Origin of the sequence: Streptomyces sp. NPDC014894, assembly GCF_043080985.1 — a bacterium.
Lineage (GTDB): Bacteria > Actinomycetota > Actinomycetes > Streptomycetales > Streptomycetaceae > Streptomyces.
The window spans coordinates 1-57,671 of record NZ_JBIBWD010000014.1 but is presented as its reverse complement, the minus strand read 5'-3'; the positions used below and the strand labels follow the sequence as shown (position 1 = coordinate 57,671).

Annotated in this window: 16 protein-coding genes (1 of these 16 running past the window's edge); 13 read left to right on the top strand and 3 right to left on the bottom strand. The window is 76.4% G+C overall.

The features are described from left to right. The 3 genes from ACF089_RS28585 to ACF089_RS28575 form a co-directional block, all read left to right on the top strand. Positions 1–8,991, top strand: the 3' portion of a protein-coding gene (locus tag ACF089_RS28585) for an amino acid adenylation domain-containing protein (RefSeq protein ID WP_392032498.1). The gene continues 8,847 nt to the left of window position 1, outside the view; 8,991 of the gene's 17,838 nt are visible here — the last part of the coding sequence; its start codon lies off the left edge, out of view; its stop codon occupies positions 8,989–8,991. 89 nt (positions 8,992–9,080) lie between these two features. Continuing rightward, positions 9,081–25,823, top strand: coding sequence for an amino acid adenylation domain-containing protein (locus ACF089_RS28580; RefSeq protein ID WP_392032495.1), 16,743 nt, complete (start codon positions 9,081–9,083; stop codon positions 25,821–25,823). Continuing rightward, the gene (locus ACF089_RS28575) at positions 25,808–42,934 is read left to right on the top strand and encodes an amino acid adenylation domain-containing protein (protein ID WP_392032492.1); all 17,127 of its coding nucleotides are present in this window, start codon (positions 25,808–25,810) and stop codon (positions 42,932–42,934) included. Before ACF089_RS28580 ends, ACF089_RS28575 begins: the two co-directional genes overlap by 16 nt. 520 nt (positions 42,935–43,454) lie before the next feature. Here ACF089_RS28575 and ACF089_RS28570 read toward each other — a convergent pair. Further along, positions 43,455–44,441, bottom strand: coding sequence for an ABC transporter substrate-binding protein (locus tag ACF089_RS28570; protein WP_392032489.1), 987 nt, complete (start codon positions 44,439–44,441; stop codon positions 43,455–43,457). 140 nt (positions 44,442–44,581) lie between these two features. On the opposite strand from ACF089_RS28570, the gene ACF089_RS28565 reads away from it, so the two are divergent. The 5 genes from ACF089_RS28565 to ACF089_RS28545 all read left to right on the top strand — a co-directional run bounded on the left by ACF089_RS28565 (position 44,582) and on the right by ACF089_RS28545 (position 50,027). Next, a complete protein-coding gene (locus ACF089_RS28565; protein WP_392032486.1) occupies positions 44,582–45,385 on the top strand; it encodes a siderophore-interacting protein in 804 nt (267 codons plus the stop codon). Between the two features lie 83 nt (positions 45,386–45,468). Beyond that, entirely contained in the window at positions 45,469–47,232 is a 1,764-nt protein-coding gene (locus ACF089_RS28560) for an ABC transporter ATP-binding protein (RefSeq protein WP_392032483.1), read from the top strand. After that, complete coding sequence (locus tag ACF089_RS28555; RefSeq protein ID WP_392032480.1) at positions 47,225–48,961, top strand: ABC transporter ATP-binding protein; 1,737 nt, start codon at positions 47,225–47,227, stop codon at positions 48,959–48,961. The genes ACF089_RS28560 and ACF089_RS28555 overlap by 8 nt, the downstream gene beginning before the upstream one ends. A 167-nt stretch (positions 48,962–49,128) precedes the next feature. Next, positions 49,129–49,428, top strand: a complete 300-nt coding sequence (locus tag ACF089_RS28550; RefSeq protein WP_392032477.1) for a hypothetical protein — start codon at positions 49,129–49,131, stop codon at positions 49,426–49,428. Next, entirely contained in the window at positions 49,425–50,027 is a 603-nt protein-coding gene (locus ACF089_RS28545) for a GNAT family N-acetyltransferase (protein WP_392032475.1), read from the top strand. Before ACF089_RS28550 ends, ACF089_RS28545 begins: the two co-directional genes overlap by 4 nt. Before the next feature lie 182 nt (positions 50,028–50,209). Here ACF089_RS28545 and ACF089_RS28540 read toward each other — a convergent pair whose 3' ends face one another. Continuing rightward, positions 50,210–50,848, bottom strand: coding sequence for a PH domain-containing protein (locus tag ACF089_RS28540; protein ID WP_392032472.1), 639 nt, complete (start codon positions 50,846–50,848; stop codon positions 50,210–50,212). Positions 50,849–51,259: 411 nt separating this feature from the next. On the opposite strand from ACF089_RS28540, the gene ACF089_RS28535 reads away from it, so the two are divergent. The 5 genes from ACF089_RS28535 (at position 51,260) to ACF089_RS28515 (ending at position 55,843) form a co-directional block, all read left to right on the top strand. Beyond that, positions 51,260–51,694, top strand: coding sequence for a hypothetical protein (locus ACF089_RS28535; RefSeq protein WP_392032469.1), 435 nt, complete (start codon positions 51,260–51,262; stop codon positions 51,692–51,694). A 132-nt stretch (positions 51,695–51,826) separates the two neighbouring features. Then, the gene (locus ACF089_RS28530) at positions 51,827–52,177 is read left to right on the top strand and encodes a chaplin family protein (RefSeq protein ID WP_392032467.1); all 351 of its coding nucleotides are present in this window, start codon (positions 51,827–51,829) and stop codon (positions 52,175–52,177) included. Between the two features lie 47 nt (positions 52,178–52,224). Then, a complete protein-coding gene (locus ACF089_RS28525; RefSeq protein WP_392032464.1) occupies positions 52,225–53,508 on the top strand; it encodes a hypothetical protein in 1,284 nt (427 codons plus the stop codon). Beyond that, entirely contained in the window at positions 53,505–54,452 is a 948-nt protein-coding gene (locus ACF089_RS28520) for a hypothetical protein (RefSeq protein WP_392032461.1), read from the top strand. Before ACF089_RS28525 ends, ACF089_RS28520 begins: the two co-directional genes overlap by 4 nt. A gap of 350 nt (positions 54,453–54,802) precedes the next feature. Then, the gene (locus tag ACF089_RS28515; RefSeq protein ID WP_392032458.1) at positions 54,803–55,843 is read left to right on the top strand and encodes an ABC transporter permease; all 1,041 of its coding nucleotides are present in this window, start codon (positions 54,803–54,805) and stop codon (positions 55,841–55,843) included. Between the two features lie 46 nt (positions 55,844–55,889). Here the strand turns inward: ACF089_RS28515 and ACF089_RS28510 are convergent, their stop codons facing one another. Next, positions 55,890–57,401, bottom strand: coding sequence for an LLM class flavin-dependent oxidoreductase (locus ACF089_RS28510; RefSeq protein ID WP_392032455.1), 1,512 nt, complete (start codon positions 57,399–57,401; stop codon positions 55,890–55,892). Positions 57,402–57,671: the final 270 nt, after the last annotated feature.

Here is a 57,671-nt window from a genome sequence, read left to right as displayed (position 1 = left end):
GGGCTCACCTCGGCCCGGTTCGTCGCCGATCCGTACGGTCCGCCCGGCTCGCGCATGTACCGCAGCGGGGATCTGGCGCGCTGGTCCCGGGACGGACAGCTGATCCATCTGGGCCGGGCCGACCGGCAGGTCTCGCTGCGCGGCTTCCGGGTGGAGACGGCCGAGATCGAGTCCGTGCTCCGCACCCGGGGCGGGGTCCCCTCGGCGGCCGTGGTGCTGCGCGGCGATCTGCCCACCGGGCCCGGTCTGGTGGCGTACATCACCGGCGGCGCGCCCGCCGCCGAACTCCGCGCGGTCTGCGCCGCCGCCCTGCCCGACCACATGGTGCCGTCCGCCTTCGTCTCCCTGGACCGGCTGCCGCTGACCGTGAACGGCAAGCTCGACGAGGCCGCGCTGCCGCTGCCGGAACGGGACCGGTCGGCGGGCGGGCGACCGCCCGGCACCGCGCGGGAGCGGGCCCTCGCCGGGCTGTACCGGGAGGTGCTCGGCTGCGGTCCGGTCTCCGTGGACGACGACTTCTTCGCCCTGGGCGGGCATTCGCTGCTGGTGACCCGGCTCGCGGGGCGCGTCCGCGCGGAACTCGGCCGTCCGGTGTCGGTGCGCGACCTGTTCGAGACCCGTACGGTCGCCGGTCTCGCCCGGCTCCTCGACGGCGCGGACGGCGGTTCGGGCAGCGGCGCGGACGGCGGCTCTGTCGTACCGGCGCCGCTCGCCCCGCTCCCGAGGCCGGAACGGCTCCCGCTCTCCCCGGCCCAGGCCCGGCTCTGGTTCCTGCACCGGCTCGCCGGATCGGCCACCACCTACACGGTGCCGCTGCTGCTGCGCTTCGGCGGGCCGGTGGACGCGGAGGCGCTCGGGCGGGCGCTGGCCGCGCTCGTCGAGCGGCACGAGATCCTGCGCACCGTCTATCCCGAGTCCGAGGGGCAGCCGGTCCAGCGGGTCCTGCCCGCGATCGCGCCCCGGCTGGAGCGGGTCACCGTGCCGGCGGACGAGACCGGTCCGGGGCGTGGGAGCGGGCTCGGGGACGGTACGACGTCCAACGGCCCGGGACGCGAGAGCCGGCTCGGAGACGGTACGACGTCCAACGGCCCGGGACGCGAGAGCCGGCTCGGAGACGGTACGACGTCCAACGGCCCGGGACGCGAGAGCCGGCTCGGGGACGGCGCGGGCGGTGCGGCCGGGTCCGAGGGGAGCGCCGGGCCGGATCCGTTCGCGCGGGCCGCCCGGCTCCTCGCCGACGTCGAGTTCGATCTGCGGACCGAGCCGCCGCTCCGCGCCCATCTGCTCACCGGCCCGGACGGGACCGCCGCGCTGCTGCTGGTGCTGCACCACATCGCCACCGACGAGTGGTCCACCGGGCCGCTGGTGCGCGATCTCGCCCTGCTGTACGACGCCGTGCTCCGGCGGGCCCCTCGGCCGCCCGCGCCCCGGCTCCAGTACGCCGACCACACCCTGCGGCAGGAGCGGGACCTCGCGGAGACCGCACCCGGGCTGCTCGCCCACTGGCGCGAGGCCCTCGCGGGCGCGCCCGCCGAGATCCCGCTGCCGCTGGACCGGCCCCGCCCCGAGGAGATCGACCAGCGCGGCGACTCCGTCGAGTTCGCCGTACCCGCCGGGATCCACCGGACCGCGGCGCGGCTCGCGGCCGACAGCGGGGCGACCCTCTTCATGACGTTCCAGGCGGCGCTGGCCGCGCTGCTCACCGCCCACGGCGCGGGGACCGATCTGCCGCTGGGCACCGTGGTCGACCAGCGCGGCGACGAGGCGCTCCAGGAGCTTCCCGGGCTGATCTCCAACACCGTCGTCCTGCGCACCGACACCTCGGGCGACCCCACCTTCCGCGAACTCCTGGAGCGGGTCCGCCGCACCGATCTGGACGCCTTCGAGCACGCCGCGCTCCCCTTCGAGCGGCTGGTGGACGAGATCCGCCCGGAGCGTTCGCTCTCCCGGCATCCGCTCTTCCAGGTGGCGGTGATCCACCAGAACGAGTCCGTCGCGCGGCCGGAGTTCAGGGGCGCGCCGGCCCGGGCCGAACTCGTGGAGACCCGGGGCGCGAAGTTCGATCTCACCCTCGCCGTGGTGGAGCGCGCCGGGACGGACGGGCTGCGGGCCGCCTTCAACTACCGTACGGCGCTCTTCGACCGGTCCACCGCGACCGCGCTCGGGGTCCGGCTGACCCGGCTCCTCGCATGGTTCTGCGCCCATCCCGATCTGCCGATCGGCGCGGCGCCGCTGATGGACGGGGACGAGTCGCGGCAGGCGCTCGCCCAGGCCTCGGGCCCGGTGCGCGAACTGCCCGGGACGACCCTGGTGGAGCTGGTGCGCGAGACCTGCGCCCGGACGCCCGGCGCACCGGCGCTGCGCGACGGTGAACGGGTGTGGAGCCGGGCCGAGTTCGACGCCGAGGCGGATCTCCTCGCCCGCCGGATCGCCGCCCGGATCGCCCGCGCGGGCACGGACCGGGACACGGGCCGGGACACGGACGCGGACGCGGGCACGGGCACGGACGCGGGCCGGGGGCAGGTGGTCGCCGTGTCGCTGCCGCGCTCGGCGGAGCTGGTCCTCGCCGTGCACGCCGTGCAGCGCGCCGGGGCCGCCTATCTGCCCATCGACCCCGAACTGCCCGAGGCCCGGGTCCGCGAGCTGCTCGCCGACTCCGGGGCCGTCCTCCTCGTCGGCGCGGGGGAGCGCTCCGGCGACGCGGCGGAGCGGCCGCCGTACCTCGACCTCGCCGCACCCGCCGAGGCCGCCGAGGCCGCCGAGGCCGGATCCGGCGCGCTCCGGCCGCCCTCCCCCGCCGACCCGGCCTATCTGATCTTCACCTCGGGCTCCACCGGCCGTCCCAAGGGCGTCGCCGTGCCGCACTCGGCGATCGTCAACCGGCTGCTGTGGGCGCAGGACGCCCACCGCCTCACCGCCGGGGACCGGGTGCTGCTGAAGACCCCGGCGAGCTTCGACGTATCGGTGTGGGAGCTGTTCTGGCCGTTCCTCGCCGGTGCGACCCTGGTGGTCGCCGGGCCCGACGACCACCGCGACCCGGCCCGGATCGCCGGGCTGCTGAGCGAACACTCCATCACCACCGTGCACTTCGTGCCGTCGATGCTGGCCGCCTTCACCGCCGTCGCCACCGCCGGGCAGTGCGCGAGCCTGCGCCGTGTCATCGCCAGCGGCGAGACCCTGCCCGCCGCGACCGCCGCCCGGCTGCGGAGCCTCGCGCCCCACGCCGAGCTGCACAATCTGTACGGTCCCACCGAGGCGGCGGTGGACGTCACCGCCCACCGCGTCACGGCGCGCGACGTCGACGCCGGCCGGATCCCCATCGGCCGGCCGGTCTGGAACACCACGGCGGTCGTGCTCGACGCCGCGCTCCGCCCCGCGCCCGCCGGCGTCCCCGGCGAGCTGTATCTCGCGGGCGCGCAGCTCGCCCTCGGCTATCACGGTCGGGCCGCGCTCACCGCCGAACGCTTCACCGCCGCCCCCGCCGGCCTCGGCCTGCCGCCCGGCGCCCGGCTCTACCGCACGGGCGATCTGGCCGCGCGGCGGCCGGACGGGACCCTCGACCATCTCGGGCGCGCCGACGACCAGATCAAACTGCGCGGGCGGCGGATCGAGCCCGGCGAGATCCAGGCCGTGCTGGACGCTCATCCGGGCGTCGAGCACAGTGCGGTGACCGCGCACACCGACCCGGCCACCGGCGCGGTCCACCTCATCGGCTATGTGGTGCCGGCCGGCGCGGACGGGGCGACGGGCCTCTCCACTCTGCCCGGGCATCTCGCGGAGCGGCTGCCGGCCGCCCTGGTGCCCACGGTGATCGTCCCGGTGGCCGCCCTCCCGGTGACGCGCAACGGCAAGCTGGACCGGGCCGCGCTGCCCGCGCCCGAACTCGCCTCCCAGGAGGTCTGGGCGGAGCCCGTCAGCGAGGAGGAGCGGCTGCTCGCCGGGCTCTTCGGCGAGCTGCTGAGCGTCGAACGGGTCGGTCTCGACGACAGCTTCTTCGCCCTCGGCGGCGACAGCATCCTCTCCATCCAGCTGGTCGGCGCGGCCCGCAAGGCGGAGCTGCGGTTCACCCCGCAGGACGTGTTCCGCCACCGCACCGTGCGCGGTCTGCTCTCGGCCGCCGCGCGGTCCGGGGAGCCCGCCGCCTCCGGCGCGGGTGACCCGTCGTCCCCCGTTCCGCCGGACGGCGGGCGCGGGCCGCTCACCCCGCTCCAGGAGGGGCTGCTCTTCCTCTCCCAGTACGACGCGGACACCGGGTCCGCGCCCGGGCCGGACGCGCTCGACGTCTACCACGTACAGGTCGTGCTGCGGCTGAGCGGCGCGGCGATCGACCGGGAGCGGCTGCGGACCGCGCTCACGGCCGTGCTGGACCGGCACGCCCCGCTCCGTACGGCGTTCACCGCCGAGGACGGGGTGTGGGCCCAGCGGGCCCTCGCCGGGGTGTCCGCCGAGGTCGACGAGGTGGATCTGCGCCGCCGCAGGCCCCGGGAGCGGGACCGCCGCGCGCGGCGGCGCGCCGAGGACGACCGGGTGCGCCGTTTCGACCTCGCCGAGCCGCCGCTGCTGCGCGCGACCCTCGTCCGGCTGGAGGACACCACCGCCGAGCTGATCCTCACCGGGCACCATCTCGTCCTCGACGGCTGGTCGCTCCCGCTGCTCGTCCGGGAGCTGCTGCGGCTGTACGGCGGGGCCGAACTCGCCCCCGCCCCGCACTACCCCGACTATCTGCGCTGGCTCGCCGAGCGGGACACGGAGGGCGCTCGGGAGGCCTGGCGCGCCGCGCTGGACGGGGTCGCCGAGCCGACGCTGCTGGCGCCGGACGAGCCCGGGGACGCCGAACTCCCCGAGGAGCGCACGATCACGCTCGACGCGGCGCTGACCGCGCGGCTGGGCGCGTTCGCCCGGGAGCGGGAACTCACGCTGAGCGTGCTGGTCCAGACGGTGTGGGCGCTGGTGCTCGGGGCCGCGACCGGCCGCCGGGACGTGGTCTTCGGGACCGTCGTCGCGGGCCGTCCCGGTGAGCTGCCGGAGGCGGCGGACATGATCGGGCTCTTCGTCAACACCGTGCCCGTACGCGTCGCGCTCCGCCCGGAGGAGACGCTCGGGGAGCTGCTGCGGCGGGTCCGGGACTCCTTCACCGATCTGCTGCCGCACCATCACCTCGGGCTCGCGGACATCCAGCGCGCCGCCGGGCACGGCGTTCTCTTCGACACCCTGACCGCGCTGGAGAACTATCCGGCCGACAGCCCGGATTCGCTCGGCGCGGCGGCGGGGCTCGGGATCGACGGGGTGAGCGGACGGGACGCCACCCACTATCCGCTCACCTTCGTCGCGGTCCCCGGCCCCGAGCTGACGCTGCGGCTGGCCCACCGGCCGCGGGCCGTCCCCGCCGAGCGGGTCGCCGCGCTCGCCGACCGGGCCCGGCACCTCCTCACCACGCTGGTGGACGCGCCGGACACCTCGGTCGGCGCGCTGGACGTGCTGGTGGCACGGGAGCGGGAGCTGCTCGACGCCCAGACCTCGGGCCCCGCCGCACCGCCCGCGCGGAGCTGGGCACGGCTCGTCATGGACCAGGTGGCGGCCCGTCCCGAGGCGATCGCCGTGGACGCGCCCGGAATCTCGCTGACGTACGCCCGGCTCGCCGACCGGGCCGGCCTGCTGGCCGCGCGGCTCGCCGCCGCCGGGGTCCGCCCCGGCGCGCTGGTCGCCGTCGTGCTGCCGCGCTCCGTCGACCTGGTCGTGGCCCAGCTCGCCGTACAGCTCGCGGGGGCCGCCCACTTGCCTGTCGACCCCGGCTATCCGGACGACCGCATCCACGCGATGCTCACCGACGCGTCTCCCGCGCTGGTGCTCACCGGCCGGTCCCAGGCCGAGCGCCACCCGGGGGCCCTGCTGGTGGACGCGCCGGGGGCGCCGTGGGCGTACGCCCCAGGGACTCCACGGACGGCTGACGCGCCGGCGGCGGAGACGGACGGCCCCGCGCCCGGCGGCCCGGACGACCGGGACGGGGTACGGGGCGACGGCCCCGCGCCCGACGCCTCGGGCGGCCGCCACGGGGCGGCGGGCGACAGCCGGCGGTCCGGCGGCGAGGCGGCGGGCGACAGCGCACCCGCCGACAGCACCGCCCCCGGCGGCGAGGCGGCGGAGGGCAACCGCCCCCGTGCGGAAGGCCGCGACGGCCCCGCCCCCGGCGGTGCGGAGGGTCATCGCGCGCTCACCCCCCAGCACCCCGCCTATGTCATCTACACCTCCGGCTCCACCGGCCGTCCCAAGGGTGTGGTCACCACCCACCACGGGCTGGCCGCGCTCGCCGCCGCGCAGGCGGAGCGGCTCCGTGTCGATCCCGGCAGCCGGGTGCTCCAGCTGGCCTCGCCGTCCTTCGACGCGTCCGTCATGGAGAGCCTGATGGCCCTCGCCACCGGGGCGACGCTCGTCGTTCCCGAGCCGGGGCCGCTCGCGGGCGAACTGCTCGGCGAGACCATCGCCGCCCGCCGGATCACCCATGCCCTGATCCCGCCGACCGCCCTCACCGGGCTGGAGCCGGACGGTCTGGAGACCCTGCGGACCCTGGTCGTCGGCGGTGAGGCGTGCTCCGCGCCGCTGGCGGCCCGCTGGGCCCCCGGCCGCCGCATGATCAACGCGTACGGGCCGACCGAGGCGACCGCCTGCGTGACCATGAGCGAGCCGCTCGTACCGGGCGGGACGCCGCCGATCGGCGGGCCGCTCACCGGGGTGCGCCTCCATGTCCTGGACACCATGCTGCGGCCCGCGCCCCCGGGGGCCGTGGGCGAGCTGTACGCCGCCGGGCCCGGGGTGGCCCAGGGCTATCTCGGCCGTCCCGGGCTCACCGCCGAACGCTTCACCGCCGAGCCCGGCGGGCCGCCCGGCAGCCGGATGTACCGCACCGGCGACCTGGTCTCCCGCGACGAGCGGGGCGTCCTGCGCTACCACGGGCGCGGCGACGACCAGATCAAGATCCGGGGATTCCGGGTGGAGCCGGGCGAGATCGCGGCCGCGCTCCAGTCGGATCCGGCGGTCCGCACCGCCGCGGTGACGGTCCGGCAGGACGGTGCGGGAGGGCCGCGACGGCTCGTCGGCTATCTCGTCCCCGCCGATCCGTCCGCCGCGATCGACACCGACGCGGTGCGCGCCGGGCTCGCCCGCTCGCTGCCCGACCACATGGTGCCCGGCGCGCTGGTGACCGTGGACGCCCTCCCCGTCACCCCGAACGGCAAGCTCGACACGGCGGCCCTGCCCGCACCCGACTTCTCCGCCGCCGCCGGCCGGGCGGCCTGCGGGACACCGGAGGAGGAGCGCCTCGCCGCGGTCTTCGCCGCCGTTCTGCGGCTGCCCGCCGTCGGGGCCGAGGACGACTTCTTCGCCCTCGGCGGCGACAGCATCCTCTCCATCCAGCTGGTCGCCCGCGCCCGCGCCGCCGGAGTCCGGGTGACGCCGCGGGAGATCTTCGAGCACCCGACCGTACGGCGGCTCGCGGCGCTGGTCGCCGAGCGCGACCCGGTCACGGCCGGCGCGGCGCCCGGCGACCCCGCGCCGGCGACCGGGGAGGCCCCGCTGACCCCGGTCATGCGCTGGCTGGCCGGGCGGCGCGGCCCCTTCGGCCGGTTCAGCCAGTCCATGCTGCTCACCCTGCCGCCGGGGATCGGCGACGAGGCCCTCGCCCGGGTGCTCGGCGCGGTGCTGGACCGGCACGACGCGCTGCGCGCGCGGGCGGACCTCGCGGCGGGGACGTTCTTCGTGCCCCCGGGCCCGTACGACACCGCGGATCTGCTCGAACACGGCGAGGGGGACGGCCGGTTCGACGACGCGGGGCTCGCGCGCGAGGTGGACCGGCTGGCCGCGGGGCTCGATCCGGCGGCCGGGCGGATGGTGCGCGCCCGTGTCTGGCGGCCCGGCGGACCGGGGAGCGGCCGGCTGCTGCTGGTCGTCCACCATCTGGTCGTGGACGGGGTCTCCTGGCGGATCCTGCTGGACGATCTCGCCCAGGCGTGGAGCGCGGTCGCCGAGGGCCGCGCACCCGCACTCGCCCCGGTGCCGACCTCCTTCCGGGGCTGGGCGCACGCCCTGACCGAGCGGGCCGCCGGGCGCGCCGCCGAGCTTCCGCTCTGGCGGGAGGCGCTCACGGCCCCCGGGGCGCTCCCCCGGATCGCCCCCGGCCGCACCGGCGCCGTGGGCCGGGCCCGCCACCGGATCGTGGCGCTGCCCGCCGGGACCACCCGGACGCTGCTGACGACGGCCGTCGAGCGCCACGGCGCCCGGGTCCAGGACGTCCTGCTGGCGGCCCTGGCCGGTGCGGTGCGCGACTGGAGCGGTACGGACCGGGTGAGCTTCCCGGTCCATGTGGAGGGGCACGGCCGGGAGCAGCAGATCGCCGAAGGGCTCGATCTCGCCCGTACGGTGGGCTGGTTCACCAGCGTCTACCCGGTGCGGCTGACGGCGGCGAGGAGCGACTCGTACGCCGAGATCGTCGCCCGGGTGCGCGACGATCTGGCCCGCGTTCCCGACAGCGGGATCGGCTACGGGCTGCTGCGGTATCTCCACCCGGACTCGGGCGAGGCGCTGGCCGCGCTGCCGGAGCCCGCTCTCGCCTTCAACTACCTGGGCCGTTTCACGGGCTCGGGGGGCGCGGCCGGCGAACGGCCGTGGACGGGGGCGGCGGAGGCCGGAGTCCTCGGCGGGTCCGTCGACGCGGAACTGCCCATGGCCCACGCGGTGGAACTGAACGCGGTCACCCGCGACACGGACGCGGGGCCCCGTCTGCGCACCCGGCTGACGTGGTCGCCGGAGGCGCTCGCCGACGCGGACGCCGAGGAACTGGCGGAGCGGTGGACGGCCGCCCTCACCGGTGTCGCCGAGTCGGCCGCCCTGCCCGGCGGCCGGGGACCGGCGTCCCGGGCCGCACCGAACGGCGCGGCCCTGTCGCCGCTCAGCGCCGAACAGACAGCACTGCTCGCAGCCCGATGGAGGAACCGGTGAGTGTCAGGGAGAACGCCGACCGAAGGAACGGCGGCGGGGACGGAAGCGGGAGCGGTGTCAGTGACGGCGGCGGCAGGGGCGGCGAAGCGATGAGGCAGAACGATTCCCAGGATCGTCCCGACGGGGCCGGCGCGGGGACCACGGCTCCGGGGCGGGACCGGCCCGCCGGAACGCCCGGAGCCACCGGAGCCACCGGAGCCACCGGAGCGTCGTACAACGGCTCCGGCGGCGCCGCGCACCGGAACGGCGGCCGGGAGGCCGGGGCCCCCGGCGGCCCGGGCGGCAGCGACGGCGAGGGCCGAGGCGGGGGCGGGGGCGGCAGCGACACCGCCGGGCTGGAGGACGTGCTCCCGCTCACCCCGCTCCAGGAGGGCCTCCTCTTCCACGCCGGCTTCGACGCCTCCGCGCCGGACGTCTACACCCTCCGGCTCGTGTTCGAGCTGCACGGAGAGATCGACCCGGCCGCGCTCCGCGCCGCCGCCGGCACCGTGCTCGCGCGGCACCCCAATCTGCGGGCCGCCTTCCTCCAGGACGGTCTCGAACGCGCCGTACAGGCCATTCCGCGCGGCTGGGAGACGCCCTGGCGGGAGCGGGATCTGCGGGCCCTCTCCCCGGGCGAGCGGGCCGCCGAGCGCGAACGCGTGCTGGCCGAGGAGCGCGCCCACCGCTTCGACCTGACCCGCCCGCCGCTGCTGCGGTTCACCCTGATCCGGCTCGACGACCAGTCGTGCACCTTCGTCCTGACGGCTCATCACATTCTGCTCGACGGCTGGTCGATGCCGCTGCTCGGCAAGGAGCTGTTCCGGGCGTACGCCCTGCACAGCGGCGCGGCCGCCGAACCGCTGCCCCCGGTGCGCCCGTACCGGGACTTCCTCGCCCATCTCGCCGTCCAGGACCGCGACGCGGCGGAGGCGGCCTGGCGGCGGTCGCTGGCCCGCGCCGACGAACCGACCCTGCTGGTCCCCGAGACCGCCGGAACGGCCGCCGCCGTCGCCGAGCCGCCCCGGCAGCTCGATCTGAGGATCTCCGCCGCCACCGCCAAGAGGCTGACCGCGCTCGCCGCCGAGCGCGGGCTCACCGCCGCCTCCCTCCACCAGACCGCCTGGGGAGTGGCGCTGGCCCGGATCACCGGCCGCGCCGACGTCGTCTTCGGCACCACCGTCTCCGGCCGGCCGGCCGAACTCGACGGCGCGGAGTCGATGATCGGTCTCTTCATCAACACCCTGCCCGCGGCGGTCCGCGCACCGTCCGGGCGCTCCCTGGGCGCGGTGGCCCGCGACGTCCAGCGGGACCGCGCCGAACTCCTCGGCCACCACCATCTCGGGCTCGCCCGCATCCGGGAGATCGCCGGGCCCGGGGCGCACTTCGACTCGCTGCTGGTGGTCGAGAACTTCGGGGTGGACTCCGCCGGGCTCGCCGAGGCGCAGCGGGCCGGCGGGCTGACCGTCGCCTCGGTCCGGGGCGAGGACGCCACCCACTACCCGGTCACCCTGGTGATCCACCCCGGCCCCGAGCCCCGGATCGCCCTGCGCCACCGCCCCGATCTGGTCGCCCCCGCGCGCGCGGCGGCCCTCGGCGCGGCCTTCGTCCGTGTCCTGGACGCGCTGGCGGCCGATCCGGAGCGGCCCGTGGGCTCGGTGGAGCTGCTCACCGAGCAGGACCGCAGGCGGGTCCTGGACGACGGGGCCCCGGCGGACGGGGAGAGCGCCCCGGCGGACGACACCCTGGTCGCGCGGTTCGCGGCCGCCGCGGCCCTCGATCCCGACGCCGTCGCCGTCACCGACGGCACGGCCTGCCTCAGCTACGCCGAACTGGACGCCGAGTCCAGCCGGATCGCCCGGCTCCTCGGGGAGCACGGGACCGGGCGGGGCGACCTCGTGGCCCTGGCGCTGCACCCCTCCGCGCTCCAGATCTGCGCCGTGCTCGGCGTTCTGAAGGCGGGCGCGGGGTATCTGCCGCTGCCTCCCGACGCGCCCGGCGCCCGGGTCGCCGACCAGCTGGCCGTCGCCCGGCCCGTCACCGGCCTCACCACGACGGACGTTCCCGCCGGCGAGTTCACCGGGGTCCGCTGGACCGCCCTGGACGACCCGGCCGTACGGGAGCGTCTGGGCGCGCTGCCCGGCACCGCCCCGCCCGTCGGACTCCGCCCCGGGGACACCGCGTACGTCATCCACACCTCGGGCTCCACCGGCCGCCCCAAGGGCGTGGTGATCGAGCACCGCAATGTGCTGCGGCTGCTCGACGCCACCGAGGGCGACTTCGGATTCGGCCCGGACGACGTCTGGACCCTCTTCCACTCGTACGCCTTCGACTTCTCCGTCTGGGAGATCTTCGGCGCGCTCCTCACCGGCGGCCGGCTCGTGGTCGTGCCGGCCTCCGTGACCCGCTCGCCCGACGACTTCGCCGCGCTGCTGCGGGCCGAGCACGTCACGGTGCTCAATCAGACCCCGTCGGCGTTCCACCAGCTCGCGGACTCGGTGCTGGGCGCCGCTCCGGACGCCGCGCCGCTCGCGCTGCGCACCGTCGTCCTCGGCGGCGAGGCGCTCGACCCGGACCGGCTCACGGCCTGGCGGGAGCGCCACGGCGAGGACGGGCCGGAACTGGTCAACATGTACGGCATCACCGAGACCACGGTGCATGTGACCCACCATCCGCTGGACGCGGAACCGGAGCGCGAGGGATCCGCCGGCGCGGACGGCCCCGGCGGACCCGGTGACGGGTCCGGGCCCCGCAGCCCCATCGGGCGGCCCATCGAGGACCTGGGCGTCCGTCTCCTGGACTCGGCGCTCCACCCGGTCGCGCCGGGGGCCGAGGGCGAGCTGTACGTCTCCGGGCCGGGCCTGGCGCGCGGCTATCTCGGGGCGCTCCCGCTGACGGCCGCCCGCTTCGTCGCCGATCCGTACGGCCCGCCCGGCGGCCGGATGTACCGCACCGGAGACCTCGCCCGCTGGACGGAGGACGGCGAACTCGACTATCTCGGACGCGCCGACGAGCAGGTCCAGATCCGCGGCTTCCGGGTCGAGCCCGGCGAGGCGCGGGCGGCGCTCGCCGCGCTGGAGGGCGTCGCCGAGGCCGAGGTGCTGGCCCGTCCCGCCCCCGGCGGCGGCACCCGGCTGATCGGCTACGCGACCGCCGGGACGGCGGACCCGCTCGACCCGGCCCGGCTGCGGGAGGCGCTCGCCGCACGGCTGCCGCACTATCTGGTGCCCGCGGCGATCGTCCCGGTCGCGGCCTGGCCGCTCACCGGCAACGGCAAGCTCGACCGGCGCGCCCTGCCCGAGCCCGAGGACGGCGCCGAGGCGGGTTCGCGGGCCCCCTCGGGCCCCCGGGAGGAGATCGTCGCCGGGCTCTTCGCCGAGGTGCTGGAGCGCGGCGCGGTCGGCGCGGACGCCGACTTCTTCGCCCTCGGCGGGCATTCGCTGCTCGCCACCCGGCTGGCGTCGCGGATCCGTTCGGCGTTCGGCGTGCAGCTCTCGGTGCGGGACGTGTTCGAGGCCCCCACCGTGGCCGCGCTGGCCCGCAGGGCGGGATCCGCGGGGGCCGCCCGGCCGCCGCTGCTGCCGCGCCCCCGCCCGGCCGAGATCCCGCTCTCCCCGGCCCAGCGCCGGCTCTGGTTCCTGCACCAGCTGCACGGGCCCAACGCGCACTACAACATCCCCTTCGTGGCCCGTCTCACCGGGCCGCTGGACCTCCCCGCGCTGCGCGCGGCGATCGGCGACCTGGTCGCCCGGCACGAGAGCCTGCGGACGGTGTTCCCGGCCGGTGAGGGCCGGCCCCGTCAGGAGATCCTGCCGGTGGCGGAGCTGCCGGACCCGCTGACGGTGACGGAGGTGACCGGCGACGTCCTCGACGCGCGGGTGGCGGAGCTGACCCGCGCGGTCTTCGACATCGAGCACGAGATCCCGCTCCGGGCGACCGTGCTGCGGCTGGACGCCGAGCAGCATGTGATCGCCCTGGTCGTCCATCACATCGCCGCCGACCAGTGGTCCGCGCGGCCTCTGCTCGGCGATCTGGCCGACGCGTACGGGGCCCGCCGCCGGGGCCTGGCGCCGGACCGGCCGCCGCTGCCGGTGCAGTACGCCGACTACACCCTCTGGCAGCACGACATCCTCGGCACGGCGGACGAGCTTCCTCCGGAGGAGGGCGCGGCGGGGGCGGCCGGCGGCGCGCTCGTACCGCATCCCGCCGGTCCCCCGCCCGGCGGCGACGCGACCGACGCGGCGCACACCCTCGAGGACGCGCGGCGCCCGGTCGCCGCCGGGCCCGCCGGGGTGCTCGCCGCGCAGCTGGAGCACTGGCGGGAGCGGCTCGCCGGGCTGCCCGAGGAGATGCGGCTGCCCGCCGACCGGCCCCGGCCGGCGGAGCCCACCCACCGGGGCGGCTTCGCCCGCTTCACCGTCCCGCCCGAGGTGCACCGGGGCATGCGCCGGGTGGCCCGTACCGGCGCCGCCTCGATGTTCATGGTGGCGCACGCGGCGCTCGCCGCGCTGCTGCACAAGACCGGCGCGGGCAGTGACGTGGTGATCGGCACGCCCGTGGCGGGCCGTCAGGACGCCGCGCTGGACGATCTCGTCGGCTTCTTCGTCAACAATCTGGTGCTGCGCACGGACACCGGCGGCGACCCGAGCTTCGCGGAGCTGCTGGAGCGGGTGCGGGAGGCGGACCTCGCCGCCTACGCCCACGCGGATCTGCCCTTCGAGTCCCTGGTGGACGCGATCAGCCCCCATCGCTCCCTCGCCCGGCACCCGCTCTTCCAGGTGATGCTGGCCCACGAGAACCGGGCGGGCGGCGAGATCGGGCTGCCGGGCGTGACGACCAGCGCCTATCCGGCCGGCGGCCACACCGCCCGGTTCGACCTCACCTTCACCCTGGCCGAGCGGGAGGGCGTCGACGGTGTCGACGGCGTGCTGGAGTACGCGACCGACCTCTTCGACGCCGCCACCGCCGAGGCCCTCGCCGGACGGCTGGTACGGCTGCTCACGGCCGCCGTCGCCGACCCCGGAGCCCCGCTGCACCGGCTGGACGTGCTCGACCCCGCCGAGCGGACCGCGCTGCTCGCCCGGCCCGCCGCCGCCCGGCCGCACCCGGCCGACGACGCCACCCTGCCCGCGCTCTTCGCGGCCGTGGCCGCCGAGCACCCGGACGCGCCCGCGCTCGCGGGAGCGACCCTGACCGGTCCGGAGCGGATCGAACTGACCTACGCGCAACTCGACGCGGCCGCCGACGCGCTGGCGCGGGACCTCGTCGAACGCGGGGTACGGCCCGAGGACCGGGTCGCCGTCGTGCTCCCCCGTACGGTCGAGGCGGTCGTCTCGCTGCTCGCCGTGGTGCGGGCGGGGGCGGTGTATCTCCCCGTCGACCCGGACTATCCGGCGGACCGGGTGGCGTACATGCTCGCCGACGCCGCCCCCGCGCTGGCGGTCGCGGTGCCCGGCGCGGCGGTCCCGGACGGTCTGCCGGTCCTCGCCCCGGCTCCTCTTCTCCCCGGCGCTCCCCCGGCCCGGCGGACCGCGCTGCCGCGGCCCCGGCCCGATTCCGCCGCGTACATGATCTACACCTCGGGCTCCACCGGCCGCCCCAAGGGAGTCGTCGTCTCCCACTCCGGGCTGCCCGCCCTCGCCCGGACCGTCATCGACGGCTTCGGCGCCGGCCCCGGCTCCCGGGTGCTCCAGTTCGCCTCGCTCAGCTTCGACACCTCCGTCTGGGAGATCGTGATGGCGCTGCTCTCCGGCGCCGCCCTGGAGATGGTCCCCGCCGACCGCCGGCTCGGGCCGCCGCTCGGCGACTTCCTCGCCGAGCACGGCGTCACCCATCTCACCGTGCCGCCCGCGGTGCTCTCCACCCTGCCCGATTCGGCCGTCGCGCCGGGCACCACCCTGATCGTCGCGGGCGAGGCGTGCACCGCCGAACTGGTGCGGGCCTGGGCCCCGCGCACCCGGATGTTCAACTCGTACGGCCCCACCGAGACCACCGTCGACGCCACCCTCTGGCGGTGCGCGGCGGGCGGCGGCCACGGACCCGTGCCGATCGGGCGGCCGGTCGCCGAGACCGGGGTGTACGTCCTCGACGCGGCGCTCCAGCCCGTCCCGCCCGGGACGGCGGGAGAGCTGTACGCGTCGGGATCCGGTCTGGCGCGGGGCTACCACCGGCGGCCCGGGCTGACCGCCGAACGCTTTCTCGCCGATCCGTACGGCGCGCCCGGCGACCGGATGTACCGCACCGGAGACCTCGCCCGCTGGAACCGGGACGGTGAGCTGGAGTATCTGGGGCGCGCCGACGACCAGGTCAAACTGCGCGGCTTCCGGATCGAACTCGGCGAGATCGAGGCCGCGCTGACCGCCCGTCCGTCCGTGCGGCAGGCCGTCGCCCTGCTGCGCGAGGACACCCCGGGGCTGCGGTATCTCGCCGCCTACGCCGTGCCCGAGCCGGGGGCGGAGGTGGACGCGGGCGCGCTGCGGGACTCGCTCGCCCGGGAGCTGCCCGACTATCTCGTGCCCTCCGTGATCGTCGGGCTCGACGCCCTGCCGCTGAGCCCCAACGGCAAGGTGAACCGCCCGGCCCTCCCGGTCCCCGTGCTGGGCGGCGGCGAGGACGCGCCGCTCGACGGGCCCGCCGCGGAGTTCGCCGCCCTCTTCGCCGAGGTGCTGCGGGTGGAACGGGCCGGAGGGGAGGATTCCTTCTTCGCCCTCGGCGGCGACTCCATCTCCTCCATCCAGCTGGTGGCCCGGGCCCGCCGGGCGGGATACGCGCTCAGCGCCCGCCAGATCTTCGAGCACCGCACCCCGGCGGCGCTGGCGGCGGCCGTGGCACGGCTGCCCGGGAGCGCGGACGTCTCGGGGGCGGACGGCTCGGGCGCCGACGCCCCGGACGCGGGCGCCGACTCGGGTCCCGTACCGCTCACCCCGGTGATGTCCTGGCTCGCCCGGCACCCCGGGCACTGGCGCGCCTTCCACCAGTCGATGCTGGTCACCGTGCCCGCCGACCTCTCCGAGGACCGGCTGCGCACGGCGCTCGACCAGCTCGCCGGGGCCCATGACATGCTCCGCGCCCGTACGGCGACCGCCGAGGACGGGGCCACGGTCCTGGAGCCCGCCGCCTCCGCCTCCGTGCCCCTCACGGCGGTCGACGCCGAAGGCGCGGACGAGCGGCGGCTGCGCGAGCTGATCGCGGCGGAGTCGGCGGCGGCCGCGGCGGCGCTGGATCCGGCCGAGGGCCGGACGGCGCGCGCCGTCTGGTTCCGGCGCGGACCGGCGGACGGCCGGCTGCTGCTGACGGTGCACCATCTCGCCGTGGACGGGGTCTCCTGGCGGATCCTGCTGCCCGATCTGGCCGCCGCCGTCGCCACCGGCCTCGCCCCCGACCGGCCCACCACCTCCTTCGGGCACTGGGCCCGGCGGATCACCGCGTCGGCCGGCGCGCACCGGGCGGAACTGCCGCACTGGGAGGCGACGCTCCGCGACGCCCCCGAGCCGTTCGGCCCGCCCGGCGCCGGGCGGGCCGAGGAGCCGGACGACGAAAACGGGACCGGGACCACGACCGGGACCGGGACCGGGTCTGACACCGGGTCCGGGCGCACCCGGGCGCCGGGCGGCGGGACGGGGACGGCGGGGACCCTGCTGACCCGGATCCCCGCCGAGCTGACCGGCCCCCTGCTCAGCCGGGTCGCCGACGCCTTCCACGCCCGCCACGACGAGCTGCTCCTCGCCGCGCTCGCCCACGCCGTCGACGGCGGACTCCTGGTCGATCTGGAGTCCCACGGCCGCCACGAGGAGCTGGTCCCGGGCGCGGAACTCTCCCGTACCGTCGGCTGGTTCACCACCCAGTACCCGGTACGGCTCGACGCCGGGAGCGGCGGCCCCGGCCGGGCCGTCAAACGGGTCAGGGAGCAGCTGCGCGCCGTGCCCGGCCACGGCGCGGGCTACGGGCTGCTGTACGGCCAGGCGCCCAGCGGCGCCCGGGTCGCCTTCAACTACCTGGGCCGGTTCGCCGCCGGCTCCCCCGGCGGGCACTGGGCCCCCGCGCCCGAGTCGGACGCCGTGACGGCCGGGGAACCGGGACCGCCGGTCCTTCTCGACGGACATCAGCTCGACATCAACGCCTCCACCCTGGACGGCCCGGACGGTCCCGTGATGACCGTCCGGTGGACCTGGGCGGAGAACGCCCTGGACCGGCGGCGGGTCGAACGCATCGCCGCCCGCTTCACCGGGGCCCTGCGCGAGCTGGCCGACCGGCACACCGAATCCGGCTACGCCGGTCACAGCCCGGCCGACTTCCCGCTGCTGTCGCTGGACCTCGCCGAGATCGCCGAACTGGAGGCGGCGCGCCCCGCCCTGGACGGAGCGCTGCCGCTCTCCCCGCTGCAGTCGGGGCTCGCCTACCACGCGCTCGCCGACGCCTCGGCGACGGACGTCTACGTGGTCCAGCTGGAGCTGGAGATCGACGGCGCGCTCGACCCCGCGCGGCTGCGGGAGGCGGCGCGCTCGGTGCTCGCCCGGCACGCCGGTCTGCGGGCCGGATTCCGGCAGCTGTCCACCGGCGCGCTGGTGCAGTACACCGTCGCCGGGGCCGAGCCGCCGTGGCGGGAGGTGGATCTGCGGGCGGCGGCCGGCGCACCCGGATCCTCCGCCGCCGGTCCGCCCGGTTCCGGCGCACCCGACACGCCTGACACCCCCGGGGCTCCCGACACTCCCGGGGCTCCCGGCGCGCCCGGGGCCTCCGCCGCGCTCGCGGCGCTCGCCTCGCTCGCGGAGGAGGACCGGACCCGGCGCTTCGACCCGGACCGCCCCCCGCTGCTCCGCTTCACCCTCGCCCGGCTCGGCGACGACCGCCACCGGCTCCTGTTCACCAGCCATCACCTCCTGCTGGACGGCTGGTCCGCGCCGCTGCTGCTGACCGACCTCTTCACCCGGTACGCGGGCGGGGAGCCGGTGGCGCGCCGCCCCTTCTCCGACTATCTGGGCTGGCTGGCCGGCCGGGACACGGCGGGCGCGCTGGACGCCTGGCGGGAGGCGCTGGCCGGGACGGCCGAGCCCACGCTGATCGCCCCGGACGCGGCCGGGCTCGCCCCCGGCTTCCCCGCCGAGGCGGCGCTCACCCTCGATCCCGGTCTCACCCGGGCCCTGGAGGAGCGCGCGCGGGCCTGCGGTACGACCCTCAACACCCTGGTGCAGGCCGGCTGGGGGCTCGTTCTGGGCCGTCTCACCGGCCGTGACGACGTGGTCTTCGGCGGCGCGGTCTCGGGTCGCCCCGCCGAACTCGCCGGTGTGGAGTCGATGATCGGGCTCTTCGTGAACACCCTGCCGACCCGGGTACGCCCGGCTCCCGGCCGGACCCTCGGCGAGATCGTGGCCGATCTGCACCGTCGCGGGCTCGCCCTCCTCGACCACCAGCACATGGGCCTCGCCGACATCCAGCGGGCCCTGGAACTGCCCGCGCTCTTCGACACGATGACCGTCTTCGAGAACTATCCGTTCGACGAGGACGCCCTCGGCGCGAGCGAGCGGGCCGCCGGACTGGAGGTACGGGGCATCGGCGGCCGGGACGCCACCCACTATCCGCTCACCCTCGCCGTGACCCTGCGCGAAGGCGTGCTGCGGCTCGTCCTCAAGCACCGGCCGGAGCTGACCGGCGCACCGGAGGCCGAGCACATCCTGCGGCTGGTCGCCCACGCGCTGGAGACCCTGGCCCACCGCCCCGACACCCCGGCCGGACGGGTCGAGCTGCCGCTCGCCCCCGCCGACGGCGTCACCGGGGTCCCGGGGCTGCTCAGCGGGCCCGCGCCCGCCGCCCGTACCGCCCCCGGCATCGCGGCGGCCTTCGCGGCGCTGGCGGAACTCCGGCCCGACGCCACCGCCGTGAGCGCCCTGGGCGGCGGTCCGCTCCTCAGCTACGCCGGGCTCGCCGACCGGGCCGCCGCGCTCGCCGGCCGGCTGCGCGCGGCGGGGGCGGGGCCCGACCGGGTGGTCGGGGTGCTCCTGCCCCGCTCGGCGGAGCTGGTCGTCAGCCTGCTCGCGACCGCCTGGGCGGGCGCGGGATTCCTCCCCCTGCACCCCGACTGGCCGCCCGCCCGCCTGCGCGCCGTCCTCGCCGACTCCGGCGCCGTCGTCCTGATCGCCACGGAGGACGACGCCCTCGGCGACCTCGGGATCCCGGTGCTCCGTCCCCCGCTCGACTCCGCCCCGGAGGGTACGGAGGACACCCGCGAGACCCGTCCGCACGGGCGGACCACGGCTCCTGACGCACCGGCCGGAACGCTCTCCGGCGAGTCCCGGGACTCCGGCGGCGCCGACGGCTCCGGCGAACGGACGGACGGCGTCCGCAAGCCCCCGCCGCACGGCCGGTCCACAGCCGCCGCCGCACCGGCCGGAACGGCCCCGGGCACCCCCGGCGACTCCGGCGACTCCGGCGACTTCAGCGCGTCCAGCAGGTCCAGCGCGTCCAGCCGCAGGGCGGACGCCATCCGGCACACCGCGCCGAACGGCCGGGCCGCGGCCCCGGGCGCACCGGCCGGAACGGCCTCCGGCGTCCCGGCCGGCCAGGCTGCCGACGCCCCGCAGGGCACCGGCACCGGCAACGGCACCGGCTCCGGCACGGAGTCGGGCGGTCGCGAGGCCGGGCCGCGCCCGGCCCCCGAACCGCTCTCCCCCGGCCGGCTCGCCTATGTGATGTACACCTCCGGCTCCACCGGCGAGCCCAAGGGCGTCGCCGTCACCCAGGGCTCCGTGCTCGCCCTCGCCGCCGACTCCCGGTTCGCCGGCGAGGCGCACCGCCGGGTGGTGCTGCACTCCCCGCACTCCTTCGACGCGCTCACCCATGAGCTGTGGGGCACCCTGCTGCGCGGGGGCGAGGTCGTCCTCGCCCCCGACGCCGCGCTCGACCCGCCGCGCTGGCGGGAGCTGCTGGGCCGCGATCCGGTCGGCTCGGCCTGGTTCACGGCCGGCCTCTTCGCGCTGCTCGCGCAGGAGGCCCCCGAGACCTTCCGCGGCGTACGGGAGGTGTGGACGGGCGGCGACGTCGTCTCCCCGGCCGCCGTCGCCGCCGCGCTGCGGGCCGCGCCCGGGCTGCGGATCGTCAACGGCTACGGGCCGACCGAGACCACCACCTTCGCCACCGCGGGACCGGTCGGCCCGGACGGGATCGACGCCTCGGCCGCGCTGCCGATCGGACGGCCGCTGGACGGCACGACCGCCCGGGTCCTGGACCCGGCGCTGCGTCCGGCGCCCCGGGGCGTGCCCGGGGAGCTGTATCTCGGCGGCGACGGACTGGCCCGGGGCTATCTCGGCCGGCCCGCCGCGACCGCGGAACGCTTCACGGCCGATCCCTGGGGCGAGCCCGGGCAGCGGATGTACCGCACGGGGGATCTCGTACGGGAACGTCCCGACGGCTCCCTCGACTTCCTCGGCCGCACCGACGACCAGCTGAAACTGCGCGGCCACCGGATCGAGCCGGGTGAGGCCGAGGCCGCGCTGCTGGCCCTGCCCGGGGTGGCGCGCGCCGCCGTCGCCGTACGCTCCGATCTCCCCGGCGGGTCCGCGCTCGTCGGCTACGCGGTGGCGGGGGCGGGGGCCGTTCTGCGCCCCGGCGAGCTGCGCGAGCGGCTGGCCGCGACCCTGCCGGGGTATCTGGTGCCCTCGGCGCTGGTCGTCGTCCCGGAGATTCCGCTCACCGCCAACGGCAAGGTCGACCGGGCCGCGCTGCCCTCGCCCGGGGCGGAGCGCGCCGACGGGGGTGCGGGGTACGGTCCGGGCGCGCCGGCGGGTCAGCGCGAGGAGCTGCTCGCGCGGCTCTTCGCGGACGCGCTGGGCGTGGAACACGTCGGTCCGCACGACGACTTCCAGGCGCTGGGCGGCCATTCGCTCACGGCGATGCGGCTGGCGGGCGCGGTACGGTCCGCGCTGGACGCCGAGATCTCCGTGGGCGATCTGCTGACCGCCCGCACCCCGGCGGCGACCGCCGCGCTGCTGCGCCCCCCGGCGCGCTCCGCGCCGCCGCTGACCCGCCGGGAGCGTCCTGCCGAGCTTCCGCTCTCCCCGGCGCAGCAGCGGATCTGGTTCCTGGACCGGCTGGCCGGGGAGCCGACGGCGGCGTACAACGTGCCGCTGGCCGTCCGGTTCGACGGCCGTCTCGACCCGGTGGCGCTGGGCGCGGCGCTGGCCGATCTGCCGGCCCGCCACGAGTCCTTGCGCACGGTCTTCCCGGACCGGGACGGCCGGGCGCGCCAGGTCGTACGGGAGGTGTCCGAGGCGGTGGTGGACCTTCGGCTCGTGGAGTGCCCGGCCGAGGGGGTGGCGGACGGGCTGCGGGCCGAGGCGGTGCGGCCGTTCGACCTGACGGCGGAACTTCCGATCAGGGCGGCTCTGTTCCGGGCGGCGGACGGCTGTGACGTCCTGCTTCTGGTGCTGCATCACATCGCGGCGGACGAGTGGTCGGTCCGTCCGCTGCTGGGGGATCTGTCCGCCGCCTACGCGGCCCGGGTCCGGGGCGGGGCCCCGGGCTGGGAGCCGCTGCCCGTCGGCTATCCCGACTACACGCTGTGGCAGCGCGAGTTCCTCGGCGACGGGGAGGAGGCCGGGAGCGGGGCGGCCGGGGAGATCGACTACTGGCGCGCCCGGCTGGACGGAGCGCCGCCCGAGCTGCCGCTGCCGCTGGACCGGCCGCGTGCGAAGGAGACGGGGTACGAGGGCGGCGTCGTCGAGTTCACCGTCCCCGACGAGGTGCGCGAGGGGCTGGCCCGGCTGGCCCGGCGCACCGGGGCCACGCCCTTCATGGTGGCCCACGCCGCTCTCGCGGTTCTGCTGCGGCGGCTCGGCGGCGGCTGTGACATTCCGATCGGCACCCTGATCGCCGGGCGCGACGAGGCCGCCCTCCACGATCTGGTGGGGTTCTTCGTCAACACCCTGGTGCTGCGGACGGACGTCGGCGGGGACCCGACGCCGGTGGAGCTGATCGCCCGGGTCAAGGCGGCCGATCTGGCCGACTTCGACCGGGCCCGGGTGCCGTTCGAACGGCTGGTGGACGTGCTGGGGGTGGAGCGCTCGCTGATGCGGCATCCGCTCTTCCAGGTGATGCTCAATCACCAGAACCGCGCCGAGGGCGGGCCCGGGTTCGACGGGCTGCGCGGTGAGCCGGTGCCGGTGCACACCCGTACCGCCAAATTCGATCTGACCTTCACGACGGTGTCGCACCCCGGTCCCGGCGGGGCGCTGACCGGCGGGATCACCTACCGTACGGGCCTGTTCGACGCGGCCACGGCCGAGGCGCTGGCGGGCTGGTTCCTGCGGGTGCTGGCGGCGTTCGCCGAGCGGCCCGACACGCCCGTCGGCTCGCTGGAGCTGCTGGACGACGGAGCGCGCCGTCTGGTCGTCTCGGAGTGGAACGGGGCCGAGGAGCCGCTCGCGCCGGCGGAGCCGCTGAGGATCGCCGCCGCCCTCGCCGAGCAGGCCGCCCGCACCCCGGACGCGCCCGCCGTCGTCGGCGAGGAGGGCGTCCTCGAATACAGGGGGCTGCACCGGCGGGTCACCGCGCTCGCCGCGCTGCTGCGCGAGCACGGGCTGGGGTCGGGGGATCCGGTCGCGGTGCTGCTGCCGCGCTCCGTCGATCTGGTGGTCGCGGCCCACGCGGTGCTCCGCGCGGACGCGGTGCTGATGCCGCTCGACCCGGCCCATCCCGCCGAGCGGCTGGCCGGCATGCTGGCCGGGCAGCCGCCTCGGGCGGTGATCACCCGGGGCGACGTGTCGGCGCTGCTGCCCGGCGGGCGGCCGTGGCCGGTGCTCGCCCTGGACGATCCCGCCACCGCCTCATGGCTGACGGGCCATCCGGCGGACGGCCCGGCCGAGCTGCCCGTACCGCGGCCGCATCCGGCGCAGACCGCCTGTGTGCTGCACACCTCCGGGTCCACCGGGACGCCCAAGGCGGTCGCCGTGCCGCACGGGGCGCTCGCCAACCGGCTGGCGTGGACCCAGCGGCGGTATCCGCTGGGTCCCGGGGACCGGATGCTGTTCAAGTCCGCGCCCGGTTTCGACGTCGCGCTCTGGGAGATCCTCGGTCCGCCGCTCGGCGGGGCCGCGCTCGTGGTCGCGGGTCCGGAGGCGCACCGCGATCCGGCGGCGCTGGCCCGGCTGATCCGGGAGCACGATGTGAGCGCGGTCCACTTCGTGCCCACGATGCTGGCGCTGTTCGCGGCCGAGCCGGAGGCGGCCCGGTGCACCGGGCTGAAGCGGGTGTTCAGCGGCGGCGAGGCGCTGACCGACGCCCTGGTGCGGCGGTGCGCGCGGGTGTTCGACGCGCCCGTGATCAATCAGTACGGGCCCGCCGAGGCGGCCGTCGACGTCACGGCGCGCCCCGCGGTCCCCGGCGAACAGCCCATGGTCCCGCTGGGCAGGCCGGGCGCGGGGACCCGCGCGTACGTCCTGGACGAGGCGCTGCGGCCGATGCCGCCGGGCGTCGCCGGGGAGCTGTATCTGGCCGGGGTCCAGCTGGCGACCGGCTATCCCGGGCGGCCCGGCCTCACCGCCGGGCGTTTCGTGGCCGCGCCCGACGGCTTCGGCCTGCCGCCCGGCGCCCGGCTCTACCGCACGGGCGATCTGGCCCGCTGGAGCCGTGCCGGGGAGCTGGAGTTCGCCGGCCGCGCCGACGACCAGATCAAGCTGAACGGGGTACGGATCGAGCCCGACGAGATCCGGGCGGTGCTGCTGCGGCACCCGGCGGTCCGGGACGCCGCCGTCGTCCTGCGCGACGGGGACGGCGACGGGGACGGCGACGACCGGGGCAGGCCCCGGCTGATCGGCTATGTCTCCGGCGACACGGCCGCGCTGGACGTGGACGAGCTGCTGCGGCACGCCGCCGCGCTGCTGCCCGCCGCCATGGTTCCGGGGGCGCTGGTCGCGCTGGACCGGCTGCCGACGACCGTCGGCGGCAAGCTGGACCGGTCCGCGCTGCCCGAGCCCCGGCCGACGGCCGGGGACAGGGACGGGGACGCGGCCCCGCGCACCGAGACGGAAGCCGTGCTGACGGAGCTGATGGCGGCCCTGCTGCACCGGACCGCGATCGGTGTTCATGACAGCTTCTTCGCGCTGGGCGGGGACTCGATCTCCTCGATCCAGCTGGTCAGTTCGGCGCGGCGCAGAGGGCTGGTGATCAGTCCGCGCGAGATCTTCGAGCACCGCACCCCGGCGGCCCTCGCCCGGGTGGCGCGCCGGGAGGAAGAGGAGAAGGCCGTCCACGACCCGGGCCACGGCGGGATCCCGCTGACCCCGGTGATGCACGCCCTGCGCGAACGCGGCGGGGAGTACCGGGAGTACAGCCAGTCCCTGCTGGTCACCACGGAGCCCGGGCTCACCGCGGAACGGCTGCGGGAGGCGCTCGCCGGGCTCGTACGGCACCACGTGATGCTGGGGGCGCGGCTGCGCACGGACGGCGGCTGGCGACTTGAGGCGCCCGAGCCCCCCGGACCCGACGACGGCGGCGACGGCGACGGCGCGGGGAACGCGGCCGGGGCGCTGCGCACGGTCGCGGTGACCGGCGGCCGCGAGGCGCTGGAGGAGGCGGTACGCCGGCACTCCCGCGCCGCCGCGGGCGAACTCGACCCGGAGGGCGGGCGGATGCTGCGCGCCGTCTGGTTCGACCGGGGTCCCGGACGCCCCGGCCGACTGCTGCTGACGGCCCACCACCTGGTGGTGGACGCGGTGTCCTGGCGGGTGCTGCTGCCCGATCTGGCCCAGCTGTGCGCCGATCCGGCGAGCCCTCTCGCGCCCGTGGAGGTCTCCTTCCGGACCTGGGCGCGGGCCCTGGCCGAGGGGGCGGCCGGACACCGCGCGGAGCTGCCGTACTGGACCGAGACGCTCACCGGCGCGGTCCCGGACGCCCCGCTCGGCGGACGGTGGCTGGATCCGGCCGTGGACACCCCCGGCACCCTCGGGCAGTTCGCCGCGACGGTCCCGGCCGCGCTGAGCGAGCCGGTGCTCACGGAGGTCACGGCCGCCTTCCACTGCACCGAGCAGGACGTGCTGCTCACCGCGCTGACCATGGCCCTCACCGAGGGCCGTGCCGGACAGGACTCCGCGCTGATCCTGCTGGAGGGCCACGGCCGGGACGCCCAGGAGGCGGCGGGCCGCGAACCGTCCCGCACGGTCGGCTGGTTCACCGCGCTGTATCCGGTGCGGACCCGGCTGGAGGGGACCGATCCGGCCACCGTGCACACCGACCCGCACGAGGCGGCGAAGCTGCTGAAGCGGGTCAAGGAGCAGCTGCGGGCGGTCCCGGCGCGGGGGGCCGGGTACGGGTCCCTGCGCCATCTGGACCCCGGTTCGGGCGCGGTCCTCGCCGGCCTGCGGGCGCCGGAGGTGAGCTTCAACTACCTCGGCCGCTTCGACGTCGGCGAGGAGGGCGGTCCGGCGGTCGCGGGCCCCGAAGGCCCTGAGGGGCCTGGAGGTCCTGAAGGCCCTGGAGGTGCTGGAGGTGCTGAGGGTCCTGGAGGTGCTGAGGGTCCTGGAGGTGCTGAGGGTCCCGGGCCTCTCCCGTGGGCCCCGGCGCCCGAGTCCGCCGCCCTGTGGCGGGCCCCGGCCGCGCTCGGGGCGGACACCGCCCTCGATCTCGGCATCACCGCGCTGCGCCGCCCCTCGGGCACCGAGCTGTCGGTGATCTGGCAGCACGCCTCGCTGCTGATCCCCGCCGACCGGGTCGCCCTGCTCCACCAGAGGTGGCAGACCGCCCTGGAGACCCTGCTCACCGCCACCCGCGCCGCCGCGGGCGGCCACACCCCGTCCGACCTCGGTCTGCTTTCCCTGAGCCAGGACGAAATCGATGAGTTCGCAGACGAGTGGAGGATTTCGTGACCGGCGCGCCCTCAGGACTTCAGGACATTCTCCCCCTGTCGCCTCTTCAGCACGGGCTGTACTTCCTGTCGTCGTACGACGACACCGCACCCGATCTCTACAACGTCCAGCTCGCCTTCGATCTGGAGGGCCCGCTCGACCGGGCCAGGATCCGGCGGGCCGGCGAGGCGCTGCTGCGCCGCCACCCCAATCTGATGGCCGCGTTCCGGCAGCGGAAGAACGGCGAGCCGGTCACCCTCATCCCGCACGGGGTGGAGCTGCCCTGGAGCGACGTCGATCTCACGGAGCTGCCCCCGGAGTCGCGCGAACGGCGGCTCGCGCAGCTGACCGCCGCCGACCGGCGGACCCGGTTCGATCTCGCGACCCCGCCGCTGACGCGGTTCACCGCGATCCGGCTGGGCGAGGAGCGGCACCGGCTGCTCCTCACCCACCACCATCTGCTGCTCGACGGCTGGTCCACCGCCCGGGTCGTCCAGGAGCTGTTCACCCTCTACGAGAGCGACGGCGACCCCTCAGGTCTGCCCGCGGTCCGCCCGTACCGCGACTATCTCGCCTGGGCCGCCGCCCGCGACGCCTCCGCCGACGACCGGGCCTGGGCGAAGGCGCTGGCCGGTCTCGACGGTCCGACGATCGTCGCGCCCTCGCCCGCGGGCCCGCCGTCCGGCGAGCCGGTCTCCCTCGATGTCGGACTGCCCCCGGCGCTCGGCGCCGAATTCGCCGCCGCCGTCCGCGCGCTGGACGTGACCCTGCCGGTGGCCGTGCAGACCCTGTGGTCCATCGCCCTCGGCGAGCTGACCGGACGCCGCGACATCGTCTCCGGCACCACCGTCTCCGGCCGCCCGGCCGAACTCGACGGGGTGGAGACGATGGTGGGGCTCTTCATCAACACCCTGCCGGTACGGGTGTCCCTGCGGCCCGCCGAGTCCCCGGCCGGCCTGCTGCGCCGGATCGCGGCCGAGCAGGCCGCCCTGCTGCCGCACCATCACACGGGGCTGGCCGGGATCCAGCGGACGGCCGGGTTCGGCGGTCCGCTCTTCGACACCCTCTGCGTCTTCGAGAACTATCTCGCGGGCGAGGGCGACCAGGCCCGCCAGGACACGGAGTTCGCCGGGCTGCGGGTCACCGCCGTCAGCGGCCGGGACGCCACCCACTACCCGCTCACCCTGGTCGCCGCGCCCACCCCGGACGGCGGGCCCGCGCTGAGCCTCAGCCATCACCCCGACGCCGTCGCGGAGCCGGACGCCCGGCGGCTCGCCGACCGCCTGCGCCGGCTGGTCGAGGAGTTCACCGCCGACCCGCACCGCCCGCTCGCCCGGCTCGACCCGCTCACCGCCGCCGAGCGCGAGCGGGTCCTGCACACCTTCAACGCCCACACCGCCGACATCCCCCCGGCGACCCTGCCGGAACTCTTCGAACGGATCGCCGCCGAGCACCCCGACGCCCCGGCGCTGGTCGACGGCCCCCTCGAACTGACCTACCGCCAGCTCAACGAGCGGGCCAATCTCCTCGCCCACCAGCTGATCGCCCACGGCGTCGGCCCCGAGAACATCGTCGCCGCCCCGCTGGAGCGGGGCGTCACCATGCTGACCGCCCAGCTCGCCATCGCCAAGGCGGGCGGCGTCTTCGCCCCCCTCGACCCCAACCACCCCTCCGAACGCCTCTCCACCCTCATCACCGCCTCCGGCGCGACCCACCTCCTCCTCGACTCCACCACCCCCTTCACCACCCGCTCCCACCCACAGCAACTCCACACCCCACCGGAGCGAATTCAAGCCCCGCCGGCGATTGAGGCGCGGGGCCCGGGGCAGCGCCCCGCAAGCGACCCGCACCCCACCCACCCAGCCCCGCCCACACCCACCCCCATCCACCTCAACGCCCTCCCCCTCACCGGCCCCACCCACAACCCCACCACCCTCGACCACCCCACCCCCCTCCACCTCGACCACCCCGCCTACCTCATCCACACCTCCGGCTCCACCGGCACCCCCAAGGGCGTCGTGGTCGCCCACCGCCCGCTGGCGGATCTCACCGCGTGGGCGCGCGAGAGCTTCGGCACCGGTCCCGGCGACCGGGTGACCCAGTTCGCCTCGCCCGCCTTCGACGTCACCCTCGCCGAACTCGCCGCCTCCCTGCTCTCGGGCGCGACGCTGGTCGTGGTCCCGGAGGAGCGGCGCGCGGGCGCGCCGCTGGCCTCCTTCCTCGCCGAGGCGGACATCACGCTGGCCGTCGTCCCGCCCACCGTCCTCGCCTCCCTGCCGCTGGACGCCGTTCTGCCCGCCGGGATGACGATGGCGGTGGGCACCGAGGCGCTGCCGCCCGAGGTGCTCCGGGTCCGGGCCGCGCGCCACCGGATCGTCAACGCGTACGGGCCGACGGAGGCGGTCGTGAACTCCGCCACCTGGCGGGTGCCCGCCGACTGGTCCGGCGGTCCGGTCCCGATCGGTCCGCCGGACGTCAACAAGCGGGCCCTGGTCCTCGACGACATGCTGCGTCCGGTGCCGCCGGGCGTCCTGGGCGAGCTGTATCTCGCCGGCGCCGGTCTGGCGCGCGGCTATCTCGGCCGCCCCGGCGTCACCGCGGACCGTTTCGTCGCCGCCCCCACCGGCCTCGGCGCGCCGCCCGGCGCCCGGATGTACCGTACGGGCGATCTGGCCCGGTGGAACGCCGCCGGTGAGCTGGAGTACGCGGGCCGCGCCGATCACCAGTTGAAGGTCCGGGGGTTCCGGGTGGAGCCGGGCGAGGTGGAGGCCCGCCTCACGGCCCATCCGGGCGTCGCGCGGGCCGTGGTCACCGCTCCCGCCGACGCGCGCGGGATCCGGCGGCTGGTCGCCCACGCGGTGCCCGCGCCCGGGGAGGCCCCCGACCCGGCGGAGCTGATCGCCTGGGTCGGCCGGACCCTCCCGGACCATCTGACGCCCTCGGCCGTGGTGCTGCTGGACGCGCTTCCGCTGACGCCCGCCAACAAGATCGACCGCGCGGCGCTGCCCGCCCCCGACTTCTCCGGGGCGGCGGAGGGGACCGCGCCGAGGACCGGGACGGAGAGCCGGCTCGCGGAACTCTTCGCCGAGGTCCTCGCGGTGCCCGCCGTCGGCGTCCACGACAGCTTCTTCGCCCTCGGCGGCGACAGCATCTCCGCGATCCAGCTGGTGGGCGCGGCCCGCCGGCACGGTCTGGTGCTCCGGCCGCGCGACGTGTTCGACCACCGCACCGTGGAGGCGCTGGCCGCCGCGGCGCGCACGGCGGCTCCCGCCCGTCCCGCCGCCCGCCGGTCCTCCGGCGGCAGCGCGCCGCTCACCCCGGTCCTGCGTTCCCTCGTCGAGCGCGGCGGCCCGCTGACCGGCTATCACCAGTCGATGGTGCTGCACACCCCCGCGGGCGCCCGGCTCGACGCGCTCACGGCCGGGCTGGCCCAGGTCGTCGGCCACCACGAGGCGCTGCGGGCCAGGCTGACGCCGACGGCGCTGGAGATCCCCCCGGAGGCGTCCGTGAACGCCGCCGGGCTGATCACCCGGGTCGACGCGGAGGGCGCTCCGGCCGAGGGTCTGACCGACGTCCTGCGGCCGCACGCCCGCCGCGCCGCCGCCGAACTCGACCCGTACCGGGGCGACATGGTCCGGGCGGTCTGGCTGGACGCCGGGGCGGAGCGGGGCGGACTGCTCGCCCTGCTGATCCATCACGCGGTGGTGGACGGCGTCTCCTGGCGGGTGCTGACCGAGGATCTCGCGGCCGCCTGCGAGGCCGCCCGCACCGGGGCCACGGCCGAACTCGCCCCGGTGGGGACCTCCTTCACCGAGTGGGCGACGGGGCTGCGCGAGGCGGCCGCGGCCCCGGGGCGCACCGACGCGGCCGACGACTGGGCCGCCCTTCTCGACGGCGATCACGCCCGGATCGCCGAACCGCTCGACCCGGCCGCCGACACGCTCGGCGCCCTGCGCACCGTCTCCGTACGGCTGGACCCCGCGACCGCCGGGCCGCTCCTCACCGAGCTGCCGGCGCGCTATCACACCGGGCCCGACACGGTGCTCCTGGCGGCGCTGGCGATGGCGCTGGCGGCCTGGCGCGGGCACACCGGGCCCGTACCGGTCGATCTGGAGGGCCACGGCCGCGAGGAGGAGTCCGTCCCGGGCGCCGATCTGTCCCGTACGGTCGGCTGGTTCACCAGCGTGCACCCGGCGCTGCTCGACCTCGGCGGGCTGGAGCCCGGCAGCGAGGCGGAGACCGGCGCGGTGCTCAAGCGGGTCAAGGAGCAGCTGCGTCCGCCGTCCGGCGACCCGCTCGGGCACGGGCTGCTCCGCCATCTCCACCCGGCTCACCGGGAGCGGTTCGCGGCGCTGCCCCGGCCCGAGATCGGCTACAACTACCTCGGCCGGTTCGGCGCGCCCGGCGGCGGGGGCGAGGGGGCCGAGCCGAAGCCGTGGAGTCCGGCGCTGACCGGCTCCTTCGGAGGCGGCGCGGACGACGCGCTGCCCCTCGCGCACGCCCTCCAGCTCAATGTGTCGGCCGTGGACGGTCCCGAGGGGCCCACCCTGCACGCCGGGTTCGGCTTCTCCGGGCGGCTGCTGGCCGAGCCGGAGGTGGCCCGGCTGGCCGAACTCTGGCTGGCCGCGCTGCGCACCCTGCGCCGCCATCTCGGCGATCCGGGCGCGGGCGGGCACACCCCGTCCGACTTCCCTCTCGTCACCGTCGCCCAGCCGGAGATCGACGCGCTGGAGGACCGGCGTCCGCTCGCCGACCTGCTGCCGCTCTCCCCGCTGCAGGAGGGGCTCCACTTCCTGGCCGCCTTCGGCGCGGAGGGGGACGGGCCGGATGTCTACGTCACCCAGACCACGCTGGAGTTCGCGGGCGAACTCGAATCCGCCCGGATGCGGGAGGCGGGCCGTCTGCTGCTGGCCCGGCACCCCAATCTGCGCGCCGCCTTCCACACCCGGCGGGGGGCCGATCCGCTCCAGTCCATCGCGGCCGAGGCGGAACTCCCCTGGGCGGAGTACGACCTGGGCGACGAGCCCGAGCCGCCGTCCGGCGCGGACCGGGCCGGGCCGGCCGCCGGGCCTTCCGGCGGCGCCGGGTCCGAAGCCGGGGACGGCGCCGGCGCCGGGGACGGGAGGCGCGGGCTCCGGATCCCCGAGCGGGCCCGGCGCATCCTCGCGGCGGAGCGGGAGCGCGGTTTCGATCTCAGCGAACCGCCGCTGATCCGGCTCACCCTCGTCCGGCTGGGCGACGGGCGGCGGCTCTTCGCCCTGACCTCGCACCACATCCTGCTCGACGGCTGGTCGGGCCCGGTGCTGATCCAGGACCTGCTGGCGCTCTACCGGGGCGAGCCGGGGCCCGCGCCCCGGCCGTACCGCGACTATCTGCTGTGGCTCGCCGGCCGGGACCGGGCCGAGACGCGTGAGCTGTGGCGCGAGACCCTCGCCGGGATCGAGGGGCCCACGCTGCTCGTACCGCACGCCGCCGGAGCGCCCGCCGGCGTTCCGGAGCGGATGGCGCTGGAGCTGCCGGACGCCCTGGTGGCGAAGGTGTTCGCGCTCGCCCGCGCCGAGCAGGTGACCGTCAACGCCGTGCTGCAGACCGCCTGGGCGCTGGTGCTGGGGCGGCTCACCGGCCGTACCGACGTCGCCTTCGGCGTGACCGTCTCCGGCCGGCCCGCCGATCTCGACGGCGCGCAGCAGATGGTCGGCCTCTTCATCAACACGGTGCCCGCCCGGGTCGAGACCCGTCCCGACCAGCCCGTCGCCGAGCTGATCCGGCGGGTCGCCGACCAGCAGACCCGGCTGATGGACCATCAGTACGAGCCGCTGGCGGAGCTTCAGCGGCTGGCCGGGCACCGCGAGCTGTTCGACACCCTGATCCTCTTCGAGAACTTCCCCGTCGACGCCGCCGAGCTGCGCCGCGCCGAGGAGCGCGCCGGGCTGCGGGTGACGGCGGCCCAGGGCCACGACGCCACGCACTATCCGCTCGTGCTGGTCGCCCTGCCCGGCCGGGAGCGGCTCGCGCTGGCGCTCGACCACCGGCCGGACATTCTGTCCGCCGAGCGCGCCCGGGCCGTCGGGGCCCTGCTCACGGGCACCCTGGAGCTGCTCGCCGACCGGCCTCGGGACCCCGCGCGGGCGGTCGTGCCCGGCGGCGCGGCCCCGGCGCGGCTCGACGGCCCGGCCGGGCCGGTCACCCCGCTCGGACTCGCCGGCCGCTTTCTGCGGCAGGCCGCCGCGACCCCGGAGGGGCTCGCCCTGATCGCCGGGGACGAGGAGTGGAGCTACGCGCGCCTCGCCGCCCGGGCCGGGGTGCTCGCCGCCCGGCTCACGGCCCTCGGGGCCGGGCCCGAGACGCTGATCGCCGTCGCCCTGCCGCGCTCGGCGGACCTCGTCGCCGCCCTGCTGGCGGTGGCGGCCGCCGGGGCCGCGTACGTCCCCGTCGATCCGGACTTCCCGGCCGAGCGGGTGGCCCATCTGCTGGCGGACTCCCGTCCGCTGCTCACCGTCGACGCGGACTCCCCGGTGGTCACCGGCGCGGGCCTCCCCGAGGACGCGGCCGTGTCCGGGCCCCTGCCCGGTGAGCGGCCGCACCCCGACGGGGTCGCCTATGTCATCCACACCTCCGGATCGACCGGCGCCCCCAAGGGCGTCGTGGTCACCCACGAGGGCCTGGCGAATCTGCTCGACGCGATGGCGGAGACCCTGTCCGCCGGTCCCGGGCAGCGGCTGCTCGCCGTGACCACCGTCAGCTTCGACATCGCCGCCCTGGAACTCTTCGTCCCGCTGGTGACCGGGGCCGCGGTGATCCTGGCCGACCGCGACCAGTCGCGCGACCCGATGCTGCTGGCGGCGCTCGCGGAGCGCGCCGGGGCCACCCATCTCCAGGCCACCCCCTCGCTGTGGCGCGGGCTCACCGAGGCCGCGCCGCGACTCGTGCGGGGGCTCACCGTGCTGAGCGGCGGCGAGCCGCTCCCCGCCGATCTCGCCGGGGAGCTGGCGGACGGCGGCGACCGGCTCCTCAATCTGTACGGGCCGACCGAGACCACCGTCTGGTCGACCGCCGCCGACCTCGGCGACGGCGGCGGCGATCCGCACATCGGGACGGCGCTGCGGAACACCACGCTGCGGCTGCTCGACAGCTGGCTCCGGCCCGTCCCCGACGGGACGCCCGGTGAGCTGTACATCGGCGGGTCCGGGGTCGCCCGGGGCTATCTCGGCCGGGCCGCGCTCACCTCGGGCCGGTTCGTCGCCGACCCGTACGGCGTCCCCGGCGCGCGGATCTACCGCACCGGCGACCTGGCCGCCCGGCTCCCGGACGGCACGCTGCGGGTGCTGGGCCGGGCCGACCACCAGCTCAAGGTCCGCGGCCACCGCGTGGAGCCCGGCGAGATCGAGGCCGTGCTGCGCTCCCACCCGGCGGTGGGGGACGCGGTCGTCGTCGGGTCGCCCGACGCCTCCGGCGCGGTCCGGCTCATCGGCTATCTCACCGGCGACGCCGCCGGGGTGCGCGAGTTCCTCGGCGAGCGGCTGCCGGAGTACCTGGTGCCGTCGCTCCTGATCGAGCTGGACGAGATGCCGCTCACCCCGAACGGGAAGACCGACCGGGCGGCGCTGCCCGCCCCGGAGTCCGCGGCCGCGTCCGGCGGGCGGGTCAGGGCCCCGCGCGATCCCCGCGAGGCCGTGCTCGCCGAACTCTTCGCCGATGTGCTGTCCCTGCCCCGGGTGGGCCCCGACGACGACTTCTTCCGGCTCGGCGGGCACTCCCTGCTGGCGATGCGGCTCGCCAACCGGCTCCGGTCCGCCCTCGGCGCCGATGTGGCGCTGCGGGACGTCTTCGACCACCCCACGCCCGCCGCGCTCGCCGAGACCGTACTGCCGCGCGGGTCGGGGCGGGCCGCCCTCGCGCCGCGCACCCCCGTGGCGGGCGAGCGGCTCCCGCTCTCCTTCGCGCAGAGCCGCCTCTGGTTCCTGCACCGGCTGGACGGGCCCAGCGCCACCTACAACCTCTTCTTCGCGCTCCGCCTCGGCGGCGAGCTGGACACGGAGGCCATGCGGCTCGCGGTGGGCGACGTCGTCACCCGCCACGAGAGCCTGCGCACCGTCTATCCGGACGTCGACGGACTCCCCCACCAGCACATCCTGGACGAGGAGACCGCCCGCGCGGCCGCCGACCCCGTCGTGCTCCGGGTCGCCGAGGCCGATCTGGAACGGGCGGTGCACACCCAGGTCACCCACCCCGTCGACATCGTCACGGAGATCCCGCTGCGGGTGCGGCTGCTGCGCACCGAGACCGATCACGTGCTCTGTGTGATGCTCCATCACATCGCGGGCGACGAATGGTCGATGCGCCCGCTCACCGAGGATCTGCGCACCGCCTACACCGCCCGGGCCGCCGGGAACGGGCCCGACTGGCGGCCCCTGCCGGTCGGCTACGCCGACTACGCGGTCTGGCAGCGCGACCTCCTCGGGTCCGAGGACGACCCCGAGAGCCTCGTGGCCCGGCAGGCCGCCCACTGGCGGCGGGAGCTGGCCGGCGCGCCCGAGGAGCTGGCGCTGCCGTACGACCGTCCCCGGCCCGCCGAGGAGCACCACGACGGACGGACCGTCACCTTCGAGATCGACGCCCGGACGCACCGGACGCTGCGCGCGCTCAGCGCCGAGAACGGCACCAGTGTCTTCATGGCCGCCCAGGCCGGTCTCGCCGTGCTGCTCGCCGCCCATGGCGCGGGCACCGATCTGCCGATCGGCACCCCGGTCGCGGGGCGCACCGACGCCGCGCTCGACGATCTCGTCGGCTTCTTCGTCAACACGCTGGTGCTGCGCACCGATCTGAGCGGGCGGCCCACCTTCCGGGAGATCCTCGGCCGGGTCCGGGACACCGATCTGGCCGCCTTCGACAACGCCGATCTGCCCTTCGAGCAGCTGGTGGAGATGGTCGCGCCGGAGCGGACGCTCGCGCGCAACCCGCTCTTCCAGGTGATGCTGGTCTTCCAGAACGTCTCCGACGACGAGCTGACCCTGCCCGGGCTGACCGTCACCCCCCTCGGCGCCGATCCGGGCACCGCGAAGCTGGATCTGATGTTCACCCTCGCCGAACGGCCCGGCGGGGCGGGCGTCAACGGCATGCTCACCTTCCAGACCAGCCTGTTCGACGAGTCGACGGCCCGCGCGCTCGCCGACCGCTACACGGCGCTGCTGTCGGCGCTGGCCGAGCGGCCGGATCTGCCCTTCCACCGCGCCGGGGTGCTCACCCCGGCCGAGCGCGCCCGGATCCTCGCGGCGGGCGCCGGCGAGGAGCGCCCGCTCCCGGCCGCCACGCTGCCCGCGCTGCTCTCGGCCCGCTACGCCGCCACGCCCGCCGGGGAGATCGCCCTGGTGGCGGACGGTCTCACGCTGAGCACGGCCGAGTTCGACGCACGGGTGGGCCGACTGGCCGCGCTGCTGCGGGATCTCGGCGTACGGCCCGAGACCCGGGTCGCCGTCGCCCTGCCGCGCTCCGCCGATCTGGTGGTCGCGCTGCACGCCGTGCACCGCGCGGGCGGGGCCTACGTACCGCTGGACACGGGCCATCCGCCCGAGCGGCTCGCCCATGTGCTCACCGACAGCGCCCCCGCGGTGGTGCTGACCCGGTCCGAGCACGCCGCCGCCCTGCCGCTGCCCGACGGGGCGGAGCCGGTCCTCCTCGACGATCCGGCCACCGAGGCGGCGCTCGCCGCCGCCGGGCCGGTGCCCGTCCTCCCCGAACCGCTCGGGGACCACGCCGCGTACGTCCTCTACACCTCGGGCTCCACCGGCCGCCCCAAGGGCGTGACCGTCAGCCACGCGGCGCTCGTCAACCGGCTGCGCTGGATGGCCGAGGAGTACGGGATCGGCCCGGGCGACCGGGTGCTCCAGAAGACCCCGGCCGGTTTCGACGTCTCGGTGTGGGAGTTCTTCCTGCCGATGCTGACCGGCGCGGTGCTGGCGGTGCTGCCGGACGGGCAGCACACCGACCCGGTCAAGGTCGCCGCCGCGATCCGGCGGCACGAGGTCACCACGGTGCACTTCGTCCCGTCGATGCTGGCCGCCTTCGCCGCCGAGCCGTCCGCCGCCGGATGCGCCAGTCTGCGGCTGGTCGTCGCGAGCGGGGAGGCACTCCCCCGGGCCGTCGCCGACGCCCTGCGCGAGGCGCTGCCGGGGGCCGCGCTGCACAATCTCTACGGGCCGACCGAAGCCACCGTCGATGTCACCGCACATCCGGCCGGCGCGCCCGACCCGGGCGGCGCCTGGGGCGGGGTGCCGATCGGCCGTCCCGTCTGGAACACCGGGGCGCACGTCCTCGACGCCTGGCTGCGGCCGGCGCCGGACGGGGTCACCGGCGAGCTGTATCTCAGCGGCCGCCAGCTGGCGCGCGGCTACCACGGCCGTCCGGCGCTGACCTGCGAGCGGTTCGTCGCCCACCCCTTCGGCGCCCCGGGCGAACGGCTGTACCGCACCGGCGATCTGGTGCGCCGCCGTCCGGACGGCGCGCTGGTGTTCGCCGGCCGCGCCGACGGTCAGGTCAAACTGCGCGGGCTGCGGGTGGAGCTGGGCGAGATCGAGGCCGTCCTCGGCGAGGACCCGGAGATCGCCGCCGCCGCCGTGCTGCTCCGCGAGGACCAGCCGGGCAGGCCGCTGCTGGCGGGCTATCTGGTGCCGCGCGGCGACAGTGCGCCGGATCCGGCCGAGCTGACGGCCCGGCTGTCCCGGCGGCTGCCCGACCACATGGTCCCCACCGCGCTGATCGCGCTGGAGCGGCTGCCGCTGACGCCCAGCGGCAAACTGGACCGGGCCGCGCTGCCCGCGCCCGATCTCGCGGCCGGAGCGGGCGGGGCGGCCCCGCGCGGCATCCGGGAGGCCCTGCTCACCGAGTTGTTCGCCGAACTCCTGGACGCCCCCCTGGCCGGTGCGGAGGACAGCTTCTTCGCCCTCGGCGGCGACAGCATCCTCTCCATCCAGCTGGTCGCCCGCGCCCGCCGCGCGGGGCTCGTGCTCACGCCCCGGGAGGTCTTCGAGCACAAGACCCCGGCCGCCCTGGCCCGGGTCGCCGTGCCCGTCGACGCCCCCGGCGCGCGGACGCTGCCCCCCGCCGGCCGGCTCCCCCTCACCCCGGTCATGAGCTGGGCCCGGGAGCGGGGCGTGCTGGAGGGCCTGCACCAGTGGCGGGTCCTCGTCACCCCGCCGGACGCGACTCCCGCCACCCTCGCGGACGCCCTCCGGCGGCTCGCGGACCGTCATCCGGTGCTCCGGGCCTCGCTGGTGGCGGAAGGCGCGCTGGAGATTCCGGGCGCTCCCGCCGAGGACGGCGGACCGCTCCCGGCGGCCGACCTCGGCGGCGTACCCGCCCCGCTGCTGGCGCGGCGGCTCGCCGGGCACACCGCCGAGGCGATCGCGCGGCTGGACCCCGCCGGGGGACGGCTGTTCAGTGCCGTGTACGCCGATCTCGGGCCCGGCCGGGGCGGCCGGCTGCTGCTCGCCGTCCATCAGCTGGCCGTGGACGAGGAGTCCTGGCCGGTGCTGCTCGCCGATCTGGCGCTCGCGCACGAGGCGGCGGTCTCGGGGGCGGAGCCCGGCTTCCCGGCCGGGACGACCTCCTTCCGTCAGTGGGCCCTCGGGCTCGCCGACGCGGCCGGGGAAGCGGCCCGGCGGGCCGAGGCCGGGATCTGGCGGGCCCGGGACACCGCGCCGGCCCCCGCCCTCGGCGACCGTCCGCTCGACGCGGCCGCCGGGCCCCGGGCGCGCTTGGAGCGCTCGCTCACCGGAGCGACCGCGCGCGCCCTGCTGACCGAGGTCCCCGCCTCGGTGCACGGCACCGTCCAGGACGTGGTGCTGGCGGCCGCCGCGATCGCGTTCGCCCAGTGGCGGCGGGAGCGCGGCGAGTCGGACGCGGGGCCGGACGTGGTCGCGGTGCGGCGGCACGGCCGCGCCGAGGGCGTCGTCCCCGGCAGCGATCTCTCCCGTACGGTGGGCTGGTTCACCACCCGGCATCCGCTGCTCCTGGACACGGCCGGAGTCGATCCGGCGGAGGCGGCGCACGACGGCGCGGCCGCGCAGCGGGTGCTGACGGCCGTCAAGGAGCAGCTCCGCGTCACCCCGGACCAGGGGATCGGGCACGGTCTGCTGCACCGCTTCGGCGATCGCGCCGCCGAGCCGCCGCGCACCCCGGAGATCTCCTTCGCCCACCACGACGGCCGCCCGGCGGCGGGCGCCGCCGGGGTCTCCCCGCGCGGCTGGCCCGAGGCCCCCGAGGACCTCCCGTGGCCGGAGTCGGAGTCGGAGTCGGGCCTGAGCGTCCCGGCCCTGTTCCCGCTGGAGATCACCACCGTCGCGGAGGACGGTCCCGACGGGCCGGTCCTCGCCGCCCGCTGGGTCCACACGCCGTCGGTGCTGCCCGCGGCGGACGCCGAGCGCCTCGCCGATCTGTGGTGCGCGGCCCTGCGCACCCTCGCCGAGCGGCCCGCGCCCGCCACCCGCACCCCGTCCGACTTCCCTCTCGTCGCCCTCGGGCAGGACGAGGTCGACGCCCTTCAGCGCAGGTTCCCCTCGCTCACCGACGTCTGGCCGCTCGCCCCGCTCCAGGAGGGTTTCCGCTTCCTGACCGAACTCGCCGGGGACGGGCTCGACGTCTACACCATGCAGCTCTCGCTGCGGCTGGCCGGGGAGATCGATCCGGCCGCTCTCCACGCGGCCTGCCGCGATCTGCTGGACCGGAACGAGAATCTGCGCACCGCGCTCGTCGGCACCGGCGGCGGCGCCGTCCAGGTCGTCCTCGCCGAGGTGGAGCCCGAGTTCGCCGTCACCGACCTCAGCGCCCACGGCGCCCCGGCGGACAGCCCGGAGCGGCGGGCCGCGCCGGCCCGGCTCGCCGAGGAGGACCGGCTCCGTCCCTTCGATCTCGCCGCCCCGCCGCTGCTGCGGCTGCGGCTGGTGCGGCTCGCCGGGGACGGCGGCTGGGCGCTCATCGTCACCAACCATCACGCCGTGCTGGACGGCTGGTCGGTGCCGCTGCTGCTGGAGGAGCTGTTCCAGCTGTACGCGGCGCGCACCGGCGCAGCGCCCGCGCCCGGCGTCCGGCGGTCCTTCCGGGACTACCTCCGGTGGCTGACCCGGCAGGATCCGGACGCGGCCCGGGACGCCTGGCGGGCCGCGCTGGCGGGCGTCGGCGAGCCCACCCTGATCGCCCCGGCCGACCCGTCCCGGCAGCCGGTGCCGTCCCGGCACATCGCCCACACCCTCGACGCCGGGCTCGGCGAGCGGCTGGCCGAGCTGGCCCGGGCGGCGGACGTCACGCCCAACACCGTGATGCAGTTCGCCTGGGGGCTGCTGCTGGCCCGGCAGACGGGCCGGGACGACGTGGTCTTCGGGGCCACGGTCTCCGGTCGGCCGCCGGAGATCGACGGGGTGGAGGACATGACCGGGCTCTTCATCAACACCGTGCCCGTACGGGTCGACCTCCGGCCGGCGGCCGGGGCGAACGCCGACACCGTGCGGCGTTCGCTGGCGCGGCTCCAGGACGCCCGGTCCCGCCTCGGCGCGTACGAGCATCTGGGGCTCTCGGCGATCCAGCGCCTGGCGGGCCGCGACGGCGGCGCGGGCGAGCTGTTCGACACGCTCCTCGTCTTCCAGAACTATCCGGTGGACGCGGAGAGTCTGCGGGCCGCCGAGGAGTCCGGCGCGCTGCGGGTCACCGACGGCAGCAGCACCGGCGACACCCACTATCCGCTGACCCTGGTGGTCGCCCCGGCCGCCGGGAAGCTCCTGCTGGAGTACCGTCCCGATCTCTTCACCGAGGCCGAGGCGAAGGCGCTGACGGGACGTCTCGTCCAGCTGCTGCGGGAACTCGGCGACCGTCCCGATTCGCCCGTGCACCGACTCGAGTGCCTCGATCCCGCCGAGCGCGGGCGGATCCTGTCCGAGTGGAACGCCACCGGGCGTCCCCATCCGGCGCAGACCCTGCCCGAGCTGCTGGCCGAGCGGATCGCCGCCGATCCGGACGCGCCCGCCGTCGTCAGCGGGGACGCCGTCCTCACCTTCGGCGAACTGGACGCGCGCTCCGCCCGGCTCGCCCGGCTGCTCACCGCGCGCGGCGCGGGGCCCGAGGACGTCGTGGCGCTGATGCTGCCCCGCACCGAGGAGATGCTCGTCGCCATCGTCGCCGTACACCGCGCGGGGGCGGCCTATCTCCCGCTCGACCCCGGCTATCCGGCGGAGCGCATCGCGTTCATGGCGCGCGACGCCGCGCCCCGGCTGCTGGTCACCACGGGCGGCCTCGCGGACGCGGCGGCGGCCCTGGACGGGCTCGTACCGGAGGTCGTCGTCCTGGACGGCCCCGAGACGGTCGCCGCGCTCGCCGCGCTGCCGGGCGACGCGCCGGTCTCGCCGGCCCGGCCCGGTCATCCGGCGTACGTCATCTACACCTCGGGCTCCACCGGCACGCCCAAGGGCGTCGTCGTCACCCAGGGCAACGCGGTCAATCTCTTCCACAGCCACCGCCGGAACCTCTACGAGCCGACCGTGGAGCGCACCGGCAGGCGGCGGCTGAACGTCGGCCACGCCTGGTCCTTCTCCTTCGACGCCTCCTGGCAGCCGCAGCTGTGGCTGTTCCACGGGCACTGCGTCCATGTCCTCTCCGAGGAGATCCAGCGGGACCCGGACGCCCTGCACGCCTATCTCCGCGCCCACGCCGTCGACTTCGTCGAGGTCGCGCCGTCGGTCCTGGCCGAGCTGGAGCGCGCCGGGCTGACCGAGGGCGGCCGCTGCCCGCTGCCGCTGCTCGGCGTCGGCGGGGAGGCCGTGCCGCAGGAGCAGTGGGACCGGCTGCGGGAGCTGCCGGGGACGGAGACCGTCAATCTGTACGGGCCGACCGAGGCCACCGTCGACTCGCTCTTCGCCCGGGTCCGGGAGCATGAGCGGCCGGTGATCGGACGCCCGGTCGACAACGCCAGGGTCCGTCTTCTCGACGCCTGGCTCCGTCCGGTGCCGCCCGGGGTGGCCGGGGAGATGTATCTCGCCGGAGCCGGACTGGCCCGCGGCTACCTCGGCCGGCCGGCGCTGACCGCCGAACGCTTCGTCGCCGACCCGTTCGCCGACGACGGCGGCAGGCTCTACCGCACCGGGGATCTGGCCCGGTGGACCGACGACGGGGCGGTGGAGTTCCTCGGCCGGGTGGACGACCAGGTCAAGATCCGGGGCTTCCGGGTGGAGCTGGGCGAGATCGCGACCGCGCTGGGCGCGCTGCCCGGGGTGGACCGGGCGGTGGTGGTGGCCCGTACGGACGACGGGGTGCGGCGGCTGGTGGGCTATGCCGTGCCGGACCCCGGCGCCGCGCCCGATCCGGCGGCGCTCCGCGCCGGGCTGGCCGGGCGGCTGCCCGACCATCTGGTGCCCGCCGCCGTCGTCCTCGTCGGCGAGCTGCCGATGACCGTCAACGGGAAACTGGACAAGGACCGGCTGCCGGCCCCCGACTTCGGCGCGGCGGCGCTCGGCCGGGATCCCTCGGGGCCCGCCGAGACCCTGCTGTGCGCGGTGATGGCGCGGGTGCTGGGGCTGGAGAGGATCGGCGCGGACGACGACTTCTTCGCCCTCGGCGGCGACAGCATCGTCTCGCTGCGGCTCGTGGCGGCGCTGCGGGCCGAGGGGTACGGGCTGTCGCCGCGCGAGGTGTTCCGGCTCCGCACCCCGGCGGCGCTCGCCCCCGTGCTCGGCGCCGGCGGTCCGGCCAGGAGCGAGGATCCCTCGGCGGCGGTGGGCGGCGCTCCGCTCGTCCCCGGTCTGGACCGGCTGCGGGAGCTGGGCGGTCCGATCGACCGGCACTCCCAGTCGACCGTGCTGCGGACGCCCGCCGGTATGCGGCGGGCGGATCTCGTGACCGCCGTGGGGGCGCTGCTGGAGCGCCATCCGGTGCTGCGGGCCCGGCTCGACCGGGGAACGGGCGAGTCCTGGCGGCTGGAGATCCCCGGTCCGGCCGCGCCGGGCGCGGCGGAGGCGGCCGGGGCGGTGGAGCGGGTCGAGGCGGCCGAGGTGCCCGACGGGCCCGAACTGGCCCATGTCATGGGCGAGAAGCTGCTCGAAGCGGTCGCCGCGCTCGATCCCGACCGGGGCCGGATGGTCCGGGTCGTCTGGTTCGACGCGGGTCCTCGGCGGTCGGGGCGGCTGCTGATCCTGCTCCATCAGTTCGTCGTGGACGCGGCGACCTGGCGGATCGTCCACGCCGATCTGCGCGCGGCCTGGGAGGCCGCCCGCGACGGCCGGGATCCGGCGCTCGCGCCGGCGCCCACCTCGTACCGCACCTGGGCCCGACATCTCGACACGCTGGGCGCGCGGCGCTCGGCGGAGGCGCCGTACTGGCGGGAGGTGCTCGCGGACTCCTCGGTCCCGCTCGCCGGGCGGCGGCTCGACCCGGCGGCCGACACGGTGCGCACCCTGCGCCGGCTCACCGTCGAGCTGGGGCCCGAGGACACCGCGCCGCTGCTCGGCTCCCCGGCCGCGACGGGCGGCGGAGGCTCGGTACGGGCGGTGCTGCTGGGCGCGCTCTCCCAGGCGTTCGCGGAGTGGCGGCGCGGCCGGGGGGAGACCGGCGGCGACCGGGTCGTGGTCGCGCTGGAGAGCCACGGGCGGGAGCAGGAGCTGCTGCCGGGCGCTGATCTCTCCCGTACCGCCGGGCGGTTCACCTCGGTGCACCCGGTGGCGCTGGACGCCCGGGGGGTGGCGCTCGACTCGGCGCACAGCCCCGTCGAGCTGGTGCGCCGGGCGGCCGCCGCGCTGGCGTCGGCGCCCGACTCCGGCATCGGCTACGGTCCGCTGCGCCGGCTCCACCCGGGTCTGGGGGACGAGCCGGAGGTCCAGTTCGACTATCTGGGCCGGTTCGCGGGCGGCGGGTCCGGCGGCGGCGACTGGACGGCCGCGCCCGAGGCCGGAGTCCTCGGCAGCGGGCGCGATCTCGACGCGCCGGTGGCCCATCTGCTGGACATCGCCGTCTCGGTGACCGACGGGCCCGGCGGTCCGCGACTGGACGCGAGCTGGGTGTGGCCCGGCGGTCCGCTCACCGAGGCGGAGGTGCGGAGCCTCGCCGACGCCTGGACGGACGCGCTGCGCGCGCTCGCGAAGGCGTACGGGGCGTAGGGCCGTGCCGTCGTCGCCCCGTCCGCCGGCCGTGCCGCGCCCCGGCGCGCCCGGCGGACGGGGCGACGTCCGGGGGCCGGGGCCTCGGCGCTGCCGCCCGCCGGGGGCCGGTGCGCGTCCGCCGGGGGCCGGTGCGCGTCCGCCGGGGGCCGGTGCGCGTCCGCCGGGGGCCGGTGCGCGTCCGGCGGGGGCCGGTGCGCGTCAGGCGGCGCGGTCGCTCCGCGAGGCGGACGCACGGGTGTTCGCGCCGGCGGCGGCGTCGCCGGGCGAAGGGGCGCGGGCGCGTCCGGCCGGGACGGCGTCGTCGCGGACACGTCCGGCGGCGTCCCCGGAGGCGGGCCGGCTCGGGTCCGGGGGCCGGGGCCCGCGCCCGCGGCCTCTCGCGGGCGAGCGGCGCCCGGTCGGCACCGGAGCGCGCGGCGGGTGCGCGGAACGCGCGGCGAGGTGCGCCGGGGACCTCGGTCCCCGGCGCACCTCGCGCGCGTGCTCGCCGGACTCTCCGTCGTCGGGCCCGCTGCCGTCAGACCTTCTGGAGCATCTTCTCGATCTCGTCCACCGCGCCGATGGCGAAGGAGTAGTTCGCCATCAGGAAGTGCTGCGAGGGGAAGGCCCGTCCGGCCTTGACGGCGGGCACCGCCTTCCACAGCTTGTGGTCGAGCAGCGCCTGGGTGGTGGGGGTGGCCTTCCCGTCGAACTGCACCGGGTAGATCAGCGCGGTGCAGTCGCCGAGGACGTCCATCTCCTCATAGCTCTTGGGGATGAACTTCTCGCCCTTGGCGACCGGGATGTCGGCCCCGATCTTGAGGCCGAGGTCGCGCATCACGGTCACCACCGGGGTGCCGAGGAAGAACTTGCCGCTCGGGCCGCCGCTGAGCGGGGCCCAGACGGTGGTGGCGATCTTCTTGGCGTGGGCCGTCCGCACCTCCTTGAGGCGGGTCTCGTACCGGGTCTTGAGGTCCTTGACCCGGGTCTCCCGGTTGACCGCCCCGGCGACCCGGGCGATCTGCTCGTGCCAGAGCGCGCCGCTGGTCCAGTCGAAGTGGGCGACCGGGGCGACCTTCTTCAGCGCGGCGGACTTGTCCTTGTAGAACTGGTCGACGATGAGATCGGCGTCGAGCGCCGCTATCGCCTGCGCGTTGGGGGTGCCGGGGGCGCCGATCGTCTTGACGTCCTTGAGCTGGTCGTAGTCGCCGGCGGACATCAGCGTCGGGACCGCCGTGCCGTCGGGCACGCCGACCGGGACGATGCCCAGCTCCAGCAGCATCAGGGCCGCGTAGTTGTCGGTGACGACGACCCTCGCGGGGCGCTCCGGCACCGTGACGGGGCCGTTGTCGGTCTGCACGGTGCGGGTGCCGCCGGTCGTGGCGTCCGTGCCCTTCGCCTTGTCCTTGTCCGAGGACTCGCTCACACCACAGGCGGTCAACCCCAGGGCGGCCGCGCTCGCGGTCAGCCCTCCGAGGACATTCCTCCGGCCCAGAGCATGGGACATCGTGCGCGAGCGGGTCATTTCACTTACTCCTCGATAGGACATACGTCTGACTGCCCCACACACCGCCCACGGCGAAGAGGTAAGGCTTGCCTAAGCTACCTCTTCCGGAGACGATCTAGGACATCCAACGGGAAGTCTGCAGTGAGGAGTTACCGAGAATGAGCGGGGCAACGGTCCGAAGCCGGCACGGCGAGAGCCGCCGAGCCGGGGGGCTGCGAGTGACACGGGTGCGGTACACGGAGCGGATCACCCCGCACATGGCGCGCATCACCTTCGCCGACGACGAATTGGCTCGGCTGCACAGCAACGGCGGCGACCAGCATGTGGCGCTCTACTTCTACGAACCGGGGGTGGAGCTGCCCCGCCCCTTCACCACCGAGGCCGCCCGGGCGTTCCTGTCGGTGGCCCGGCCGAGGCTGCGCCGGTACACCATCCGCCACCACCGGCCCGAACTGGGCGAGGTCGACATGGACTTCGTCCTGCACGGGGCCGACCAGCTCGCCTCCGGCTGGGCCGAGCGGGCCGCCCCCGGCGACGAGGCCATCTGGTTCGGCCCCAGCCCCGGCTGGTCCCTGGCCCCCGAGGCCGAGTGGGCCGTACTCCTCGGCGACGAGACCGCGCTGCCCGCCATCGGCGCGATCCTGGAACAACTTCCGCCGGGCGTGGGGGTGACGGCGCTGATCGAGGTCGCCGACCGGGCCGAGGAACAGCGGCTGACCACCCTGGCGGACGCCCGGATCGAATGGCTCCACCGAGGCCGGCGGCCGGCCGGGGAACTGCTCCTGGAGCGGGCCTCCCGGCTCACCCCGCCCCCCGGCCCGGGCCGGATCTGGGGCGCGGCCGAACGCGACGTCGTCCGCGCGATCCGCCGCCACTTCGTCGAAGGACTCGGCGTGGCACGCTCCGACACCCATCTGACCCCCTACTGGACCAGGGGCGAGACCCAGGACAGCGAGGTCTGATCCATGCCCGTCGCGGCACCCGACACCACCAACCCGCCCCGGACCGGCCCGGCTCGTCGCGACCTCCGCACCGGAGGCACGGTATGACGCCGCCGCCCGGCGCGCCGGGAGCGGACGACACCGGCGCCGGACCCGGCGACGCCCCGGCGCCCGGGACCGACCGCGCCGAGCCCACCAACCGGGACGGGCTGCGGCTGCTCGGCACGACCCTGCGCCGGGGCTCGGGGCTGCTGCTGCCCGCCGTGCTCGGCGGGTTCTGCTACCAGATCGCGCTGATCGCCCTGCCCTGGTGCATCGAGCGAGCCGTCGACGAGGGCATCGTCGGCGAGGACCCCGGCGCGCTGCGGAGCTGGGCGCTGATCGCGCTCGCCGCCGGCGTCGTCGCGGCGCTGGCCGAGATGCTGCTCGGCTGGTTCTCCACCCTCGTGGGAACCCTGGAGGGCAATCGGCTGTACCAACGGCTCGCCGACCGGGTCGCGGGTCTCGACAGCCGGAGCCTCGACCGGTTCGGCGAGGGCGATCTCGGCATGCGCGGCACGCGGGACGTCGATCTGGTCCGCACCTGGCTGATGGGCTTCGCCTCCTTCGTCAGCGGGGTCGCCGGATTCCTGCTGATGATCTTCGCGATCGTCCGGCTCGACCCGCTCCTCGCCGTCGTCTGCCTGCTCTGCGTGCCCCCGCTGGTCTGGCTCAACACCCACTGGTTCCCCCGGCGTTTCGGCAAGGCCAACACCCGTCTCTCGGCGGCCCACGGCAGCCGGGCCGACGCGGTCGAGGAACTGCTCTCCGCCAGCGCCGCCGTACGCGGCATCGGGGGCGAACCCGCCCTGGTGGAGCGGCATCACACCCGCAGCTCCGACGTCACCGACCACACCCTGACCACGGCCCGCATCTCGGCGGACTGGGCCGCCCTCTCCCCCTTCGTGCCCGCCCTCGCCATCGGGGCCGGGCTCGGCGTCGGCGGACTCGCCGTGCTGCGGGACACCATGTCGGTCGGCGGCATCGTCGCCTTCACCGGCTGGATGAGCATGCTGGTGATGTGGGTGGGCGTGCTCACCCTGCGGATCAGCCAGCTGAGCCAGGCCACCACCGCCGCCCGCCGCCTCCAGGAGATCCTGCTGCCCGGGCCCGCCGAACGCCCCGCCGGCGGAGCGTCCCTGCCCGTACGGGGAGAGCTGACCGCCGAGGCGGTCACCCGCACCGCCCGGGGGCGCGTCCTCCTGGCCCCGGTCACTCTCACGGTCCGCCCCGGGGCCCTGATCGCCGTCACCGGCCCGACCGCCTCCGGCAAGACCACCCTGCTCCGGATGCTCGCCGGACTGCTCCCCCCGGACGGCGGATCCGTCGCCTTCGGCGGGGTCCCGCTGCACGAGGCGGACCCGGACCAGACGCATCGCCTGATCGGCTTCGTACCCCAGCGGCCGGTCACCGTCAGCGGCACCCTCGCCGACAATCTGCGGCTCGGCGGCGACTTCGACGACGAGGAGCTGCGCGCAGCCTGCCGTGTCGCCGCCCTCGACGAGCATGTCGACTCACTGCCCGACGGGCTCGCCACCGAGGTCGGCGAACGCGGCAGCACCCTCTCCGGCGGCCAGCTCCAGCGTCTCGCGCTGGCCCGCGCCGTGCTGCGCCGCCCCGCCGTACTGCTGCTGGACGACATCACCTCCGCGATCGACACGGCCACCGAGCGCACCATCGTCGAACGGCTGCGGGAGTGGGCCGGGGAGACGGCCGTGGTCTGCGCCACCCACCGGCCGGCGGTGCTGGCGGCGGCCGACCAGGTGATCACACTCGAATCCGCCGGCGCCCCGGCCCGAACGAAGGACCCGGTGACCTCCGGTGGCTGACCAGAAACCGCTCTCCGCCGCTCCCGATCAGCGCGGGGTGCTCCGCCGGGCCTGGCCCCATATGCGCGCCCACCGGCGCGCCATCGTGATCGCCCTGATCACCAGCGCGGCCGCCACCCTCACCACCGTCGCGGTGCCCGCCGTCATCGGCGCGGGCGTCGACCGGCTGCTGGACCGGGACCGGACGGGGCTGCTCGTCGCGGTGGGCGTGCTGACCGCGCTGGCGCTGCTGCGGCTGGCGCTGTTCCGGCGGGCCGAGATCCTGCTGACCTCGGTCGGCGAACGGGTGGTGCGGCGGCTGCGCGATCTCACCGTCGAGCGGCTCTCGCGCGCGCCCTTGCGCTTCCTGGAGGCGCAGCCCTCCGGCGATCTGCTCCGCCGGACGACCACCGAGATCGCGGATCTGGCCACCTTCGTCCGCGCGCAGCTGCCCGAGCTGCTGACCGTCGCCGGATATCTCGTCTTCACCACGGTGCTGCTGGTGAGCTACTCGCCCCTGATGACGCTGGTCACGCTGGTGGCCTTCGTCCCGGCGATCAGCTGGGTGCTGCGGCGGTTCAAGAAGGCCGCCACCCCCGCGTTCGCCGCCGAGGCCGCCGCCGCGGGCGCCGTCGCCGCCTCCTACCGGGAGCTGGTCCAGTCCCGCGAGATGCTGGTGACGGGCGGGGGCGTGGAGTTCTGGCGCGCCCGGTTCCGTCAGGACACGGACCGGCGGTACCGGGCGGCCCGCCGCAGTCAGCGCTCCCTGTTCATCATCAGCCTCGCCCGGCTCGTCCAGGGGTTGACCACCGCCGCGCTGCTGCTGACCGGCGGCTGGCTCGCCGCCGAGGGCCGGGTCAGCGTCGGCACCGTCGTGGTCTTCGTGCTGGCGACCCGTCAGCTCTTCGACTCGGCCGCCCAGGCGTCCAATCTGATGGGCCAGCTCCAGCTGACCCTGGTGGGGCTCGCCCGGCTGCTGGACCTGCTCGCCCGCACGGCGCCCGGCGAGGACTCCCCCGAGGAGGCCGCGGCCGCCGGGGAGGACGGCCCCGCGCCGACCGCGGGGCGCGCGGCGCCGGAGACCGCCGAGCGCGGGGTGCTGGAGGTGGAGGGCGTGCACTACGCGTACGTCTCCTCCACCCGGGTGCTGTCGGGGCTGACGCTGCGGATCGAGCCCTCGGAGCGGGTGGGGCTGGTCGGCCCGACCGGGGCGGGCAAGACCACCCTGGCGAAGCTGCTCACCGGGCTCTACACCCCCGACTCCGGCAGCGTCCGCTACGACGGCCGGGATCTGCGCGATCTGCCGGCGGACGAGCTGCGCCGCCGTATCGTCCTCATCCCGCAGCGGGTCCATCTGATCCGCGGCACCCTGCTGGACAATCTCGGTCTGGTCCCCGGGGAACCGGGCGAGGACAGGATCCTGGCCGCCGTGCGCGAACTCGGCCTGACCGAGTGGGTCGAGGGGCTGCCGGAGGGTCTCCACACCCCCCTCGGGGGCGGCGCGGGCGGGCTCTCGGCGGGAGAGCTGCAGCTCATCGGTCTGGTCCGGGCCGCGCTGGTCGATCCGGCCGTACTCGTCCTGGACGAGGCGTCCGCCGACATCGACCCGGAGACCGCGCTGCGGGTGGAGACCGCGATCGACACCCTGCGGGCGGACCGCACCCTGATCGTCATCGCGCACCGCGAGGCGACGATCAACCGGCTCCCCCGGATCGTCGCTCTCGACGCGGGCGCGGTGCTGACGGGGTGACGAGCCTTCGGGGCGGCGCCGGGCGCGCGGCGGCGGCCCGGACCGGACCGTGATCAAAAAAGAGATGACAGAGACGGTTAGGTTAGGCTAACCTAACCAGTGATCAAGCCCCCTGGCGGCTCTCCCCTCGGAGAGCCGCCGGGGCACCCTACCCAGAAGGGCATTGCATGCGTACGCACCTGCCCGATGACGGCATGCCCGACCGCCCCTCCACCGCCGAAGGAGCGGAGCCGGCCGCCGTCACGACCGCGCACGACGGACCGCGCCCCGGCGTCCCGGCCCTCGACCGGGCCCGGGCGGCACGACGGCCGCACGCCGTCCCGGCGGCCCGGACGCGCCCGGTGGCCCCGGTGATCCCGGTGATCCCGGAGACCGGCCGGGGCACGCGCGCCGTCACCTCGATCACCGGCGGGGTGCGCCGCCGCGCGAGAACGGCGACCCGCGTCTTCCCGGGGTTCGCCGCATGAGCCGTACCGGCGGCGCGAGCCGCGTCCGCCGCGCCGTCGGCCCGGCCCCCGCGGGCGCGCCCCGCTTCACCGTCCGCCCCCTCGATCCCCTGGCCGACGCCGAACTGGTCCACGGGTGGGTGACCCACCCCAAGGCCGTGTACTGGATGATGCAGGACGCCCGGCTCCAGGACATCGAGCGCGAGTACATGGCGAAGGCGGCGCACGACCACCAGGACGCCTTCATCGGGCTGGCGGACGGGAAGCCCTCCTTCCTGATGGAGAGCTACGACCCCAGGCATGTGGAGCTGGGGGCGCTGTATCCGCCCGAACCGGGCGACGTCGGACTGCACTTCCTGGTCGCGCCGACCGACGCCCCGGTGCACGGCTTCACCCGCGCGGCGATCGCGAGCGCGATGAGGGAGCTGTTCGCCGACCCGGCGACCCGCCGCGTGGTGGTCGAGCCGGACGTCCGCAACGACGCCGCCCGCAGGATCTTCGAGTACGCCGGCTTCACCGTCGTCTCGAAGATCGAGAAGCCGGAGAAGGACGCCTATCTCTGCGTCTGCCCGCGCGAGCGGTTCGAGCGGAGCGCCGCCGGAAGACCGGCGGCCCACTGAACGGGGCGGGCGCGCGGGAAACGGTCCCTCACGCGCGCCCGCCTCTCCTTTTCCGGACGCCCGGACGAGACCGTCCCGAAGGCCCGGACGACCGTCCCGAAGGCCCGGACGGCCGCCCCGGAGAGCCGTACGGCCCGAACCGCCCGGACGGCGCACCGGCGGGACTCCCGGCCGCGAGCCTGTCAGCCCGCCAGGACCGTGGCGACATGGAGAACCGCCGCCAGCGGGATCACCCAGCGGATGTATCCCCGTCCCCGCTCGCGCCGCCCGGCCCCCGCCGTGGGACGGAGGCCGCCGTGGCCCGCCATGGCGGTCAGCATGTCCGCCGTCGGACCGCCGATGCCCGGGGCGCGGACGACACGGGTCAGCCACAGCGGCGCGAAACAGCCTGCCGGTGCCACCGGTTCACGGCTGATGAGGTCGAGCCGCCCGTCCCCGCGGAGTTCCACCCGGCCGATCGCCGCCCAGGGCAGGGACCTCACCGACCAGAGTCCGCGGAGGTGGATCCCCTCCCGGTCCGCGACCACCCGCCAGAGCGCGAGACGACAGAGCAGCCACGCGACGAACAGCGAGGTCCACACCGCGAAGAAGAGGTCGCCGGGCCGTGGATGCGCCAGACCCGCCCCGGCCGGCCGCTCCACGGTCACCACGAACAGCACCGCGGCCACGACCGCCGCCGTCCGCGCGCGCCATGTCGCCCCCCGGACGAGAGGTTCGGAGGGCGCGGCCGTCGTCGCCGCGAGCCGTTCCACCCGTATCCGCTGCTCCCCGCGCGCCGCGCGCCGCCTCTCCCGACGCCGTTCCCGACGGTTCTCCGCCACTGGCTTCCCTCACTTCCCTTCGCGCGGGCCGCCTCGTCCGGCCCGCGCCCGCCTCGGTTCCTACGATCGCTCCCCGCCCCGGCCGTTCGGCCCGGGCCGCTGCCGGGGGCGGACGCGACGACCGGGGGCGGACAGAGTCGGACGGCCCGGACGCCGTCGTGCCGCACGGGCCCATGGAACGGCCCGGGGCACGGGCAGGGGGATCAGTGAGGCGGGCGGCGGCCATCGGAACTCCGAGGGAAGGGCGGACAGTCATGCCGACCAGACTTCCCGGCTCACCTCGCACGATCATAGTCACGCACCCCGCCCGAACGGCGGGCGGGCCGCGCGCCGCCCGGACCGGCGGCCGGCAGAACCGCCCGGAGCCCCCGGCCGTCGTCCTCTGTGAGAAGCGGGACGGAAGGGGACACGGTGTCGAGGGAGCCGACGGTCGACGACAGCGAGGGACGCGGCGGGCGGAGCCGACCGGCCGGGGCGGAGGCGAAGGCGGCACGGAGCGTCGGCGGCGGGCCGCCGTCCCCCGGCGCGGACCGTCCGGAACGCCCGTACCCCGAGGAGCGGGCGGCCCGATTCGTCCTCAAGGGCCTGCTCCTCGCCGGGAATCTGCTGACGGCCTGGCTGCTCCTGAAGTCCTTCCTGGTGCGCCCGCCCGGCGGCCGGTGGGACCAGGAGAGCATCACGGCCGCCGGGGTCCCGGCCATGTCCGCGCACATCGGCTCCTGGATCACCGACTGGGGCACGCTGTATCCGGTCCGCCTGGGCGGGCTCCGTCCGTGGTGGTTCGCCGTGCCGATCGTCATCGGGACGGTCTCGCTGGGCCGGCTGCTGATCCTCGCAGGGAAGTGACCGCTCGCCCCTACCGCCGACTCCTCACTCTCCCAAGGGGTTTCGCGTACCTCCCGGCGCGATCCCGGGCGAATCGGGCGGGAGGGACGCGGTCGAAACCGCGCCCGGGCCGCCGCCAGAAGGAGGAACGCGATGAGCGGAACGCTGAAGCACGTCGAGGAGACGCGTCCGGCGACCGAGGGCGTACGGGCGGAGTCGGAGTCCGGCGTCCGGCGGGCGGGCACGCGCGCGGCGGTGGTCGGCGCGGTGCTGGGCACGGCGCTCGTCCCGGCCGGGGCCGCGCACGCCGGTGTCGTCGGCATCGGGAACGCGGTGTTCGGGAACGCCTGCGTCAACCAGGGGAGTACGCACGCGGTGGGCGCGACCGCCGCCGGCAGCGGCGCGGCGAGCGGCAACCACGCCGCGCTGCCGCTGTCCCTGCCCCGCAACCAGTGCGGCAACAGCGGCATCATCTGCACCGCCGTCATCAGGCCCAGTGTCTGAGCCGCGCTCCAACGGATGAGGAAGACCGGGCGAGGAGGGCGGCGGCGATGACCGGGGCGACGGCGGACGCGCCAGTGGCGGTGGCGGCGGACGCGGCGGTGGCGGAACTGGCGGCTCTGAGCGGGCGCGCCCTGCCGCTGCTGCGCCGTTGGGTGGCCGAGCGTCCCCGGCTGGGGGTGGCCCGGGCGCTGCTGACACTGGCGACCGCCGACGGGCTCGACGACGAGACGCTGCGGAACGAGCTGATCGCGGCTCACCGGGACGCCCGTGCGGCGGACGCCCGGTCGATGAGTCTGGTGTACGGGATCTTCCTCCACACGCACCGGCAGTACCGGCTGACGGCCGATCACCTGGTGGCGCACTTCGCCCGATGGCCCGGCGACGAGGCGGCGGCCCTGATGCTGGACGCCTTCCACGCCTGCCCGGACGCCGACAGCCACACCCGGGGGGACGCGCTGGTCGAGCGGCAGTCCGCCCTGGCCGGTCCGGAGAACTGGATCTGGCTGTCCAGACTCGCCTGGACCCGGGCGGAGCAGGGGCGCGCGGAGGAGGCGTACGAACTGGCCGGGCGGGCGCTCGCGCTGCACCCGCGCGCGGGCCAGGCCGCGCACGCCCGCGCCCACGCCGAGCACGAGACGGGGGCCGGGCCCGACTCCGTCGCCTTTCTGGACCGATGGCTGGCGGCCGATCCCGAGGCGGTGCAGTTCCGGCATCTGAACTGGCACGCCGCCCTCCAGTCGCTGGCGTGCGGAGACATGGCGGACGCCCGGCGGCGCGCGGACGAGGTGCTGGACCGGGCCGATGTGGGGATGCGGTCGGCGACGAACTGGCGGCTGCTGCTCGCCGGACAGCGCCCGGCGCGGCGCTGCGACCCGGACCACATCAGGGAGCTGCTGGCCGCGCCCGGCGGGACGGCGGAGGTCTTCCACACCTTCAATCTCGCCCTCGCGCTGGCCGTCGAGGCCGAGACCGACGAGCTGTACGCCCTGGCCCGGCGGGCCGAGCGCGACGAACGGGCCGACTTCCGCGAGGTGCTGGCCCCCGTGGCGCGGGCCCTGGCGGAGATCACCGCGGGGCGGCCCCGGGCGGCGGTGGAGCTGCTGACCGGCCTGGGCGCGGCGGTGGAGCGGCTCGGCGGGGTGCGGGTGGAGCGCGAGATCGTCCAGGACACCCTCGCCCGGGCCCTCGCCGACGCCGGCGAGCACGCCCGCGCGGCCGGTCTGCTGCACCGCCGTACCGCCGTCCGCCGGCATCACGTCTACGAGGATCTGCTCCTCGTCCCCCGCCCGGCGGCGTCCGCCGGCGCCCCGCTCCCGGAAGGGTCCTCATGATCGCGCCCCAGGTGATCGTCGTCTCGCTGCGCGGCAGCGGCGCCCCGCTGCTCGCCGAGGTCACCGGCGCGCTCGGCTACACCCCGTACGGGACGATGAGCGGCCCCGACGACGACTCCCCCGGCCCGGGCCCCGGCGAGGTGTACCCCCTGCTGGCCGCCGCCCACGGGCCGGACACGGCCGCCGCGCTGCTGCGGGACGGGCGGCACGGGCGTCAGGCGCTCCAGACCGCCTTCGAAGACGCGGTCGGCGCGCTGTGGCGCGTCTGGTGGATCCGTCTGGGCCAGCCGGTCACCCGCGCCTCGCCGGTCGACCCCGCCCTGGAGGAAGCCCTCGCCCGGGTGCCGGACGGCGAGCTGGTCCGGCTGCTCCCGGGCCGCGGCTGCTGGTACGTGAACAGTCTCGACCTCCGGCGCGCCGACGGCGGGCTGCTGCGCGCCTGGCAGGCCACCGGGCACCCGCCGATCGTCTTCCACCACCGGGACGTCCGCGACCGGATCATCAGCCAGATCCAGCTGCTCTCGCACCCCTCCGGGCGGGTCGGCTCCCAGCCGGAGTACCTCGTCTACCGCGACATCGTCAGCGCTCTTCCCAGCATGGACGCCAGGATCACCCTGGCGCTGACCGACCCCGGCTTCCCCGGACTGGCGGAGGCCCGCGGCTGCCGCTGGCTGCTGCACCACCCGGCCGTGACGGTCGTCAGCCACGAGGATCTCGCCGGTCCCGCCCACGGCGGCAGCGCGGACGCCCGTGAACGGGCCCTGGCCCGGCTGTTCGAGGCCACCGGGCACCCCGGCTCCACCGCCGTGCCGAGGCCCAGGGCCGCCGGGAGCGCCTGCCAGGACCCGGACCACCTCCGGGTGGGCCTCTGGCGCGAGCACTTCTCCCCCGAGCACGAGCGGCTTCTCGACCGCCACTGGGGCGATCTGCCGGCCCGCGTCTGACGGCGGCGACGCGACCGCCCGGCCGCCCGGCCGCCTGGCGTGACTCCCGACCGCCCAGGCGGCCGCACCGCTCCCGGCGGTCTCCCCCGGCCGCCGGAGTGCCCGCCGCCCCCGCCGTCCGATCCGGTCCACGGCGCTTGACCGGCACCCCCGGACTTCATATAGTTCGTTGTGCAACGAAATAAATGGAGGATGTTCCGCACCCTCGCGGGCCGGACCCCACAGGTCCCGGCGGCCGCCGGGACCCGCGCCCTCCCGGGCCGCCGGAGCGGCGGCCTCCCCCGGAGCCGCCCGGTCCGCACCCCCGGCGCCGACGCCGCTTCGGTCCTCTCCAGCAAGGAACCTCCGTCATGCCCGACACGATCTCCCCCGCACTCCGCGACGGCCCCCGGGCCCGGCCCCCGGTCGTCGATCCGCCCGCGCCCCGGCGGCCGGTGTGGATACGGCCGGTCCTGTTCCCGGTCGCGGTGGCCGTCGCGATCGGCGCGATCTTCATCAGCGTCTATCTGTCGGCGTTCCACGCCCCCGGGGCCCGCGATCTGCCGGTCGCCGTGGTGGGGACCTCCGCCGAGGCGGCGGCGGTCGCGGAACGCCTGCCGGAGAACGCGCCGGACACCTTCCGCGTCCAGGCCCTGCCGGACCGGGAGACCGCGCGGACGGCCGTCGAGCACGGCGAGGTCTTCGCCGCGTACGTCCCCGGGCCCGGCGCGCCCGAGCTGTTCCACGCGGGGGCGCACGGCCCGTCGGTCAGCGCCCTGGTGACGGGTTCCTTCGGCGAGGCGGCCCGGGCCGACGGGGAGCGGCCGACGCCCGTCGACCTCGTACCGGCGTCCGATCAGGACACCCGGGGGCTCGTCGTCTTCTACACGACCTTCGGCCTGGTCCTCGCCGGTTATCTGTTCGGGATCATGACCTTCCAGCTCGGCCCCGGGCTGACGGCGCGGCGCAGGATGGTCTCGCTCGCCGCGTTCGGCGGCGCGGGCGGTCTCGCGGTGGCCTCCGTCGTCTCCGCGTTCGGCGCGCTGCCCGCGCCGTTCCTCGGGGTCGCGGGGCTGGTGGCGCTGGTGGCGATGGCCGTGGGCGCGTTCACGATGCTGCTGGTGCGCTCGCTGGGGGTGCTGGGCTCCAGCGCCGCCGCCGTGCTGTTCATGACGGTCGGCAACGCGTCCAGCGGCGGCAGCCTCCCCGCCGAGTTCCTGCCCGGCTGGCTGGAGCCGTTCTCGGCGGGCCTCCCGGTGGGCGTGGGCGTACGGGCCGTCAACGGACTGGCCTACTTCCACGGCGACGGGGTGCTGAGCGGAGTCGCGGTCCTCGTCGGCTGGACGGCGGCCGGTCTCGGCGGACTGCTGCTCGTGGAACGCCTCCGCCGCCGCGCCCGGAGAGAGGCGTAGACAGGGAGGGGCCCGGCCGAGCCGGGCCCCTCCCCCGCCTCCCGGTTCAGACGTCGATGCCGAGCCGGTCCAGCGGCTCCACCAGCTCCTCCTCCTCGTAACCGAGGTGGGAGAGGAGGATGCGCTCCAGCACCGCCGTCAGATCCTGGACCTCGCCGATCCGGCCGTCGTCCTGTACGAGGGCGACCAGCGCGGCGTCGAGCCCGGCCAGCGCCTCGGCGATGATCTCGTGCTCGTGCTCCAGCCGCTCCACCACCGGCCCCAGCGACGCCTGTCGCGCGCGCAGCTCGGGGAACATGTACCGGTCCTCGATGGTGTGGTGCTGGGTGAGGGTGCGGCTGTACGCGGTGCAGAAGACGCCGAGCGTCCAGTAGTTCTGCCGCAGGGTGAGGCTGTTGATCATCGAGCGGGCGGAGGCCGCGTCCCGCTGTCCGGCGGCGACCTGGGCGACGGCCTCGGTGATCTGCCGCATCTCGTCCCGCAGACCGTCGTGGATACGGGTGAGCCGGGCGCCGGTGTCGCCCAGCGCGGGCCCCGGCGGCTGCGCGGGGGCTCGCGGCCGGGTCGCCTCGCCCAGCGGGTCGGCCGAGTACAGATCGATGCTCCCGGGCTCGGCCGGGGCCGGGGGGACGGCGGCGGCCGGCGCGTCCCCGGCGACCGCGCCGGCGCGGGCCGCCGCGATCGCCTCCCGCACCAGCGGGGCGACCTCTTCGGCGAAGGTCCGCAGCTCACGCTCCGTTCCGGCGGCCGAGGGGGCGAGGACGAAGCCGCTGAAGCCGTGGCCGAGGGCGAGTTCGGTCAGCTCGCGGGCCCACTGTTCGGGCGGTCCGTCCAGGAAGCGGTCCGAGGGGATCCGGGAGAAGCGTCCGCCGACGGTGTAGATCCGCCGGATCGCCCCGGGGTCGCGGCCCGCCGCGCGGGCGGCGTCGTCGACGGTCCGGCTCATGGCGGCCAGTTCGCCCGGGGGCGCGTAGGCGGCGGAGGGGAGCCAGCCGTCGCCGAGGCGTCCGGTCAGCTCCAGCATGCGCTTCTTGTACGAGCCGATCCAGATGCCGATGGGGTGGACGGGGAAGGGGCCGGGGCGGGCCCCGTCGAGCCGGTAGTGGCGGCCGGGCAATTCGGCGGCGGGTCCGGGGGTCCACAGGGCGCGGATCACGCCGATGGCCTCCTCCAGCGCCTCGACGGCCTCGCCGGGGGTGCGGCGCGGTCCGCCGAGCGCGGCGATCGCGTCCCAGAACGCGCCGGCCCCGATGCCGAGTTCGGTCCGGCCGCCGCTGAGGATGTCCAGGGTGGCGGCGGACCGGGCCAGCACGGCGGGCGGGCGCAGCGGCAGATTGGCGACGTGCGGGAAGAGGACGGCCCGTTCGGTGCGGGCCGCGAGATGGGTCAGCAGGGTCCAGGTGTCGAGGAACGCCGGCTGGTAGGGGTGGTCCTGGACGCCGATGAGGTCCAGGCCGAGGCCGTCGGCGAGACGGGCCAGCCGTACGATCTCCCGGTGGTCCTCGGCGGCGGGGGTGAGGAAGACGCCGAAGCGCGGGGGGTGTCCGTGGTCGGGCATGGGGTGCTCTTTCGTACGCGGCCCCGTCCCGGCGCGCGACGGGACGGGCTCGTCGTGCGCCGGGACGGGGCCGGGTCTGTTCTCTCGGGCCGGGCGGGGCGGCCGGTCAGCAGGTGGCGGTGTTGTCGTCGAGGCCGACGGTGGCCCAGATGTCGGCGAGTGCGGTGAGCTGTTCGTCGGTGAGGCGGTCGAGGAACTCGGCGCGGAGGTTGGTGAGGTGGACTCTGCGGGCGCGGCGGTAGGCCTTGCGTCCGGTGTCGGTGAGGACGG

What these genes read in the sequence shown, in the direction of transcription:
- ACF089_RS28530 (WP_392032467.1), top strand. Translation starts at nt 51,827, where the DNA reads ATGAGCGGAACGCTGAAGCACGTCGAGGAGACGCGTCCGGCGACCGAG.
- ACF089_RS28550 (WP_392032477.1), top strand. Translation starts at nt 49,129, where the DNA reads ATGCGTACGCACCTGCCCGATGACGGCATGCCCGACCGCCCCTCCACC.
- ACF089_RS28525 (WP_392032464.1), top strand. Translation starts at nt 52,225, where the DNA reads ATGACCGGGGCGACGGCGGACGCGCCAGTGGCGGTGGCGGCGGACGCG.
- ACF089_RS28565 (WP_392032486.1), top strand. Translation starts at nt 44,582, where the DNA reads ATGAGCGGGGCAACGGTCCGAAGCCGGCACGGCGAGAGCCGCCGAGCC.
- ACF089_RS28580 (WP_392032495.1), top strand. Translation starts at nt 9,081, where the DNA reads ATGAGGCAGAACGATTCCCAGGATCGTCCCGACGGGGCCGGCGCGGGG.
- ACF089_RS28560 (WP_392032483.1), top strand. Translation starts at nt 45,469, where the DNA reads ATGACGCCGCCGCCCGGCGCGCCGGGAGCGGACGACACCGGCGCCGGA.
- ACF089_RS28510 (WP_392032455.1), bottom strand. Translation starts at nt 57,401, where the DNA reads ATGCCCGACCACGGACACCCCCCGCGCTTCGGCGTCTTCCTCACCCCC.
- ACF089_RS28570 (WP_392032489.1), bottom strand. Translation starts at nt 44,441, where the DNA reads ATGACCCGCTCGCGCACGATGTCCCATGCTCTGGGCCGGAGGAATGTC.
- ACF089_RS28520 (WP_392032461.1), top strand. Translation starts at nt 53,505, where the DNA reads ATGATCGCGCCCCAGGTGATCGTCGTCTCGCTGCGCGGCAGCGGCGCC.
- ACF089_RS28545 (WP_392032475.1), top strand. Translation starts at nt 49,425, where the DNA reads ATGAGCCGTACCGGCGGCGCGAGCCGCGTCCGCCGCGCCGTCGGCCCG.
- ACF089_RS28515 (WP_392032458.1), top strand. Translation starts at nt 54,803, where the DNA reads ATGCCCGACACGATCTCCCCCGCACTCCGCGACGGCCCCCGGGCCCGG.